Source organism: Caballeronia temeraria, from assembly GCF_001544795.2.
Classification (GTDB): domain Bacteria; phylum Pseudomonadota; class Gammaproteobacteria; order Burkholderiales; family Burkholderiaceae; genus Caballeronia; species Caballeronia temeraria.
Window position 1 is genome coordinate 448,844 of the sequence record NZ_FCOI02000002.1, and the last position, 57,276, is coordinate 506,119.

At 63.4% G+C, this 57,276-nt stretch carries 52 protein-coding genes (2 of these 52 only partly in view); 31 read left to right on the forward strand and 21 right to left on the reverse strand.

Annotated features, from left to right (window positions below):
* A protein-coding gene (locus tag AWB76_RS04645; protein WP_061158927.1) for a tetratricopeptide repeat protein crosses the window boundary here: on the reverse strand, positions 1 to 1,025 show its 5' portion. The gene continues 835 nt to the left of window position 1, outside the view; the window shows 1,025 of its 1,860 coding nt (coding positions 1-1,025); its start codon is at positions 1,023 to 1,025; its stop codon lies off the left edge, out of view.
* Positions 1,026 to 1,110: 85 nt separating this feature from the next.
* On the opposite strand from AWB76_RS04645, the gene mutM reads away from it, so the two are divergent.
* A complete protein-coding gene (gene mutM, locus AWB76_RS04650) occupies positions 1,111 to 1,941 on the forward strand; it encodes a bifunctional DNA-formamidopyrimidine glycosylase/DNA-(apurinic or apyrimidinic site) lyase (protein WP_061158928.1) in 831 nt (276 codons plus the stop codon).
* Between the two features lie 5 nt (positions 1,942 to 1,946).
* Positions 1,947 to 3,008, forward strand: a complete 1,062-nt coding sequence (mutY, locus tag AWB76_RS04655; protein ID WP_061158929.1) for an A/G-specific adenine glycosylase — start codon at positions 1,947 to 1,949, stop codon at positions 3,006 to 3,008.
* Here mutY and AWB76_RS04660 read toward each other — a convergent pair.
* From AWB76_RS04660 to kdsD, 11 genes are all read right to left on the reverse strand, one after another.
* Positions 3,005 to 3,637, reverse strand: coding sequence for an LON peptidase substrate-binding domain-containing protein (locus tag AWB76_RS04660; RefSeq protein ID WP_061158930.1), 633 nt, complete (start codon positions 3,635 to 3,637; stop codon positions 3,005 to 3,007). The two genes, mutY and AWB76_RS04660, sit on opposite strands and share 4 nt — an antisense overlap.
* A 34-nt stretch (positions 3,638 to 3,671) precedes the next feature.
* Positions 3,672 to 4,568, reverse strand: coding sequence for an RNase adapter RapZ (gene rapZ, locus AWB76_RS04665; RefSeq protein WP_061158931.1), 897 nt, complete (start codon positions 4,566 to 4,568; stop codon positions 3,672 to 3,674).
* Positions 4,569 to 4,651: 83 nt separating this feature from the next.
* Positions 4,652 to 5,620, reverse strand: coding sequence for an HPr(Ser) kinase/phosphatase (gene hprK / locus AWB76_RS04670; protein ID WP_050453002.1), 969 nt, complete (start codon positions 5,618 to 5,620; stop codon positions 4,652 to 4,654).
* Between the two features lie 185 nt (positions 5,621 to 5,805).
* Positions 5,806 to 6,261: a PTS IIA-like nitrogen regulatory protein PtsN gene (ptsN, locus tag AWB76_RS04675; RefSeq protein ID WP_061158932.1), complete on the reverse strand. Its 456-nt coding sequence runs from the start codon at positions 6,259 to 6,261 to the stop codon at positions 5,806 to 5,808.
* Between the two features lie 412 nt (positions 6,262 to 6,673).
* The gene (gene hpf, locus AWB76_RS04680) at positions 6,674 to 7,033 is read right to left on the reverse strand and encodes a ribosome hibernation-promoting factor, HPF/YfiA family (protein WP_061147280.1); all 360 of its coding nucleotides are present in this window, start codon (positions 7,031 to 7,033) and stop codon (positions 6,674 to 6,676) included.
* Between the two features lie 182 nt (positions 7,034 to 7,215).
* Positions 7,216 to 8,733: an RNA polymerase factor sigma-54 gene (locus AWB76_RS04685; protein ID WP_061158933.1), complete on the reverse strand. Its 1,518-nt coding sequence runs from the start codon at positions 8,731 to 8,733 to the stop codon at positions 7,216 to 7,218.
* Positions 8,734 to 8,885: 152 nt separating this feature from the next.
* Complete coding sequence (gene lptB / locus AWB76_RS04690) at positions 8,886 to 9,653, reverse strand: LPS export ABC transporter ATP-binding protein (protein ID WP_096031253.1); 768 nt, start codon at positions 9,651 to 9,653, stop codon at positions 8,886 to 8,888.
* A gap of 11 nt (positions 9,654 to 9,664) precedes the next feature.
* Entirely contained in the window at positions 9,665 to 10,351 is a 687-nt protein-coding gene (gene lptA, locus AWB76_RS04695; RefSeq protein ID WP_061158935.1) for a lipopolysaccharide transport periplasmic protein LptA, read from the reverse strand.
* A gap of 30 nt (positions 10,352 to 10,381) precedes the next feature.
* Positions 10,382 to 10,984, reverse strand: coding sequence for an LPS export ABC transporter periplasmic protein LptC (gene lptC, locus AWB76_RS04700; RefSeq protein WP_061158936.1), 603 nt, complete (start codon positions 10,982 to 10,984; stop codon positions 10,382 to 10,384).
* A gap of 4 nt (positions 10,985 to 10,988) precedes the next feature.
* Entirely contained in the window at positions 10,989 to 11,528 is a 540-nt protein-coding gene (locus tag AWB76_RS04705) for a KdsC family phosphatase (protein WP_061158937.1), read from the reverse strand.
* Positions 11,529 to 12,512 (reverse strand): arabinose 5-phosphate isomerase KdsD, encoded by a 984-nt coding sequence (kdsD, locus tag AWB76_RS04710; protein WP_061158938.1) that lies wholly within the window; start codon positions 12,510 to 12,512, stop codon positions 11,529 to 11,531.
* Between the two features lie 160 nt (positions 12,513 to 12,672).
* Between kdsD and AWB76_RS04715 the strand changes: the two genes are divergently transcribed.
* From AWB76_RS04715 to purU, 5 genes are read left to right on the forward strand one after another with little or no spacing between them, the layout of a single operon-like run.
* Positions 12,673 to 14,670 (forward strand): monovalent cation:proton antiporter family protein, encoded by a 1,998-nt coding sequence (locus tag AWB76_RS04715; protein ID WP_061158939.1) that lies wholly within the window; start codon positions 12,673 to 12,675, stop codon positions 14,668 to 14,670.
* Between the two features lie 59 nt (positions 14,671 to 14,729).
* Positions 14,730 to 15,296: an adenine phosphoribosyltransferase gene (locus tag AWB76_RS04720; protein ID WP_061158940.1), complete on the forward strand. Its 567-nt coding sequence runs from the start codon at positions 14,730 to 14,732 to the stop codon at positions 15,294 to 15,296.
* 1 nt (position 15,297) lies between these two features.
* Positions 15,298 to 15,912: a LysE family translocator gene (locus AWB76_RS04725; RefSeq protein ID WP_061158941.1), complete on the forward strand. Its 615-nt coding sequence runs from the start codon at positions 15,298 to 15,300 to the stop codon at positions 15,910 to 15,912.
* 3 nt (positions 15,913 to 15,915) lie between these two features.
* The gene (locus tag AWB76_RS04730) at positions 15,916 to 16,761 is read left to right on the forward strand and encodes an NUDIX hydrolase (protein WP_061158942.1); all 846 of its coding nucleotides are present in this window, start codon (positions 15,916 to 15,918) and stop codon (positions 16,759 to 16,761) included.
* A gap of 23 nt (positions 16,762 to 16,784) precedes the next feature.
* Positions 16,785 to 17,654 (forward strand): formyltetrahydrofolate deformylase, encoded by an 870-nt coding sequence (gene purU, locus AWB76_RS04735; protein ID WP_061158943.1) that lies wholly within the window; start codon positions 16,785 to 16,787, stop codon positions 17,652 to 17,654.
* Between the two features lie 52 nt (positions 17,655 to 17,706).
* Here purU and AWB76_RS04740 read toward each other — a convergent pair whose 3' ends face one another.
* Together AWB76_RS04740 and uvrA are read right to left on the reverse strand one after the other, a co-directional pair.
* The gene (locus AWB76_RS04740; RefSeq protein WP_061158944.1) at positions 17,707 to 18,798 is read right to left on the reverse strand and encodes an AI-2E family transporter; all 1,092 of its coding nucleotides are present in this window, start codon (positions 18,796 to 18,798) and stop codon (positions 17,707 to 17,709) included.
* Positions 18,799 to 18,909: 111 nt separating this feature from the next.
* Complete coding sequence (uvrA, locus tag AWB76_RS04745; RefSeq protein ID WP_061158945.1) at positions 18,910 to 21,783, reverse strand: excinuclease ABC subunit UvrA; 2,874 nt, start codon at positions 21,781 to 21,783, stop codon at positions 18,910 to 18,912.
* Positions 21,784 to 22,124: 341 nt separating this feature from the next.
* Between uvrA and AWB76_RS04750 the strand changes: the two genes are divergently transcribed.
* From AWB76_RS04750 to AWB76_RS04775, 6 genes are all read left to right on the forward strand, one after another.
* A complete protein-coding gene (locus tag AWB76_RS04750; RefSeq protein WP_061158946.1) occupies positions 22,125 to 23,327 on the forward strand; it encodes an MFS transporter in 1,203 nt (400 codons plus the stop codon).
* Positions 23,328 to 23,445: 118 nt separating this feature from the next.
* On the forward strand, positions 23,446 to 23,976 hold the full coding sequence (locus AWB76_RS04755) for a single-stranded DNA-binding protein (protein ID WP_061158947.1): 531 nt from the start codon (positions 23,446 to 23,448) through the stop codon (positions 23,974 to 23,976).
* A 466-nt stretch (positions 23,977 to 24,442) separates the two neighbouring features.
* A complete protein-coding gene (locus tag AWB76_RS04760) occupies positions 24,443 to 25,072 on the forward strand; it encodes a response regulator (protein WP_244173212.1) in 630 nt (209 codons plus the stop codon).
* Between the two features lie 37 nt (positions 25,073 to 25,109).
* A complete protein-coding gene (locus AWB76_RS04765) occupies positions 25,110 to 25,877 on the forward strand; it encodes a response regulator (protein ID WP_244173213.1) in 768 nt (255 codons plus the stop codon).
* 111 nt (positions 25,878 to 25,988) lie between these two features.
* On the forward strand, positions 25,989 to 26,639 hold the full coding sequence (locus AWB76_RS04770; protein WP_061158950.1) for a response regulator: 651 nt from the start codon (positions 25,989 to 25,991) through the stop codon (positions 26,637 to 26,639).
* Positions 26,640 to 26,863: 224 nt separating this feature from the next.
* A complete protein-coding gene (locus tag AWB76_RS04775; RefSeq protein ID WP_096031250.1) occupies positions 26,864 to 30,187 on the forward strand; it encodes an ATP-binding protein in 3,324 nt (1,107 codons plus the stop codon).
* Positions 30,188 to 30,220: 33 nt separating this feature from the next.
* Here AWB76_RS04775 and AWB76_RS04780 read toward each other — a convergent pair whose 3' ends face one another.
* Positions 30,221 to 31,156, reverse strand: coding sequence for a LysR family transcriptional regulator (locus AWB76_RS04780; protein ID WP_061158951.1), 936 nt, complete (start codon positions 31,154 to 31,156; stop codon positions 30,221 to 30,223).
* 441 nt (positions 31,157 to 31,597) lie between these two features.
* Here AWB76_RS04780 and AWB76_RS04785 point away from each other — a divergent pair, with 441 nt between their 5' ends.
* The 3 genes from AWB76_RS04785 to AWB76_RS04795 all read left to right on the forward strand — a co-directional run bounded on the left by AWB76_RS04785 (position 31,598) and on the right by AWB76_RS04795 (position 34,303).
* On the forward strand, positions 31,598 to 32,743 hold the full coding sequence (locus tag AWB76_RS04785; protein WP_061158952.1) for a porin: 1,146 nt from the start codon (positions 31,598 to 31,600) through the stop codon (positions 32,741 to 32,743).
* Positions 32,744 to 32,962: 219 nt separating this feature from the next.
* Positions 32,963 to 33,364: a CHRD domain-containing protein gene (locus tag AWB76_RS04790; RefSeq protein ID WP_374729908.1), complete on the forward strand. Its 402-nt coding sequence runs from the start codon at positions 32,963 to 32,965 to the stop codon at positions 33,362 to 33,364.
* Between the two features lie 12 nt (positions 33,365 to 33,376).
* Entirely contained in the window at positions 33,377 to 34,303 is a 927-nt protein-coding gene (locus tag AWB76_RS04795) for an alpha/beta hydrolase (protein WP_061158954.1), read from the forward strand.
* Here the strand turns inward: AWB76_RS04795 and AWB76_RS04800 are convergent.
* On the reverse strand, positions 34,273 to 35,121 hold the full coding sequence (locus tag AWB76_RS04800) for an EcsC family protein (protein ID WP_061158955.1): 849 nt from the start codon (positions 35,119 to 35,121) through the stop codon (positions 34,273 to 34,275). The genes AWB76_RS04795 and AWB76_RS04800 overlap by 31 nt on opposite strands.
* Before the next feature lie 107 nt (positions 35,122 to 35,228).
* On the opposite strand from AWB76_RS04800, the gene AWB76_RS04805 reads away from it, so the two are divergent.
* Positions 35,229 to 36,824 (forward strand): MFS transporter, encoded by a 1,596-nt coding sequence (locus AWB76_RS04805; protein ID WP_061158956.1) that lies wholly within the window; start codon positions 35,229 to 35,231, stop codon positions 36,822 to 36,824.
* 13 nt (positions 36,825 to 36,837) lie between these two features.
* A complete protein-coding gene (locus AWB76_RS04810; protein WP_061158957.1) occupies positions 36,838 to 37,308 on the forward strand; it encodes a MarR family winged helix-turn-helix transcriptional regulator in 471 nt (156 codons plus the stop codon).
* On the opposite strand, the gene AWB76_RS04815 is transcribed toward AWB76_RS04810, so the two are convergent.
* Positions 37,305 to 38,579, reverse strand: coding sequence for an amino acid deaminase (locus AWB76_RS04815; RefSeq protein WP_061158958.1), 1,275 nt, complete (start codon positions 38,577 to 38,579; stop codon positions 37,305 to 37,307). The genes AWB76_RS04810 and AWB76_RS04815 overlap by 4 nt on opposite strands.
* Before the next feature lie 146 nt (positions 38,580 to 38,725).
* Here AWB76_RS04815 and AWB76_RS04820 point away from each other — a divergent pair, with 146 nt between their 5' ends.
* The 3 genes from AWB76_RS04820 to AWB76_RS04830 are packed head-to-tail and all read left to right on the forward strand — an operon-like array spanning position 38,726 to position 41,521.
* On the forward strand, positions 38,726 to 39,613 hold the full coding sequence (locus AWB76_RS04820; protein ID WP_061158959.1) for a MurR/RpiR family transcriptional regulator: 888 nt from the start codon (positions 38,726 to 38,728) through the stop codon (positions 39,611 to 39,613).
* A 2-nt stretch (positions 39,614 to 39,615) separates the two neighbouring features.
* Entirely contained in the window at positions 39,616 to 41,100 is a 1,485-nt protein-coding gene (locus AWB76_RS04825) for an N-acyl-D-amino-acid deacylase family protein (RefSeq protein WP_061158960.1), read from the forward strand.
* Positions 41,101 to 41,134: 34 nt separating this feature from the next.
* The gene (locus AWB76_RS04830; RefSeq protein WP_061158961.1) at positions 41,135 to 41,521 is read left to right on the forward strand and encodes a RidA family protein; all 387 of its coding nucleotides are present in this window, start codon (positions 41,135 to 41,137) and stop codon (positions 41,519 to 41,521) included.
* A gap of 33 nt (positions 41,522 to 41,554) precedes the next feature.
* Here AWB76_RS04830 and AWB76_RS04835 read toward each other — a convergent pair whose 3' ends face one another.
* From AWB76_RS04835 to ilvA, 4 genes are all read right to left on the reverse strand, one after another.
* The gene (locus AWB76_RS04835; RefSeq protein WP_061158962.1) at positions 41,555 to 42,403 is read right to left on the reverse strand and encodes a DUF5672 family protein; all 849 of its coding nucleotides are present in this window, start codon (positions 42,401 to 42,403) and stop codon (positions 41,555 to 41,557) included.
* 148 nt (positions 42,404 to 42,551) lie between these two features.
* Positions 42,552 to 43,376 (reverse strand): NADPH-dependent 7-cyano-7-deazaguanine reductase QueF, encoded by an 825-nt coding sequence (gene queF / locus AWB76_RS04840; RefSeq protein ID WP_061158963.1) that lies wholly within the window; start codon positions 43,374 to 43,376, stop codon positions 42,552 to 42,554.
* Positions 43,373 to 44,287, reverse strand: coding sequence for a 5'-nucleotidase (locus tag AWB76_RS04845; protein ID WP_061158964.1), 915 nt, complete (start codon positions 44,285 to 44,287; stop codon positions 43,373 to 43,375). Before AWB76_RS04845 ends, queF begins: the two co-directional genes overlap by 4 nt.
* Before the next feature lie 6 nt (positions 44,288 to 44,293).
* Complete coding sequence (gene ilvA, locus AWB76_RS04850; protein ID WP_061159024.1) at positions 44,294 to 45,817, reverse strand: threonine ammonia-lyase, biosynthetic; 1,524 nt, start codon at positions 45,815 to 45,817, stop codon at positions 44,294 to 44,296.
* A gap of 495 nt (positions 45,818 to 46,312) precedes the next feature.
* Between ilvA and AWB76_RS04855 the strand changes: the two genes are divergently transcribed.
* The 10 genes from AWB76_RS04855 to AWB76_RS04900 form a co-directional block, all read left to right on the forward strand.
* Positions 46,313 to 50,407, forward strand: a complete 4,095-nt coding sequence (locus AWB76_RS04855) for a DUF3683 domain-containing protein (RefSeq protein WP_061159025.1) — start codon at positions 46,313 to 46,315, stop codon at positions 50,405 to 50,407.
* Positions 50,408 to 50,443: 36 nt separating this feature from the next.
* Positions 50,444 to 50,878 (forward strand): HIT family protein, encoded by a 435-nt coding sequence (locus tag AWB76_RS04860; RefSeq protein ID WP_061158965.1) that lies wholly within the window; start codon positions 50,444 to 50,446, stop codon positions 50,876 to 50,878.
* 9 nt (positions 50,879 to 50,887) lie between these two features.
* Complete coding sequence (locus tag AWB76_RS04865; protein ID WP_061158966.1) at positions 50,888 to 51,295, forward strand: gamma-butyrobetaine hydroxylase family protein; 408 nt, start codon at positions 50,888 to 50,890, stop codon at positions 51,293 to 51,295.
* Between the two features lie 84 nt (positions 51,296 to 51,379).
* Positions 51,380 to 52,111, forward strand: a complete 732-nt coding sequence (ubiE, locus tag AWB76_RS04870; RefSeq protein WP_061158967.1) for a bifunctional demethylmenaquinone methyltransferase/2-methoxy-6-polyprenyl-1,4-benzoquinol methylase UbiE — start codon at positions 51,380 to 51,382, stop codon at positions 52,109 to 52,111.
* A gap of 25 nt (positions 52,112 to 52,136) precedes the next feature.
* On the forward strand, positions 52,137 to 53,156 hold the full coding sequence (locus AWB76_RS04875; RefSeq protein WP_061158968.1) for a Tim44 domain-containing protein: 1,020 nt from the start codon (positions 52,137 to 52,139) through the stop codon (positions 53,154 to 53,156).
* A 171-nt stretch (positions 53,157 to 53,327) separates the two neighbouring features.
* Positions 53,328 to 53,987, forward strand: a complete 660-nt coding sequence (locus tag AWB76_RS04880; protein ID WP_096031254.1) for a ubiquinone biosynthesis accessory factor UbiJ — start codon at positions 53,328 to 53,330, stop codon at positions 53,985 to 53,987.
* A gap of 22 nt (positions 53,988 to 54,009) precedes the next feature.
* Positions 54,010 to 55,581 carry a ubiquinone biosynthesis regulatory protein kinase UbiB gene (ubiB, locus tag AWB76_RS04885; protein WP_061158970.1) on the forward strand — a complete coding sequence of 524 codons (1,572 nt, stop codon included), beginning with the start codon at positions 54,010 to 54,012 and terminating at the stop codon, positions 55,579 to 55,581.
* A gap of 14 nt (positions 55,582 to 55,595) precedes the next feature.
* A complete protein-coding gene (locus tag AWB76_RS04890; RefSeq protein WP_061158971.1) occupies positions 55,596 to 56,213 on the forward strand; it encodes a methyltransferase domain-containing protein in 618 nt (205 codons plus the stop codon).
* A gap of 149 nt (positions 56,214 to 56,362) precedes the next feature.
* Positions 56,363 to 56,731: an FmdB family zinc ribbon protein gene (locus tag AWB76_RS04895; RefSeq protein WP_061158972.1), complete on the forward strand. Its 369-nt coding sequence runs from the start codon at positions 56,363 to 56,365 to the stop codon at positions 56,729 to 56,731.
* A 134-nt stretch (positions 56,732 to 56,865) separates the two neighbouring features.
* Positions 56,866 to 57,276, forward strand: partial view of a DUF502 domain-containing protein gene (locus tag AWB76_RS04900; protein ID WP_061158973.1) — the 5' portion only. The gene runs 252 nt beyond the window's last position; the window shows 411 of its 663 coding nt (coding positions 1-411); the start codon lies at positions 56,866 to 56,868; its stop codon lies beyond the right edge, outside the window.

The window sequence follows — 57,276 nt, forward strand, 5'->3', positions numbered from 1 at the left end:
TGCTTCTTCTGGATGTTGATGAGCGCGAGCGCCATCAGCGGCGTCAGGTCTTTCGGGTCGTTCTTGCGCATGATTTCGAACTGCTTCTGCGCGTCGTCGAGCCGGTCGGCCGACAGATACAACTGCGCGAGCGCGAGCCGTGCGTCATGCGACTTCGGATTCTTGTCGACGTATTTCTCGAACGAGGCGATGCCTTCCTTGCGCTCCTCCGGACCCATGCGCGCGAGCGTCAGCGCGGCGGGCAAATAGTCCGGCTTGAGCCGCAGCGCTTTTTCGAGCGATGCCTTCGCGCCCGGCGGATCGTCGGCGATCAGTTGCTGGCGCGCGAGCGCGAGTTGCGTCTCGGGGCGGTCCAGATCGTTTTGCGTCAGATCCTTGAGCACGTTCAGCCCGCCGACGCGATTCGGTCCGCGTGCGAGCAAGGTCTGCAGAGACAGAATGGCGTCGCCGCGCTGATCGGGCGCGACCTTCGCGAGCTCGCGCTCGAGCGTCGGTTTCGCGTCTTCGGGCTTGCCGCCCACGATCAGCAGCGATGCGCTCAGTTGCGCCGCGCGATCCGAATGCGGCGCGAACTGCTGCCAGAGTTGCGCCGACGTGAGCGCGTCGTTCGGGCTTTGCGCCGCGATCGCGATTTCGGTCGCACGCTGCGCGAAACGCGGATCGTGCGTGTCGCGGGCGAGCGCGAGATAGGTCTGGAATGCGGGCGCCGGCTGGCCGCGCTGCAACGCGACTTCGGCTGCCAGAACCTGGAACACGATCTGGCTGGACATCGCCACATTCGGCAGATCCTGCGTCTCGGCGCCGCTGACCGGCGCGGTCAGCAGATCGGCGGCGTTTTGCGCGTCGGCCTGATCGTCGGCGCTCGGAACCGGCGTCGCGTTCGGCTCCTGAGCGTGCGCGGGCGCGAACGCGAGCGCGGCCATCGCGAGCGAAACGGCGCCGGCGATTCGCGACATTGGCATGGCGAACGAATGCGTCAAGCCGGCCCGACGCTTCGCAAACAGCTTCATGACGAACGAGTTCATGGAAATCCAGACGATGTTTCGGTCGATTGTAACGCGGTCGCTAAAATACCGGCACACTCGTCCCAGCAAGACGCTCTCCAGAAAAATGCCCGAACTGCCGGAAGTCGAAGTCACCCGCCGCGGAATCGAACCCTATGTCGCCGGACGGCGCGTCGAGCACGTCGACGTGCGCACGCCCGCGCTGCGCTGGCCGATCCCGAAGCATCTGCCGAAGACGCTCGATCATCTGAAAATCGAGAAGGTCGAGCGGCGCGGCAAGTATCTGCTCTTCGAGACCGTCGAAGGCTGGCTGATCGTGCATCTCGGCATGACGGGCACGCTGCGTGTGCTGCGTCACGTGCCGAAGCCCCCCGAAGCCGCGAAGCACGATCACGTCGACATCGTGTTTGACGATTTCATCCTGCGCTTTCGCGATCCGCGCCGTTTCGGTGCGATTCTCTGGCATCCGCGCGCGGACGGCGACGTGCTCGATCATCCGCTGCTCGCGAGCCTCGGCGTCGAGCCGTTTTCGCCCGAGTTTTCCGGCGCGCTGCTGTTTCGCGAGACGCGCGGGCGCAAGGTGTCGGTGAAGCAGGCGCTGCTCGCGGGCGGCATCGTGGTGGGCGTCGGCAATATATATGCGTCGGAGAGCCTTTTTCGCGCGGGCATCCGGCCGACGACCGCCGCTGGGCGCATCTCGCTCGTGCGCTACGATCTGCTCGCGGACGCGGTGCGCGTGACGCTCGCCGCCGCCATCGACAAGGGCGGCAGCACGCTGCGCGATTTCGTCGGCAGCAATGGCGAATCCGGCTACTTCCAGCTCGACTATTTCGTCTATGATCGCGCGGGCCTGCCGTGCCATGTTTGCGGCACGGCGATCCGGCAAATCGTCCAGGGACAGCGCTCGACTTACTTCTGTCCGCGCTGCCAACGCTAATTCCGATGCTCGCTCTCACCGATTTTTCGTCGCGCCTCATCGCGTGGCAACGCATTCACGGTCGCCACGACCTGCCGTGGCAGAACACGCGCGATGCGTATCGCATCTGGCTCTCCGAGATCATGCTGCAGCAGACGCAGGTCTCGACCGTGATCCCGTACTACGCGCGCTTCCTCGAACGTTTTCCGACGGTGACCGCGCTCGCCGATGCGCCCATCGACGACGTCATGGCGCTCTGGGCCGGGCTCGGCTACTACTCGCGCGCGCGCAATCTGCATCGCTGCGCGCAGGTCGTCGCGCACGAGCGCGGCGGTGCGTTTCCGCGGACTGTCGACGAACTCGCGATGCTGCCGGGCATCGGCCGGTCGACGGCGGCGGCGATCGCGTCGTTCGCGTTCGGCGCGCGCGCGACGATCCTCGACGGCAACGTGAAGCGCGTGCTCGCGCGCGTGTTCGGCGTCGAAGGATTTCCGGGCGAGAAGAAAGTCGAAAACGCGATGTGGACGCTCGCGGAATCGCTTTTGCCGGACGCCGCGAACAAGGACGACGTCACCGCGTACACGCAAGGCCTGATGGACCTCGGCGCGACGCTGTGCGTGCGCGGCAAGCCGGATTGCGCGCGCTGTCCGTTCGCATCGGATTGCGTGGCGAAGGTCGAAGGGCGCCAGCGCGAACTGCCCGCCGCGCGGCCCAAGAAAGCCGTGCCGACACGCAAGACGTGGATGCTGGTCCTGAAAGATGGCGATTCGGTCTTGCTGCAAAAGCGGCCGTCGACGGGCATCTGGGGCGGGCTGTGGAGTCTGCCCGAAGCGGAGGATGAAGCCGCGTTGTTGAAAGTCGCGCGGAACCTCGGCTCTGGCTGGAAGCTGGAGCATCTCGCGCCGCTGACCCACACGTTCACGCATTTCAAACTGGACATCGAGCCGCGTCTCGGTCAGGCGATTCATCCGCCGCGCGAACTCACGGACATCGAAACCGTCTGGGCGCCGTTCGCGAAGATCGATGCTTATGGCTTGCCCGCGCCCGTGCGCAAACTGCTCGACGCGCTGACGGGCACGCTCATCTAAAGCAGTTGATGATGCTGCATGTAGTGATGCACGACGTCGATGCGCGCACCGGCGTCCATCAGTTCCATGAGCTTCTGGCGGGCGCGCATGGGAATCGGCAGGATTTCGGCGAGGCGGTTGGAAACCCACGTGGGATCGTCGAATAGAAACGGTTCGACGAAGGGCAGGTTCTGCGGCTCGCGCTCCCTGATCGTGTCGATGATGCGCTCCAGCACTTCCGCGCACGCGCCGAATTTCGCGAGCGCTTCGGCGCCTTGCAGCGGCTGATCTTCGCCCAGCAACTCGGCCGTGCCGACGATCAGATTGCTCGGCTCCACGCGATGATCGGTGAGCCTGAAGCGAGCGGTGCCGCGCGCCTGCACGAGCAGGAGGCCGAAGGTATCGACATCGCATTCCGATATCTCGGCAAGGCAGCCGATATTCTCCGGCACCGACGGATCGCCCGGCGACGCAACCTCGTGCCCGCTTTTCAGCAGACACACGCCGAACGGCGTTTTCTCGCGCAAGCACTCGCGCGCCATGTCCAGATAGCGTGCCTCGAAAATCTTGAGCGGCAGCAGACCGCCGGGAAACAGCACGGTGTGGAGCGGAAACAGCGGCAAGTCGGCCAGAACAGGATTCGCAGACATCGCGTCCCTCCAGGGTGGACCGCCGGCGCGGCGATCAGGTTCGCGTGTGGATCGCGCTCTCATCCACAGAGATGGGCGCATCACGATGCCGCACGATCACGTTTGCCTGCTCGCGAAAGCGCGCGGCGAGCGCCTCCGAGATGAACACCGAGCGATGCTGGCCGCCCGTGCAGCCGATCGCGACGGTGAGATAGCTGCGGTTGTCGTCGCGAAAACGCGGCAGCCATTTGCCGACGAACGTGCCGATATCGTCGATCATCTCGCCGACCAGCGGCTGCGCGGTGAGAAAGTCGATGATCGGTTTGTCGAGGCCCGTGAACGGGCGCAGCTCGCGGTCGTAGTACGGATTGGGCAGCGTGCGCACGTCGAAGACGAGATCGGCGTCGAGCGGCACGCCGCGCTTGAAGCCGAACGATTCGAACATCAGCGTGAGATCGGCGGCGTCGGTTTCGACGAAGCGCTTGACCCACGCGCGCAGCACATTCGCGCGCAAATTGCTCGTGTCGATCTGATGGCCGTATTCCGCGAGACCCGCGACCAGCTCGCGCTCGCGCTCGATGGCTTCGGCGAGCGAGTTGAGCACGCCGACATCGGCTTCGCGCATCGGCGGACCGGACAGCGGATGACGGCGGCGCGTCTCGGAGAAGCGCTGGATCAGCGACTGCGTGCTCGCGTTGAGGAACAGCACGCGCAGGTCGTAGTGCTTCGAAAGGGTATCGATGATGGACGGGACTTCGTCGAGCAAGAGGCTCGAGCGCGCGTCGATTGCGACGGCAAGGCGCGTCTGGCCTTCCTTCGCGAGATAGTCGGCCAGTTCGGGCAGAAAGCGCGGCGGCAGATTGTCGACGCAATAGTAGCCGCCGTCTTCCAGCGCGTTCAGCGCCACGGACTTGCCGGAACCGGAGATACCAGTGATCAGGATGATGCGCATGGGTCTTGAGGGCTTCGCTATCTCTTAAGCTTAACACCTGTGCCCGATTCGTTTCGGCCCGCGCGACGTTCCGGAGCGCGCGTTCAGATCAGCTTGCCGGGAAACTGGCTGTCGGGGTCCTGCATCGCCAGGCGTTGACGATCCATGAAGTCGCGCAAGGTATCGATGCCACGCAGTTGCAGAATCGTGTTGCGCACCGCGGCCTCGACCAGCACGGCGAGGTTGCGGCCCGCCGCGACCTGAATCGTCACTTTGCTGATCGGCAGGCCGAGCACGTCGACTGACTGGCTTTCGAGGGGCAGGCGCTGGAATTCGCCGTCCGGGCGGCGCACGAGCTGAACGATCAGCTTGAGCTTCATCTTCCGGCGCACGGCGGTTTCACCGAAGATCGTCTTGATGTCGAGCAGGCCCAAACCGCGCACTTCGAGCAGATTTTGCAGCAGCGGCGGACAGCGTCCTTCGACGAAATCAGGCCCGAGGCGCACGAAATCGACGGCGTCATCCGCGACGAGTCCATGACCGCGGCTGATGAGTTCCAGCCCGAGCTCGCTCTTGCCGAGACCGGAATCGCCGGTGAGCAGCACGCCCATGCCGAGAATGTCGATGAACACGCCGTGCAGCGTCGCGCGCGGCGCGAGAATCCGCGACATGTACGCGCGCAGGCTGTCGATCACCGCCGCCGCCGACATGCGCGTGGTGAAGAGCGGCGTCGACGAACGCGTGCAGCGCAGAACGAGTTCCGGCGGGGCGCCTACCTCGCCCGCGACGACCAGAAACGGCGGCTCCAGCGCGATCAGCTCGGCCATATGGCGCGAGCGGTCTTCGTCGGACTGGCGCTGGTAGTAGTTGATCTCGGCGTCGCCGAGCACCTGGATACGGTTGGGGTGAATCAGGTTCAGGTGGCCGACCAGATCGGCGCTCGACGTCGCGTTGGCGACCGTCTCGCTTGAGAAGCCGCGTTCCCAGCCTTCATGCCCCGTGAGCCAGCTGAGTTTCAGAGCGGCGGCGTTGTCGTCGAAAATGCTTTGGGCGTTGATGCTGGACGTATCCATGAGACCGGAACTCCGTTGGAAGCCGGGAGCAGCCTTTGCGTGACGACGAAGCGGATTGCTTCGATACGCCGCTTGGCGCCGCGTTTGACCGATTGTGCCCCAGAAGCAAAACGCGCGCGAGGCGCGTCCGGCGCAAATGCGGCACGGACGCGCCTCTGACGCGTATCGCTATGTTCGTGTGGCTATTACGGTTGCCATTGCGTGAGCACTTGATAAAGCGCGTCACGATCTTCTTCCTTGTGCAGACGCTCGCGCGCCTCGCTGTCGGAGAGCAGTTGTGCGATCTCCGAGAGAATTTCAAGATGCTGCTGCGTCGCCTGCTCGGGCACGAGCAGGAAGATGAGCAGGGAGACCGGCTGGCCATCGGGCGATTCGAACGCGACGGGTTCGGCGAGACGCACGAAGGCGGCGAGCGGTTGCTTCAGCCCCTTGATGCGGCCGTGCGGAATAGCGACGCCCTCGCCGAGGCCGGTCGAGCCGAGACGCTCACGCGCGAAGAGATTGTCGGTGACAGTACTGCGTGCGATGCCGTTCTGATTCTCGAAAATCAGGCCCGCTTGCTCGAATACGCGTTTCTTGCTGGTAACGGACAGTCCGAGAACGACGTTCTCGATGGGAAGAAATTTGGCTAAACGATTCATGTTTGCAGGCTGATGCGTGGCCTGATAGCTCCTCGTCGTGGCCGCTGACTCAGCGCTCACGGCGATGGTGATTCGGAAAGTGCGCTGGCGGCGTTTCCTGCAGCGTGCCTGTCGAGCAACCCGAAAAATTACCGGATCATTATAGAACAGGGCGCCGCCCGATGGTGCGCCGCGCAATGGCACCGTCCGGCGATCCAATGTGCAGGACAAGCCTTAGAAAATCAATGGCTTGTGCCACGCCACGGCGAAAATCCAACAAAAAAGCCGCCAGTCGGGGCGGCTTCGGTGCAGTGCATACCCGGATCGGCCGGTTCCGTGAATTCGAGGGTTTGCTCCAATCGTGCCCGTCACCCTGTGGCGACGGGTTTGCTCATATCAGCAGATCAGCCGGAAGGCATGCTTTGTTACCTGCTTACGGCGACGGAGCCTCTACTTCGTGCGGCTCGCCGCGATACTTCACGGACTCGTGCGCATGGCCCTGAATCTTGTCCTTGTGCTTGATGACTTGCCGGTCCAGCTTGTCGACCATCAGGTCGATGGCGGCGTACATATCAGCGTCACAACTCTCGATAAAAATGTCCTTGCCCTTCAGATGCAGGTTGATTTCCGCCTTCTGCCTCTTTTCCTTTTCTCTATGATTGTCGACCGAGAGGACAACGTTGCCGTCGATCACTTGATCGAAATGACGGAGCACCCTGTCCAGTTTCGTGATCACATACTCGCGCAACGCAGGCGTCAATTCGAGGTGGTGTCCACTGATCTTCAGATTCATAGTTGCTCTCCAAGCTAATGGCCGCTAGGCCACGTCGGCTCGTCCGATACCGGTCGGCAATGTGTCCCGTCAGCGCGTCATTCTGGCGCGCTTGAAAAGGGGCGCATCGGCCGGCACGTCCGCGCTTTCGCGTTGCGGCCGGTAAACGCCCACCGCAACACGCGATGGACTACAGAGACGGGTCATAGAGACTTGCGCAGATTCACTGCCGGGATCCTGAGGGCTTCGCGGTACTTGGCGACGGTGCGCCGCGCGACCACGAATCCTTGTTCCGCCAGCAGTTCGGCGATGCGGCTGTCTGAAAGAGGAGTTTTGGGGTCTTCCGCTCCTATCAGTTGCTTGATGAGGGCCCGGATCGCCGTTGACGATGCCGCGCCTCCTGTGTCGGTCGAAACGTGCGATCCAAAGAAGTACTTAAATTCAAGCGTCCCGAATGGGGTGAGCATGTACTTGCCTGTGGTCACACGAGATACCGTCGATTCGTGTAATCCCAGCGTATCAGCAATCTCCCGCAAAACCAAGGGCCGCATGGCGATTTCGCCATGTGCAAAAAAGTTCTTCTGACGCTCCACGATTGCCTGCGCGACACGCAGAATCGTCTCAAACCTCTGCTGAATGTTCTTGATGAGCCAGCGCGCTTCCTGAAGCTGTTGACGCAGCGAGCCGCTGCCCGGATCGCCGCGATTGTTGCGCAGGATGTTCGCGTACAGATGATTGATGCGCAGCTTCGGCACGATCTCCGGATTCAGCTCCGCCGTCCAGCCGCCCGTCGTCTTGCGCACGAGAATGTCCGGCACCACGTAGTCCGCTTCGCTCTTGCCGTACGCGGCGCCCGGGAACGGCTCCAGCGACTTGATCAGCAAATGCGCGTCCCGGAGGGAATCGTCGCTCGCCTTGAGTTGTTTGCGCAGACGCGTGAAGTCGCGCGCCGCGAGCAGTTCGAGATGATTCGTGACGATCTCGAGCGCCAGCGTGCGCGTGGGCGAACCATCGAGCCGCAGCAACTGCAGCTTCAGACATTCCGACGCCGAGCGGCCGCCCACACCGGGCGGATCGAAACTCTGAAGCAACGCGAGCGCCGCGCTCAGTTCGTCGAGATCGACTTCGAGCTCTTCGGGAAGATCGGTCTGAACTTCGTCGAGCGATGACGTGAGATAGCCGTCCTCGTCCAGCGATTCGATGAGAAACGTGACGAGCGCGCGATCGCGCTGATTCGCCGCGGTCATGCGCAACTGCGCGCTCAGATGGTCGCGCAGCGTCGTGGTCGATTCGTGGATTTGCAGCGGCGGGAGGTCGTCGTCGTCGGAGGCGTTGTTCGAGCGGCCGTAGTCTTCGAGATTCCACGAACTCGAATCCTGGCTGCTGTCCGAACCCATGCCGTTGTATTCGTCGACGCCCTGAGGCTCGCCGTTTTCCGACCGTTCGGAACTGGAAGTGCTCGATGCCGAGCCATTGCTCATCATCGACTCGGACGGCGAGCTCGACGTTGCCGGCGACGCGATCAGCGAGCCGTCCGCGGCGACGCGCAGCGGGCTCGCGATCCAGTCGTCCTCGTTCTCGAGCAGCGGATTCTGAGCGATCGCCATCGCGACTTCCTGCTGCAGTTCGAGCGTCGACAACTGCAGCAGCCGGATCGACTGCTGAAGTTGCGGGGTCAGCGCAAGATGCTGCGAGAGGCGGAGTTGGAGGCTGGCTTTCATGGCAAAGTTTTATTCATTGTAGAGAGTTTGCCACGCGCGCGAAACCTCGCGGGGATTCCAAAAAAGCACATGCCGCCCAGCGGGCGGCACGTAAGTTTTGCAACTTTCGCATGATGCGGCGCACGATGCGCGCCGTTTTTGCGACGCCGCGCTCACATGCGGAAATGCTCGCCGAGATAGACGCGGCGCACGCTTTCGTTCTCGATGATTTCGCTCGGCGCGCCCGCCGCGAGCACGCTGCCGTCGCTGATGATGTACGCGTGATCGCAGATGCCGAGCGTCTCGCGCACGTTGTGGTCGGTGATCAAAACGCCGATGTTGCGCTGCTTCAGAAACTTCACGATCTTCTGGATTTCCAGCACCGCGATCGGATCGACGCCCGCGAACGGTTCGTCGAGCAGAATGAAGCTCGGATTGGTCGCGAGCGCCCGCGCGATCTCGACGCGACGCCGCTCGCCGCCCGACAGCGACAGCGCCGGATTCTCGCGAAGATGCGCGATCTGCAATTCGTCGAGCAGGGCTTCCGCGCGCTCGGTTATGGCGTCTTTGGACAGGCGTTTGCCGGATTCATCGGTCTGCAGTTCCAGCACCGCGCGGATGTTCTGCTCGACGGTGAGTTTGCGGAACACCGATGCTTCCTGCGGCAGATACGACAAGCCGAGGTGCGCGCGCTGGTGGATGGGCAGCAGGCTGATCGAGTTGCCGTCGAGGTCGATTTCGCCGGCATCGAGCGGCACGAGCCCGACGATCATATAGAACGACGTGGTCTTGCCCGCGCCGTTCGGGCCGAGCAGTCCGACCACTTCGCCGCTCTTCACATCGAGCGACACGTCCTTCACCACGGTGCGCGAGCCGTAACGCTTCTTCAGATTGCGGACGACGAGCGAACTCGACTCGCCTTCCGGCTTACGGTGGGGCATGGCGGGCGAATTCACTGCGGCGGCGTTCCTTGAATGGTGTTCGACGGAGAAAGCGTGGCGGGCGAGCCGTTGAGCGGCGCGGCGCCGCCGGAACGCGGCGCGAGCATCGCGCGCACGCGGCCGCCCGGATTGCCGGGGCCGGCCTGGTCCTTGCCCGCGCTCGCCGTGTAGAAGTCCTTCTGGCCGTCATACGTGATGACGCTGCCGTGCACTTCGTCCTGCACCGTCGTCAGACCTTGCAGGCGGCGCACGACGGCGCGCGTCGTGAGCTTCGTGAAGTCGTTCTTGCCGTCGTAATCGATGCGAACCGCGTTGCCGTCGATGTACTCGTTCACGCCGTCGCGCTTCTGGCGGAAATACGAGAGATTGTTGCCGGTCGACGTGCCGGTCGCGTACTGATAACCCTGCGGGTCCTGCGTCACCTCGACGCGGTCGGCCTTGATGACGATCGTGCCTTTGGTCGCGACCACGTGACCAGTGAAGATGTTCTTCTGGTTGAGGTCGTCGTAGGACATGTTGTCCGCTTCGATGTTGAGCGGCTTGTCGCGGTCGGCCTTTTCGGCGTGCGCCGGCAGCCCGGCCAGCGCGAACCAGACGCTCAGGGCGGCAGCGAGCCCGGCCCGCACGGCGTGCGTGGCGCGGCGCGCGAGCGTTGCGCGCGCATGGCCGCCTTCGGGACGAGGGAACCTTTCGTTCATGCAGTCACAATTCGGGTGGGAGTGCCGGGATTACTTGGACGAGCCGCCGTTGATATCCGTGGCGGCGATTGCACCGCGCACGTTACCGAAGAGCTTCATCACCCGGGTCACGTTGTTGTAGTTCATGCCAGAGGCCGTCATCACGGACGGGCCGCGCTGAAGTCTAACCGGTTTTTCCGTTTCGATGACATCGTCGTTCACCAGCACGCGAAAATGCTGCGAATCTGCCTGCATCTGCGGATCTCCGTAACCGGCCGCGCGCAGGATGCGGGCGTTGTCGTAGAGATCGACGATAGAAACGTCGCCGTTGACCGTGCCGCGCTCGGCCGTTGCCGTGACGGTCGGTTTCATCGGCTGGAACATGCGCATGGCGGGCAGCGTGAGGTCGCTGATCTCGTCGTCTTCGTAATGCACCATCGACTTGGCCGTCAGCCGATATTGCGTCGTGCCGGTGGCGTCGAGCTCGGACACGGAAAAATTATTGGCGAAGTAATCCGGCGTATGGCGCTTTTCGGGCGCGGCGGCCGGTTGAGCCGGCGGCAGCGTGGCCTGCAACAGCCAGTAGGTGATGCCGGCCAGCGCCGCCATCGCGAGCAGCGGCAGGAGCGAGGCGAGCTTTCCGGGGCGCGGCATCGCGTCAGCCTCCGAGCGCCGCGGCGAGCAGTTCGTCGTAGCGACGTTGCGCGCGCAGGATCGCGTCGCAGACTTCGCGCACCGCGCCGTGGCCGCCGCGCGCTTCCGCGACCCAGTGCACGCGCTGGATCACTTCCGGGTGCGCGTTGGCGGGCGCCGCCGCGAAGCCGCAACGCCGCATCACGGCGAGGTCGGGCCAGTCGTCGCCCATGTAGCCGCATTCGCCGGCGGCAATGCCGGTGGCCTCGAGAAGTTCGGCGAGCGCGACGGTTTTATCGCCGACACCCTGATAGAGATGCGTGATGCCCAGTTCGCGCGCACGCGCCGCGACGATGCCCGATTGCCGTCCCGTGATGATCGCCGTCTGCACGCCGACGGATTGCAGCATCTTCACGCCGTGACCGTCGAGCGAATTGAACGACTTCATCGCGTCGCCTTCGGCGGTGAAGTAGAGGCTGCCGTCGGTGAAGACGCCGTCGACGTCGAACACCATCAACTTGAGCCGGCTCGCGCGTTCGGCGGCGGTGGGAGCTTTCTGCGCCATTCAGATTACCTTCTTGGAGAAGAGGTCGTGCATGTTCAGTGCGCCGATCAAAGTGGCATCGGCGTCCACGACCAGCATCTGATTGATGCGATGGCGCTCCATCAGTTCCACGGCTTCGACCGCGAGATGATCCGGCGCGATCGAGCGCGGGTTACGGGTCATGACATCGGTGATCTTCAGCGCGCGGAAATCGCCGTCGCGCTGCAGGATGCGGCGCAGGTCGCCGTCGGTGAAAATGCCGTGCACGTGCCGGTTTTCGTCGATGACCGCGGTCATGCCCATGCGCTTGTCGGTGATTTGGAAGAGCGCGTCCGACACCGTTGCGTCGAGCGAAACGGCCGGCACTTCATCGCCCACGCGCATCACGTCGCGCACGTAGGTGAGCAGGCGCCGCCCGAGCGCGCCGCCCGGATGCGAGCGCGCGAAGTCGTCGGGACCGAAGCCGCGCGCATCGAGCACGGCGACGGCGAGCGCGTCGCCGAGCGCCATCGCGGCGGTCGTGCTGGCCGTGGGCGCGAGATTCATCGGGCACGCTTCCTTTTCGACGCGTGCGTTCAGGTGCATGTCCGCCAGTTGGGCGAGACTCGATTCGGGACGGCCGGTGATCGCGATCAGCTTCGCCCCGAGCCGCTTGATGAGCGGCAGAATGGCGACGAGCTCCTCGGTTTCGCCCGAGTTCGACAATGCGATGAAAATGTCGTCGGCGGTGACCATGCCGAGATCGCCGTGGCTCGCTTCGGCCGGATGCACGAAGAAGGCCGGCGTGCCGGTGGAGGCGAGCGTCGCGGCGAATTTGCGCGCGACATGACCCGACTTGCCGATGCCCGACACGACCACGCGGCCGCGGCAGCCGAGCAGCGTTTCGACTGCGTTCGTGAAGTTGTCGTCGAGGAGTTCGGAGAGTCCGCGAACGGCGTCGGCTTCGATCTGAATTACGTTGCGAGCCAGCGCCAGCGCCCGGTCGCCATTGATTTTCGCTATCATGCGCGGAGTATAGCAAAGGCGATTTCGGGCCGCCCCGCCGGGCGCCCGGCGCGCCGCCGCCTATCCGCCCCCGCAAGCCCTGTCGTCAGGGGCCTTTTTAAGATGCCGGAGCGCCGGACGCACGCGCCTCGGAACGCTGACGAACGAGGACGCCAGACGGATGACGATCTCTCCGCTCGAAATGACGCTGTTGTTGCTGCTTTGCTCGGTGGCAGGCGTCGTCGTATTTCGCTATTTCAACCTGCCGCCGATGCTCGGCTATCTGACGGTCGGCATCATCGTGGGACCGAATGCCGCAGGCATCGCGCCGGACACGGACCGCGCGCAGCATCTCGCCGAATTCGGCGTCGTTTTCCTGATGTTCTCCATCGGGCTCGAATTTTCGCTCTCCAAGCTGCGTACGATGCGGCGCATCGTGTTCGGGCTCGGCGCGAGCCAGGTCGCGGCGACCATCGCGCTCGCGATGATCTTCGGCTGGATCACGAATTTCTGGACGGAAATGTCCTGGCAGGCGAGCTTCGCGCTCGGCGGCGCGATGTCGATGTCGTCGACGGCCATCGTCAGCAAGCTGCTCGCCGAGCGGCTCGAACTCGAATCGGAGCATGGCCGCAACATCTTCGGCGTGCTGCTGTTCCAGGATCTGGCGGTCGTGCCGCTGCTCATCATCATCGCGGCGTTCGGCAACGGCAAGTCGTCGGAACTGGCGATGTGGCTCGGCATCGCGGCGGTGAAGATCGTGGTCGCGTTGACGGTGCTGCTCTTCATCGGCCAGAAGTTCATGACGCGCTGGTTCGATCTCGTCGCGCGGCGCCGCTCGCAAGAGCTATTCATGCTGAACCTGCTGCTCGTCACGCTGGGCGCGGCGTTCATCACGGACAAGTTCGGGCTGTCGCTCGCGCTCGGCGCGTTCATCGCGGGCATGCTGATCGCGGAGACGCCGTACCGGCATCAGGTGGAAGAGGACATCAAGCCATTTCGCGACGTGCTGCTCGGTCTCTTCTTCGTGACGACCGGCATGCTGCTGAATCCGCGCGTGATCTGGGAGCATCCGTTGCTCGTGCTCGGATTCTTCGTCGTGCCGATCCTGCTCAAGGCCGTGATGATCACCGGTCTTTCGCGCGCTTTCGGCGCCACGCCGGGCGTCGCCATGCGCACGGGTCTCGGTCTCGCGCAGGCGGGCGAATTCGGTTTCGTCTTGCTGAACCTGATTCTGGATTCGCATCTGGTCAATTCGACGGTGCTGCAAGCCATTCTCGCCGCGATGCTGCTGTCGATGCTCGCCGCGCCGTTCATCATCCAGAACGCGGACCGGATCGTGCTGCGGCTGTCGTCGACGGAATGGATGCTGCAATCGCTGCAGATGACGAAGATCGCGACGCAGAGCCTGAAGCAGAGCGGCCACGTGATCATCTGCGGTTACGGCCGCGCCGGGCAGAATCTCGCGCGCATGCTCGAGCAGGAAGGCATTTCCTACGTCGCGCTCGATCTGGACCCGGATCGCGTGGCGGCGGCCGCGGCGGCGGGCGAATCGGTCGTTTTCGGCGATGCTGGGCGGCGCGAGTCGCTGCTCGCGGCGGGCCTGCATCGCGCGGCGACGATCGCGATCACCTACGCCAACACGCCGTCCGCGTTGCGCGTGCTGCACAACATCCACGAACTCGCGCCGACCCTGCCGGTGATCGTGCGCACGGTCGACGACGCCGATCTCGAAAAGCTGACGGCGGCGGGCGCGACGGAAGTGATTCCTGAGATCGTGGAGGGCAGCCTGATGCTCGCGTCGCACACGCTCGTCCTGATGGGCGTGCCGATGCGCCGCGTCGTGCGGCGTGTCGAGGAAATGCGCGACGCGCGCTACAGCTTGCTGCGCGGCTACTTTCACGGCGCGGATGACGTCGATGACGACGATGGCCACGAGCAGGTCCGGCTACAATCCGTACCGATCGACGCGAATTCCGAAGCCGTCGGGCATTCGCTCGATGATCTCGGTCTCGTCGGCAACGGTGTCGAGGTGACCGCGATCCGGCGCCACGGCATCCGGGGCGTCGCACCCGACCCCGACACCAAGCTGCGCGCGAACGATATCGTCGTGCTGCGCGGCCTGCCCGAAGTGTTGGCGCTTGCCGAGGAACGGCTCTCGCGCAACCGCCGGGCAGCGTAATTTCCTCTTTTGTCATCAAGGCGAACGCGCGGCCTCACGGCGCGGACTCCGGAGAAGTCATGTCCCTTACCCCTTCGCACGCCCAGCTCGATGCCGCGCGTTTCATCAAGGAGCGCGTGCGCACCGTCGATAACTGGCCGCAGCCCGGCGTTCAGTTCCGCGATATCACCACGATCCTGCAGGATCGCCGCGCGCTGCGCATGCTGATCGACTTGTTCGTGCAGCGTTATATCGACGAAAACGTCAACGTGATCGCCGGCATGGACGCGCGCGGTTTCATCATCGGGCCGATTCTCGCGTACGAGTTGAGCCTCGGTTTCGTGCCGATTCGCAAGAAGGGCAAGCTGCCGTACAAGACGCTCGAACAATCGTATGAACTGGAATACGGCAGCGCGACCGTCGAGATTCACGAGGACGCGTGCAAGCCGGGCGATCGCGTGGTGATCGTCGACGATCTGGTCGCGACCGGCGGCACGATGATGGCCGGCAAGATCCTGCTGGAGCGGCTCGGCGCGGAAGTGGTCGAAGCGGCGGCGATCATCGATCTGCCCGATCTCGGCGGCTCGAAACTGCTGCGCGAGAACGGCGTGCCGCTCTACACCGTATGCGAATTCGCCGGACATTGACATGCCCAACTTCCTGCTTTTTCTCGCCGCGTCCGTTGCGATTACCGTCGCGCCCGGTCCGGACAATCTTCAGGTGCTCGCGCGCGGCATCTCGCAAGGGCGGCTCGCGGGCGTCGTCGCGGCGTTCGGTTTCGCCTTCGGCGTGATCTTTCATACGACGCTCGCGGCGCTCGGCATCGCGGCGCTGCTGCGTTCGTCGCCGATGGCGTTTCAGGCGGTGAAGCTCGCGGGCGCGGCGTATCTCGTGTGGATCGGCATCAAGGCATTGCGCAGTCACGGCCTCGCGACCGCGCACGCGCGTCCGAGCCAGCCGCTTGCGACCGTGTTCCGTCAGAGCGTGATCGGCAACATGCTGAATCCGAAGGTCACGCTGTTCTTCATCGTGTTCCTGCCGCAGTTCGTCGATCCGCACGGCGCGCAAAGCGTGATGCTGCAGATGTTCGAGCTCGGCGGGCTCTTCATGTTGCAGACGGTCGTCGTGTTTTCGCTCTTCGGCATCGGCGCGGGGATGATCGGCGCGTGGCTGAAGCGCCGTCCGCGCCTCGGCGTGTGGCTCGACCGGCTCGCGGGCGTGACGTTCATCGCGCTCGGCATTCGCGTCGCGCTCAAGGACTGAGATATGCCGCTCGCCTCGATCGTTGCCGCGCGCAATTTCGACCGCACCGCACATCAACCGTTTCTTATCGGCGATGAACGCGTCGGCTGGATTCGCCGCTCCGACGTCGACGCGCTGCGCCGCTGGCCCGACGTCTTCGCAATCGATGCGGCATCGGTCCGCCTGCACGCCTCGCTCGCCGATGTGAACGCGCGCAGCGCCGCGCTCGGCGCGGTCATCGGCGCGCTTTTCGCCGAAGGCAGAATCCCCGGCTGGCGCGACGAAACCTACGCGATCCGCAACGATTTCGACGGGCCGCCGCTCGCGTTCATCGAGCGTGCGGCGTCGCGCTTCTTCGGCACGATGACCTACGCGGTGCATCTGAACGGCATCGTAAAATATCGAGATAGGGTGCCGCAGTTGTGGATCGCGCGCCGCAGCGACACGAAAGCGACCGATCCCGGCATGCTCGACAACGTCGTGGCGGGCGGTATCGGCTGGGGACTCGAACTCATGCCGACACTCGTGAAGGAATGCTGGGAAGAGGCGGGCATGAGCGCCGAACTCGCGCGGACCGCCGAACGCGGCCGCACTTTTCACGTGCTGCAATCCTTGCCCGAGGGCACGCAGGCCGAGCAGATCTTCGTCTACGACGTCTCGCTGCCGCCCGATTTCGCGCCGCGCAATCAGGACGGCGAAGTCGGCGAGCATCGCCTCGCGCGCATCGAGGACGTCGCGCGCTGGATCGAAGAGGGCAAGCTCACCGTCGACGCGAGTCTCGCGACGCTCGATTGCATGCTGCGCCATCAGTGGATCGACGAGGACGCGTGCGAAGGCCTCCATGCGCTGTTCGAGCCGCCGCAAACTTAAAAAGAACCGAACGAGGAAAGGTCATGTCGACCGAACATAGTTTCTATCTGAAGTTGTCGTGCCCGGACCGTCCGGGAATCGTGCATGCCGTGTCGGGCTTCCTGTTCAACCTCGGCGCCAATATCCTCGACTCCGCGCAGTTCGGCGACAGCCGCACCGGCGAGTTCTTCATGCGCGTGCATTTCCAGCAGGTCGGCGGCGACCCCGGCCTCGACGCGCTGCGCAAGACCTTCAGCGACCTCGCCGATGAATTCGGCATGCGCTGGGAGCTGCACGATGCATCGGTGAAGCCGCGCGTGGTCATCATGGTGTCGAAGATCGGCCATTGCCTGAACGATCTGCTGTTCCGCTATCGCACCGGCCAGTTGCAGATCGAGATTGCAGCGATCATCTCGAATCACAAGGATTTCTATCAGCTCGCCGCGAGCTACGACGTCCCGTTCCATCATCTGCCGCTGCTCAAGTCGACGCCCGAGGCGAAGGCCGCGCAGGAAGCGCGCGTGATGGAAATCGTCGATCAGCACGACACCGATCTCGTCGTCCTCGCGCGCTACATGCAGATTCTGTCGCCGGAACTGTGCGCGAAGCTGTCCGGCCGCGCGATCAATATCCATCACTCGTTCCTGCCGAGCTTCAAGGGCGCGAAGCCGTACTATCAGGCGTTCGACCGCGGCGTGAAGCTGATCGGCGCGACCGCGCACTACGTGACGTCCGATCTCGACGAAGGCCCGATCATCGAGCAGGAAGTGGAGCGCGTGGATCACAACATGACGCCGGATCAACTAACGGCGATCGGCCGCGATGTGGAATGCGTGACGCTCGCGCGCGCGGTGAAGTGGCACGCGGAGCATCGCATCCTGCTGAACGGACACAAGACGGTCGTGTTCCGCTAAAACGCGCTTCGGAATAAAAAAAGCCCGCCGGTTCAGGCGGGCTTTTTTGTGCTCAGACGAGCCGCAAATAAATCAGCTCGCGCTTGATATAGCCGTAGAAAATCGGCGCGGCGATCACGCCTGGAATGCCGAACGCGGCTTCCATCGCGAGCATCGCAAGAAGCAGTTCCCACGCGCGCGCCTCGATCTGTCCGCCGATGATGCGCGCATTCAGGAAATATTCGAGCTTGTGGATCAGGATCAAAAACGCGAGTGACGCGACGGCCGTGCCGAACGACACCGACAGCGAAATCCCGACGATGATCGTGTTCGAGATGAGATTGCCGATCACCGGCATCAGCCCGACGATGAACGTGACGAGCACGAGCGTCTTGGAGAGCGGCAGCCGCTCGTGAAAAAGCGGCAGCGCGACGAGCAGATAGAGCGCGGTGAACACGGCGTTGATCGCCGAAATCTTGATCTGCGCGAACACGATGCGGCGGAAGGCATCGGAGAAACGCGACACGCGCGCGACGAGCGCCGTCGACAGCGGCAAGCGATGATGCGCCGCACGCGGCGCGCTCACCGCGATAATCGCGCCGACGATCATGCCGATCACGATATGCCCGAAGCCGCGCGCCATTTCCTTGCCGCCTTGCTGAAGCATCTCGGCGTGCTTGTGCATCAGTTCGGTGGCTTTGTCCTTCATTTGCCCGGCGTCCACCGGCAGATAATTCGCGATCCAGTCCGGCACGGACAGGCGCGCGCTGGACGTGATGCTCATCAGCTGATCGAGCAATTTTTGCAGGCTCGGGAAATCGCGCTCGAAATGTTCGATGGTGGCGATCGTCGCGCCCGTCAGCCCGCCGACGATGATCGCCGAAATCAGCCCGACCGCGATGAGCCGCGCGCCCCGGCTGACCACGTGCCGCTCGATGAGCGGCGCGATCATGTGCGTGAGCTGAAACACCAGCATGCCGGCGAGCAGCCCGCCGAGCAGTTGCAGCCTGAGCGTGAGATACAGCGCGAGCAGCGCGAGCATGTAGCTGCCGATTTCCACCGCCGACAGCTTCGGCAAGCTCATGTCGCTCGTCAGCCTGACGTGGCGCGTGGGCAGATCCCGCACACGCGCTTCTTCGTTGGCCGCTTCGTTGCGCTTCGCCATGACTGCGTTCCTTTTCCCTGCTGCATACGACGATTATTCGTGCCGCGGCGCGCGCGGCGTATTCCGGCGGTCCGGCCGGCAGCGCCCCGGCGGCCAGACCGGCGCCGTGAATCAGGCCGCCGATTTAGCCCGTTGCAACAAGGGTGCCAGATATCTGCCGGTAAAACTCGCCTTCGACTTCGCCACCTGCTCCGGCGTCCCCTGGGCGATGATCTGCCCGCCGCCCGCGCCGCCTTCCGGACCGAGATCGATCACCCAGTCCGCGGTTTTGATCACGTCGAGATTATGCTCGATGATTACGACAGTATTACCCTGATCTCGCAATCTATGGATCACTTCCAGCAAAAGTGCGATGTCGTGGAAGTGCAAACCGGTCGTCGGTTCGTCGAGGATATAGAGCGTCCGGCCGGTATCGCGCTTGCTCAGTTCCAGCGAGAGCTTGACCCGCTGGGCTTCTCCGCCCGATAGCGTCGTCGCGGACTGGCCGAGCCGGATGTAGCCCAGACCGACATCGAGCAGCGTTTTCAGCTTGCGCGCGACCACCGGCACCGGCTTGAAGAACTCGTGCGCGGCTTCGACCGTCAGGTCCAGCACTTCGCTGATGTTCTTGCCCTTGTACTGGACTTCGAGCGTCTCGCGGTTGTAGCGCTTGCCGTGGCACACGTCGCAGGGCACGTAGACATCGGGCAGAAAGTGCATTTCCACCTTCAGCACGCCGTCGCCCTGACAGGCCTCGCAGCGTCCGCCCTTCACGTTGAACGAGAAACGGCCGGGATCGTAGCCGCGCTCTTTCGCTGCCGGCACGCCCGCGAACAGCTCGCGGATCGGCGTGAAAAGGCCGGTGTAGGTGGCCGGATTCGAGCGCGGCGTGCGGCCGATCGGCGACTGATCGACGGCGATCACCTTGTCGAAGTGCTCCAGTCCTTCGATGGACTCGTACGGCGCGGGCTCCGTCGCCGAGCCGTACAGATGCTGCGCGACCGCGTGCTGCAGCGTGTCGTTGATGAGCGTCGACTTGCCCGAGCCCGACACGCCCGTCACGCAGGTCAGAAGCCCGACGGGCAAATCCAGCGTCACGCGCTTCAGATTGTTGCCGTGCGCCTCGACGATGCGCAGCATGCGCTCGTCCGGCGCGGTACGCTCGGCGGGATAGCTGATCGTGCGCTTGCCGGACAGATACTGTCCGGTGATCGAATTGGCGTCTTTCAGCACCTGAGCCGGCGTGCCTTGCGCGACGATCACGCCGCCGTGCTCGCCCGCGCCCGGCCCCATGTCGACGACGTAATCGGCCATGCGGATCATGTCCTCGTCATGCTCGACGACGATCACCGAATTGCCGATATCGCGCAAATGCTTGAGCGTGTTGATGAGCCGGTCGTTGTCGCGCTGATGCAGGCCGATGGACGGCTCGTCGAGCACGTACATCACGCCGGTCAGCCCCGAACCGATCTGCGACGCGAGCCGGATGCGCTGCGCCTCGCCGCCGGAAAGCGTCTCCGCGCTGCGTTCCAGCGACAGATAATCCAGCCCGACGTTATTCAGGAACGACAGCCGCGCGACGATTTCCTTGACCACCTTGTCGGCGATTTCGCCTTTCGCGCCTTCGAGACGCAGCGTCTGGAAATAGCCGAGCGCGTCGCGCAGCGGCCATCCGCTGATTTCGTAGATGCCGCGCGCCTGATCTTCCGCGCCGACTTTCACGAAGCGCGCCTCGCGCCGCAGACGCGTGCCCTCGCACGCCGGACACGGCTGATTGTTCTGATATTTCGCGAGTTCCTCGCGCACGGCGGCGGAATCCGTCTCGCGATAGCGCCGCTCCAGATTCGGGATGATGCCTTCGAACGCATGCTCGCGGACCGACGCGCGCCCGCGCTCGTTGATATACGAGAACGGAATCGCCTGCTTGCCCGAGCCGTACAGAAGAATCTTGCGCACTTTCTCGGGCAAGTCCTCGAACGGCGCGTCGATTTCGAACTCGTAGAACGCCGCGAGACTCTGCAGCATCTGGAAATAGAACTGGTTGCGCCGGTCCCAGCCCTTCACCGCGCCCGCCGCGAGCGACAGCGACGGATGCGCGACCACGCGCTTCGGATCGAAGAACGTGATCTGGCCGAGGCCGTCGCACTCGGGGCACGCGCCCATCGGATTGTTGAACGAGAAAAGACGCGGCTCCAGTTCCGGCAGCGAATACGAGCAGATCGGGCACGCGAACTTCGAGCTGAAGAGCTTTTCCTTTTCGGTGTCCATTTCGAGCGCGATCGCGCGGCCATCGGCGAGACGCAGCGCGGTTTCGAACGATTCCGCCAGGCGCTGCTTCATATCCGGCCGCACTTTGAGGCGGTCGATCACGACGTCGATCGTGTGTTTGTCGTTCTTCTTGAGCTTGGGCAGCGAATCGACTTCGTAGATTTTCGCGACGCCTTCGTTCGCCGTGCCGCCGCCCGAGCGGATGCGAAAACGGATGAAACCCTGCGCCTGCATTTCCTCGAATAGCTCGACGTGCTCGCCCTTGCGATCCGCGACGACCGGCGCGAGGATCATCAGCTTGGTCTCTTCGGGCAGCGCGAGCGCGGCGTCGACCATTTGCGAGACGCTTTGCGCCTCAAGCGGAATCAGGTGATCCGGGCAATACGGCGTGCCGACGCGCGCGTACAGCAGACGCAGGTAATCGTGAATTTCGGTGACGGTGCCGACCGTCGAGCGCGGATTATGCGACGTCGCCTTCTGCTCGATGGAAATGGCCGGCGACAAACCCTCGATCAGATCGACGTCGGGTTTTTCCATCAACTGCAAAAATTGCCGTGCGTACGCGGAAAGGCTTTCCACGTAACGGCGCTGACCTTCCGCATACAGCGTGTCGAATGCGAGCGACGACTTGCCGGACCCGGACAGCCCCGTGATCACGATCAACTTATGGCGCGGCAAGTCGAGATTGACGGTCTTCAGATTGTGGGTGCGAGCCCCACGAATGCGAATTTCTTCCACGAGTTCGTTCCGGCGTTTTTCGGATGCTTTCGGAGGTTTTCAGCGGCGCTTTCATCTGTCCGGACGGGCCACAGGGGCATAGCCGGGCGGAAAGAGAGGGGGCCAAACCTGCTACTATAACGACTTTTAAAGGGCGCAGCGCCCGAGCCCACGGGCCGGATGCGCGTCGACGGGCCGGCGCGGGGGCTTGCCGGCCATGTGCGGGGAGCGCGCTGACGCGGCGAGCGGCGCCCCCGAGCCGTGCGATCCATATAGTGCCGTTTCGAGCAAGTACAAGGCGGCCGCGCCTGGCTGCGCCGCAGGCCAGGCCAGACGCGTCCCTCATCCTTTTCCCGTTTCTGATGTCCAATCCGTCTGCCACGTCCACACGTCTCTCAGCGCCGGAGCTGCGCGCGACCGTGTCGCTCGCTGCCATCTTCGCGCTGCGCATGCTCGGCCTCTTCATGATCATGCCGGTGTTTTCGATCTACGCGAAAACCATCCCTGGCGGCGACAACGTGCTGCTCGTCGGCATCGCGCTCGGCGCGTACGGCGTCACGCAGTCGATGCTGTACATCTTCTACGGCTGGATTTCCGACAAACTCGGCCGCAAGCCGGTCATCGCGTTCGGATTGCTCGTTTTCGCGATCGGCAGCTTCGTCGCGGCCGTCGGCCACTCGATGACGTGGATCATCGTTGGGCGGGTCATTCAGGGCATGGGCGCGGTGTCGTCGGCGGTGATCGCGTTCATCGCGGACCTGACGCACGAGGAAAACCGCACCAAGGCGATGGCGATGGTCGGCGGCAGCATCGGCGTGTCGTTCGCCGTGGCGATCGTCGGCGCGCCGATCGTGTTCCACTGGGTCGGCATGAGCGGGCTGTTCACGGTGATCGGCGTGCTGTCGATCCTCGCGGTGGGCGTGGTGTTCTGGATCGTGCCCGATCCGCCGGCGCATCCGGTTCACGTCAAGGCGCCGTTCGCGGAAGTGCTCCACAACGTCGAACTGCTGCGTCTGAACTTCGGCGTGCTCGTGCTGCACGCGACGCAGACCGCGCTTTTCCTCGTCGTGCCGCGCATTCTGGAGGCGGGCGGGCTGCCGGTCGCGTCGCACTGGAAGATTTACCTGCCGGTGATGGCGCTCGCGTTCGTCCTGATGGTGCCGGCCATCATCGCCGCCGAGAAACGTGGAAAAATGAAGAGCGTCATGCTGAGTGCGATCGGGCTTATCCTGATCGGCCAGTTGTTATTGGGCGCCGCTCCCCATACGCTGTGGTCCGTGGCAGCCATTCTGTTCGTGTACTTTCTCGGCTTCAACGTGCTGGAGGCGTCGCAGCCGTCTCTGGTGTCGAAGCTCGCGCCGGGCACGAGAAAGGGCGCGGCGGCGGGCGTGTACAACACGACGCAGTCTATCGGCCTCGCGCTCGGCGGAGTGATCGGCGGCTGGCTGCTGAAGCTCGACGGAGCGAGCGCGGTGTTCTTCGCGTGTTCGGCGCTGGTGTTCGCGTGGCTCATCGTGGCCGCGTGGATGAAACCGCCGCCGCGCAAAGCCGAGCGCGCGGCCTGAGAGAAATTTGAATCATCGAATCGAGCCGGCATGGTGCGGCCGAATCCACGTCTGAAGACGAGATCGGTCCAATCGCATCATTCGGCTGACAGTTAGCAAGGAATCTACCGGAGAAATCATGGCATCAGTCAACAAGGTCATTCTCGTGGGCAATCTGGGCGCCGACCCGGAAACCCGCTACCTCCCGAGCGGCGACGCCGTGGCCAACATTCGCCTAGCGACGACCGACCGCTACAAGGACAAGTCTTCCGGCGAGTTCAAGGAACTCACGGAATGGCATCGTGTGGCGTTCTTCGGCCGGCTCGCGGAGATCGTGAACGAGTATCTGAAGAAGGGCTCGTCGGTTTATATCGAAGGCCGTATCCGCACGCGTAAATGGACCGATCAAGCGGGACAGGAGCGCTACTCGACCGAAATCGTCGCGGATCAGATGCAGATGCTCGGCGGTCGCGGCGGCGCGGGCGGCGGCGATGACGGCGGCTACAGAAGCAGCGCACCGATGGAGCGCTCCGGCGGCGGTGGCGGCGGCGGCGGTCGCGCACCCGCGGGCGGACGTCCGAGCGGCGGCGGCGCGGCAGGCGGTTCCGGCCGTCCGAGCGCACCGGCGGGCGGCGGCTTCGACGACATGGACGACGATATTCCGTTCTGACGAACGGCCGATCACTCGCGCATCGAATAGATGGGCCTCAGACTGTCATAGTCCGAGGCCCATTTTTTTCGCGCCGGCAAGGCGCTTTCCGAATTCTGGCGTGCGCTCGCCCAAATCTTCGCCGGGACATATTAATCTCTCAGGATCGCAGGGATGGCCGGGTGCGTATCGAAGCGGAGACAAACTCCGCCGCGGGCGAATCGGAATTTTCCTATGGCATGCGAATTATCCACAAACTATTTTTAAGGCGATTATTCAAGAGAATAAACGTAATTTTTATCTGCTTGTTGTCATTGAGTTAAGGCATTTTGAGTGGATTTTGTTTATGCGGTTTTTGTAAACGAAATTCGACGAAGACGTGGTAACCGTGCTGACTCGGACTAATCTGTCGCGCGTTGTCGCTCCCACAAGAAAATTCACTAAGACCAACAATAATCGGGGGTCCCTCTTGAAGCTTCGAATAGTCTTGGCAGATGATCATCCTTTCGTTCTCCTAGGGATGAAAGCGCTTTTCGCCGCCCACGATGGAATGGAAGTCGTCGGTGAAGCGAATAGCGCCAGCACTTTGTTGCCGGAACTCGCTGGCAAGTCTTGCGATGTGCTGGTCACGGATTTCGCCATGCCCGAGGCGGGCGTGGATGCGAACGACGGGCTGCGCCTCATCCGGCAGGTGCGACAGGATTTCCCGAGCATCAAGATTGTCGTGCTTACCAGCGTGAGCAACGTGGCGATTTTGCGCTCCATCCTGAACGCCGGCGCGATGAGTCTCGTCAACAAGGCCGAGCCGATCGAACTGGTGGCGACAGCCGTGCGGCATGCGAGTATCGGACGCCGGTTCGTGAGCGCGTCGTTCGTCGCCGCGCTTGCGGAGGCGGGTACGGAAACGGAGTTTTCGTCAGAGGAGCCGCGCCTTTCGATGCGAGAGATAGAAGTCGTTCGCCTGTTCGCCAAAGGCCACTCGATTACGGAAATCGCGAGAGAGCTCGATCGCGATGTGAGAACCATCAGCCGGCAGAAAAGAGATGCAATGAATAAGTTAGGGGTGAGAAATGACCCCGGTCTCTTTGCATTCGTTCGTGCGCGCGGCTTAGGATGATTATTTAGTTTCAACTAATTGATTTAGGATGCATCTTATGTATCTGGATGTTTCTATGCCCGATGCTTATGTTTCATGTTTGGAGACGATTTTAGGTCGTCGGGAAGAGAAGGGGTTTGAGTCGATGGATTTCGGGATCGAGAGCAAAGTGTTCTCGCACGCTAAACGTATAAGGTTGGCGATAGCGGATGACCATCCTCTTGTCATCCTCGCAGTCGAGCGGCTTGCCGGGAATTTTCCCAATGTAGAGGTCGTGAGCCGCAGTTCGAATTCGACCCAGCTCGAAGAGTCGCTCGCCCGCGGCGAGTGTGACGTCGCGATCATCGATTTCTACATGCCGGGCGGACGTTACGGCGACGGCATCGAGTTGATCCAACACGTTGCAAAAACGTATCCCGAAGTTCGCATCGTCGTCATGTCGCGCAATGACGACGCCGCGCTGGTCAAGCAAGCGCTGGAAGCGGGCGCCCACGCTTTCCTGAGCAAGGAAGACCGGCTCGATCTGATTTACGTCGCGATCGTTTCGGTCATCGCTAGCGAGACCTATCTCGGGCCGGCAGTGCGCCGAACGCTGGCGCTCGCTGACTCGGAAAGCCACGCACGCTTCATTCGTCAAAAGCTCACGAGCCGCGAACTGGAAGTCATCGAGCGTTATGCGCGAGGCGCGAACGTCACCGTAATCGCCAGGGAACTCGGCCGTAGCGTGAAAACAATCAGTGCACAAAAGTGCGCGGCCATGCGGAAGCTCGATCTGTCGACAGACGCGGATTTATATCGATTCATCGCGGACAGCGGTTTGATCTAGACGCGCCGCGCAGCGCGTACGCCGCAAGGCTCAGAGGCTGGCAAGGAGACAACGCCCGGTCGATTCGACGACTGTTGCGGGCCAGACAGACTCCACGGAACGCACACAACAATGAGAACAAATACGCCGAAACGGGCGATCGTTGCGGACGACCATCCGGTCGTCGTCACGGGCATCCGAAGCTTGCTCGAGCGAGACGGCGCGATCCAGGTGGTCGCCACCGCCCGTGACACGCTGGAGCTTGCGGAAGCCGTCGACAGCACGCCGTGCGATCTCGTTTTCTCCGACATCGGCATGCGCGGCATCGACGGGGAAAGCAATTCGATCCCTTTTCTCCGGCGTTTGTCGTGGCAGGAAAACCGGCCAAAGGTCATCGTGCTCACGATGATCTCCCAGACGCGCATGCTCGCCGGTCTCGTCCAGCTTGGCGTGGACGGCGTCGTCGACAAACGCGACGGACTCGCATGTCTCCACGACGCGATTTCCGTGGCCGAGGCGGGCGGTTGCTTTCTTTCGCCCTGCGTGCAGGCGGCGGTGAGCCATCTGCCGACTGAATCGCCGGCGCGCGCGGGTGTATTGAGCCGTCGCGAGTGGGAAGTCTTTCAACTTTACGCGCGCGGTCTGCTCGTTCATGAAATCGCGGATCACTTCGGGCGCAGCCGCAAGACGATCGCGACGCAACGGCGCAGCGGCATGCGCAAGCTTGGACTCGACAGCGAAGAAGAACTGGTCGCCTATCTCCAGCAAGTCGGATTGATCTGAAAGGGCGCGGCCGTCGGCGGTGTCCGGCTTCGGAGCGAATTGAGACGGTTCTGATTCAATCGCGATGCGTTGCGGATCAGACTCAACACATTTGCACTCGACAGGCAAGCACGAAGCGCGGATACGACGAGCGGCCAAACGCCGCGATTGCGTCTTCATGGTCTTGCCCGGCTGGAGAAAGCATGTGTCGTTGCAGGCGTCGGCTTGCATCCGAGGGGATCGACTTGATAGTTCTGTTCGCGCGTTGTCTGCTTGTTCTTGCCCTGATCGCATCGCCATTCAGCCATGCGGCCGAATCGCATGTCTCCGGCGCCAGCGCTTCACGCGCGACGGCCGACATTCGGAACGAAACGAGTCAGGCAACGGAACCGTTCAAGCTCGATGCGTCGGATAGCGGTTATGTGCACACGCTCAGGCCGATCATCGTCGGCTTGATCGAAGCGCCCGAGGGCGTCGGCGGCGCGTCGCTCCAGCCGCCGGAAGTGGCGCTCGAAAAAATCGAGCGATCGCTGGGCGTCACGTTCCAGACAAAGTCATTCAACGATTGGCCCAAGGCCGCGCGCGCTTTCCAGCATGGCGAGATCGAGATGATCGTCGCGGCTAGTCCGCCCGGAACGCTGAATTACGCGATGCACTCCGAATTGCAGCCGCTCGACGAGTTGATCCGGCGCGCGTTCAACCGAACGGGAGCGCAGGCAGTGGCATCGTCGGGCTGGAGCATCACCGCGGTGCGCTTGTTCCCGGCGCTGATCGGCGTCGCAGCCGTGCTGTTCGTGACGCTGCGCGCGTTCATTCGGCTGCAGCGGGAAATGGGCCGGCGCATGGAAACCGAGCAGCGTCTCGCCACGCAGCTCAGTTTTCAGCAAACCATGATGGAGGTGGTGCCGTATCCGCTCGTCGCGAAGGACATGCAAAACCGCTACGTCGCGGTGAATCGCGCCTTCGAGGAGGCGCTCGGCGTGCGCCGCGAAGACATTCTCGGGCGCACGAGTCTCGAAGCGCTGGCGTGGGGCGAGGCGCATAGCCGCGTGCTGCACGATCTGACGCGCGCGACACTGGCGACCGGCCAGCGTCAGGAAGTCGAAACGGAGTTCGCCGATAAGACTCACCGCGCGCGATGCGGCCTGTTCTGGACCGGCGCGTTCCTGGCGTCGAACGGGGAGCGGGCCGGCGTTGTCGGCACGATGATCGACATCACCGATATCCGCGACGCCGAAACGCGCGCGCGGCAGACCGAGCAGCGTCTTCACGACGTGACGCGATCGCTGCCCGTGGTCGTGTTCCAGTTGCGCCGCGCAAGCGACGGCGCGTATAGCCTTCCCTATATCGACGGCGATGCCCGCCAATTGCTCGGGCTCGACGTCACCGCACTCGCCGACCATCCGGTTCATGCACTCACGCACGTCCACGACGAAGACAGCGCGCGTCTTCTCGCGGAAATCGAAAATTCGGCGCGAACGCTCGAGCCGCTGCATACCGAGTTCCGTTCGACGGTGGAAGGCATCAGCCGCTGGGTTCGTGCCGATTTCGTCGCGCATCGCGAAGACGACGGCGCGGTCGTGTGGAGCGGCTATTGGGCCGACGCCAGTGTGGAGCATGCCCGCGCCGAAGAACTCGCGCGTGCGCGCGATGCCGCCGAGGCCGCGTCGCGCGCGAAGGACGATTTCCTGGCAATGATGAGCCACGAAATCCGCACGCCGATGAACGGCGTCCTCGGTCTCGTCGAAGTGCTCGAAAACACGTCGCTCAATGCCGATCAGTCGCAGATGCTCGGCATGATCCAGGATTCCGCGAGCGCGCTCCTGCAGATTCTGGACGATCTCCTCGACTATTCGAAGATCGAGGCCGGCCGGTTGACGATCGAATCGATGCCGATCGATTTGCGCGAGCTGGTGGACGGCGCAGTCGGCCTGCTCGCGGGACGCGCGCATGAAAAGGGATTGCGCGTGCGTGTCGACGTGACGCCGGAGGTGGCCGCGACCGTGAAGGGCGACAGCGTCCGGCTCAGACAGGTTCTCTTCAACCTGATGAGCAACGCGATCAAGTTCACGGCCAAGGGCGACGTTGCGCTCCACGTGCGCGTGGTCGAGCAGCGCGAGTCGGAGCAGGTGATCGAACTGTCCGTGAAGGACACCGGCATCGGGATCGCCAAAGAGGCGCAGCAGAGCCTCTTCGAGCCGTTCGTGCAAGCGGAGACATCCACGACGCGCCGCTTCGGCGGCACCGGACTGGGCCTGACGATCTGCAATCGTCTCGTCGAGCTCATGGGCGGCACAATGAGTCTGCAAAGCGCGCTGGGCGTGGGAACGTCAATGACGGTTCGCCTCACGATGCCCATCGAAACGCGGCACTATCAGATCGAAGGATTGCGGGCGAAGCGGGCCATCGTGGCCATCGACGACGACCGCGTCGCTGCCGCGCTCATGCACTATGGCGAAGCGCTCGGCCTGAGCTTGCGGCGTTGCACGCCCGATGAACTCGCGCGATCGAAGTCAGGGTCGCTTCGCGATATCGACATCGTCTTTCTGAGCGACACGCACAAAAGCGCGTCGCCGCCGGGATCACGCGTGATTCACGTCACCGAGAAGCCCAAGCCGACCGGATACCGCATTCTCGAAGACGACATCCGCGTGAGCGTCAATCCGATCTCGTGGCACGGACTCGGCGCGGCCTGTGTCGCCGCCTTCACCGGGATGCCGCGCGTCGCATCCGGCCTCGCGCTTTCCCAGGAAACGAAGATGGCGGCGCCTGATCGCGAGGACGCACTGCGCAAAGGAAAGCTGGTGCTCGTGGCCGAGGATCATCCGGTGAATCAGGAACTGATCCGCAATCAGCTGTCGCTGCTCGGATTCGCCTGCGATGTCGTGCACGACGGCGCCGAGGCTCTGGCGGCGCTCGTCGACACGCGCTACGGCTTTCTGATCACCGACTGCCATATGCCGAACATGACCGGCTACGAACTCGCGCGCCGCATCCGGGCGGATGAAGCGGGCACGGCGCGCCGTCTGCCGATTCTCGGCATCACCGCGAGCACCGCGCCCGAGGAGTTGCGCAAGTGCCGCGACGCGGGCATGGATGACTGTCTCGTGAAGCCGACGCGGCTCGCCACCTTGCGCGAGCATCTGCACCGTTGGTGGGTGACCGACAGCGCCGCACCCGAGCCGGCCGCGCATCCGGCGCAAGAGACCGACGCGTCCCCTGTCGACGACGAAGAACTCGACCTGAACGCGATGGCGCAACTGTGGGGCAGCGAGGCGACCGTCAAGGCGTTGCTGGACGCGTTCGTCTCGTCGTTCTGCGAGGATCTCGAAGCGCTGCGCCGCTTGCTGGATCGCGGCACGGTGGACGATCTGCGCGACTGGCATCATCGCGTCGTCGGGGCGGCCAGCGTGCTGCAATATCGGCCGCTGCTCACCGCGCTCGAGGATTTTCGCCGCGATCTGCATGTGAAATCGCGCGCCGTGCGTCATCGCGAGGGGCTTGCGCTCATCGCGCGATGCGAGCAACTCGTCGAACGGATCAACGTGCAAGGCGCGGCGATTATTTGATTGTCGTGAGGGGCGCCGCGAGCGCCGCGCCCTTCACACAGGATGCGCCGCGGAATCCGCTTCGACGAGTTCGCGGTCGCGGAAATGCGCGAGCGCGAAATCCACGAAGGAGCGTGTCTTGGCCGGCACGTGCCGCCGGCCCGGATAGACGATCGACACTTCCTTATCCGCGTCCTTGAGCGTGTAGCCCGGCAGCAGCCGCACGAGCGAACCCGATTCGATATCCTGCGCCACGTAGCTCTGCGGCAGCACGGCGATTCCCATTCCCGACAGCGCCGCTTGCCGCAACATGTGCGAGCTGTTCACGGCGTAGGCCGGATCGATTTCGACGCTTTCCGTCTCACCCGACGATCCGGTGAAGGACCACGCCGAGCCATGAATATCCGTCGACGGGGCGAGAAACTCGTGTGCCGTCAACGATGCCGGGCGCGCGGGCGCGCCGCGTCGCGCAAGATAGTCCGGCGATGCGACGAGGACCGATGCGACCCGCATCAGCGGGCGATTGATGAGCGTGCCGCTGTTGACGAGATGCGGCACGACGATGCCCACGTCGAAACCTTCCGCGACGAGATCGACCGGACGATGCAGCAGCGTGAGGCGTAGCTTCACGTCGGGGTATCGGTCGCGGAAGCCGCGCAGCATCGGCGTGAGTCCGAGCAACGAAAACGATGCCGACGCCACGAGCTTGAGCGTGCCCGAAGGATCGACAGAACTGCTCGCCACCGACGCTTCCATGGCTTCGATTTGCTCGATGACGAGCCGGCAGCCCTCGGCATACGCGCGTCCCGCTTCGGTCAGCGACACGCTGCGCGTGGTCCGGTTCAGCAGACGCGTGTTGAGATGCGCTTCGAGCAGCGACACATAGCGCGTGATCACGGCATTGGAGAGATCGAGCGCGGCGGCGGCGCGGCCGAACGATTCGGTCTCCGCCACCTTCAGAAAGACGCGCATCGCCTGGAGTTGATTCATTGAGAGAGCGAGGTGAGAAGCGTCCGTGGAACGCTTCAAGTATGCAGATCGATGCGGGCGATAAAAGCACCGCCTCGCGTGCGCGATCGTAGAGCGCGATGGAACGCGGGGGAATCGGACGCTTCCGATCGATGGCAGGTGTCTCAATGCGACCACTGTGGCATGGATGCAACTGTGGCCTGTCGGCACCTTTTCTCCGCGCGAGCCGGATGACACGTAAGTGCATGCGGCCTAAGCGTTAACCCATCCTGAAAATGAACTTTTCGAATTATTCGAAAAGGCTTTTGTGTTTCCTTTGTCGGCTTCTCAAAAAGACCGGGCAATAAACTTTGCCGTGCCGAATATCGGTGCTGAACCAATCGAGAGAAGACGGGAGTCGGAACTCGGCAGGCGTTTGGCCTGAAGCAACCCATCGAGTCTCCAGACTCAAAAGGAATACACATGAAAAAGACTCTGATCGTAGCGGCTGTCGCCGCTGTGGCCGCATCGTTCGCAACTGCTGCAAGCGCGCAAAGCAGCGTCACGCTGTATGGTTTGGTGGACGCAGGTCTCACGTACGTCAACAACGTGCAGGCTCCGGAAGGCGCGGGCTATCAAAAGGCGAGCGCTTGGGGCGTAACGGGCGGCAACGTCCAGATGAGCCGTTGGGGCCTGCGCGGCGCCGAAGACCTCGGCGGCGGCATGAAGGCAATCTTCACGTTGGAGAATGGCTTCGACGTGGCGAACGGCGGTAGCCTTACCTCCGAATTCGGCCGTCAGGCATTCGTCGGTCTGTCGACGAACGCTGGCACCCTGACCCTGGGCAAGCAGACCGACTCCGTGGTCGACTACCTCGGCCCGCTGAGCGCGACCGGCACGTGGGGCGGTACGTATTTCGCACATCCGGGTAATCTGGATAACCTGAACGGCGATTTCTTCCGTGAGAACAACTCCGTCAAGTTCCAGAGCGCGAACTACTCGGGCTTCTCGTTCAGCGGCCTGTATGGCTTCTCGAACTCGGCAGGCAGCTTTGCGGCTAACCGTGCTTACAGTATCGGCGCAGGCTACACGAACGCGGGTCTGAAGATCGGCGCGGCATACATGCAAGCGAACGGCATCGGCAGCAATGTCTCGGGCTCGATCACTGACGTTGCACCGTTCGATGTGAACGGCAATGTCATGACCGACGTGCGTCAGCGCACGTTCGGCGCAGGCGCGAGCTACGCGATCGGTGCAGCGACGGTCGGCGCTGTGTGGACGCAAACGCGTCAGGACCAGAACTCGAACTCTGGCTTGATCGTCACCAACAACTTCGAAGTGAACGGTCGCTACGCGTTGACCCCGGCGCTTTCGCTCGGCGCTGCGTACACGTTCACCAAAGCCAAGTACAGCTTCGAAGATGCGTCGACGCGCGTTCGCTACCACCAGTTCGGCGTGCAGACGGACTACGCTCTGTCGAAGCGCACCGACATCTATGCCGAAGGCGTGATGGAGATCGCCAGCGGTGGTCCGAAGGGCTACTACCCGGCGGCCGAGATCAACGGCGTGGCAGCTTCCTCGAGCAGCCGTCAGGTTCTCGTGACGACGGGTATCCGTCACCGCTTCTAAAGCGGTCTGAGCAGTACCAAGCTTTAACTAGCTAGAAAAGGGCGCCGCAAGGCGCCCTTTTCGCATTGGCGCCCGCTTTCGACAAAGCGAAATGCGCCCCGCACCCGGATGCTCTACCATGACGATGCGACCGTCGTCTTGAAAAGGTGACTGTTCGCCAACAGGAGAGCAACGATGATCTCGACATGCCGACCACATGTCCGCTGGATAGCCGTTCTGATGCTCACGACGCTCGCCGCGACCACGGCGCAGGCCGACACCATCGATCTGAAAGGGAATCTCCAGCCGTCGAGCGAAGTTCCGCCGCGCGTAAGCAAAGGCCACGGCATCCTCGACGCCACTTTCGACACCGACACCAAAGTGCTCGCCTGGACCGCGACCTACGCGGAACTCTCGGGACCGGTGACGATGGCGCATTTCCACGGTCCGGCGCCGGTCGGACAGAACGCGAAGGTGCAAGTCCCCATCGACAAGAAAGCGCTCGCGAGCCCGATGAAAGGACAGGCGACGCTGACGGACGTGCAGGTGACCGATCTCATGGCCGGGCAGTGGTACTTCAACATCCATACGCAGGAAAACCCGACCGGCGAGATACGCGGTCAGGTCATGCCGTCGAATTGATTCGAATCGACGATGAGTTGGCAAAGCGCTTTCGCGTGCTGGATCGTCAGCAGACGCATGCGCCCGCATAGCACGCACGCGGCGCTCGACGTCGCACTCGCGCGCAGCTACGCGTCACGCCGGATCTGGTCGCCGGCCGTGCCGAAAGGCTGGCGGCTCGACATTCGCGAGGCGGGCGACGAATGGCTCGTCCCGCCGACGCCATCGCGCGCAACCATTCTCTATCTTCACGGCGGCGGCTATTACTTCTGCTCGCCGCGCAGTCATCGCGCGATCACGTTCGGATTGGCGACGCGCGCGAACGCCAGCGTGTTTTCGCTCGATTATCGTCTCGCGCCCGAGCATCGCTTTCCGGCCGCACTCGACGATAGTGTCGCGGCTTATCGGCGAATGCTCGATGACGACGTGCCCGCGCGATCAATCGTCATCGCGGGCGATTCGGCCGGCGGCGGCCTCGCGCTCGCGACGCTGCTCGCCCTGCGCGACGCCCGCGATCCGCTTCCCGCCGCCGCCGTGTTGTTCTCACCGTGGACCGACCTGAGCTGCAGCGGCGAGTCGATGCGCACCAACGACGGCCGTGACCCGATGTACCACGCGTCGGTGTTTCCCAAAGTGGCCGCACAGTATCTCGGCGCGGCGGACGCGCGACATCCGTACGCGTCGCCCGTGTTCGGAGACTTCGAAGGCTTGTCGCCGCTCCTCATTCAGGTCGGCGACACGGAACTGCTGCTCGACGACGCCACGCGCGTCGCAACCCGGGCGCGCGCGGCGGGTGTGCGCGTCGAGCTGGAAATATGGCGCAACGTGCCGCACATCTTCCAGATCTGGGCGCCGTTCATGCCCGAAGCGCGCGACGCGCTCGCGCACGCCGCCGCATTCATCGAAGCGGCGACGGCCGCAACTCATGCTCATCGGCCGCCCATGACCTCGATCGTCTGATAAGCGCGTTCGACCGCCGAAGCGCCGTATCGACGCTCGAGTCTGCGCACGGTGAAGTGCCCATGCGCCATCTGCTGGAAGTGGTCGATGAACACGGTGTTGACCATCGCGCCGAGCACCGCGCCGATCGCCGGAATCGACTTCGCGGCGACCTGCTCGCTGACCTGCACCGAAAACCGCGACGCGACCGTCTGCAGAAACTTGAGCAGCGCCGTCGAACCATGACTGCCCAAACCTTTGGCGGCGATCTCGTTGGTCGCGCGCGAGACCGACTGCGCGAGCGCGCCGCGCACGATGAAATAGCCGAGATCGGCGTTGTCGTCGCTGGCCTTGGTGCCGCCCATGCCGAGCACCATCATGCATTGCAGTTGCGTTTCCACGCGATGCACGTCCTCGCCTTCGCTGCGCGCGATGTCGCAGATGGAGCGGAACATCAGCGTCGTCGTGACCGGCAATTCCACCGGCAACGCGAACAGGCCGAACGCGCCGCCCGCCGCGCCGGTCGTCGCGACGGCGAGCTTGTGCATCAGGTTATGCGGCTTGTCGGGCGGCGGCGCGAGCAGCGAATCCGAAGGCGCGCTCTTGCCGATCGTGCGCAGCGCCACTTGCAGGCACTTCTTGAGCGCGAGCTGCGTGGCTTCGTCGACTTTTTCCTGCGCGGCCGCCGGCAAGCGTCCCATCAGCTTTTCGATGGGCGCGCCGACGACGCTCGCCAGCTTCATCGTCAGCGACGGGCTTTCCAGCGACTCCTTCGCGCGGGCGAGGGCCGCGAAATCCTCGGTCGTGAGCGGTGAGGTGATGATCGGCGTCGGTTCCATGCGATGTTTTCTGTCCGGTGAATAGTGAATGGTCACGCGGAATTAGAGTGCGTGCCCGTGCTATGATTCCATTTCCGTTGACTAGTCAACAATTGCGCTTACAAAAGATGGCCGTTCACACAGCCGCGCATCATTCGAGCGGGCAGGTTCTGCCGTTTCGCGAATCGCTCATGGCGATGCTGGGCATTTCCTTCGTCACCATGCTGGTCGCGCTCGATCAGACCGTGGTCGGCACCGCGCTGCCGACGATCGTCGCCGAGCTCAAAGGCTTCGATCTCTACGCGTGGGTCGCCACATCGTATCTTCTGACTTCCGTCATCACCGTGCCGATTTTCGGACGGCTCGGCGATTACTACGGCCGCAAGCCATTCGTGATCGCGTCGATCGTCGTGTTCACCGTCGCGTCCGTGCTTTGCGGGCTCGCGAACAGCATGATGTTTCTCGTGCTCGCGCGCGGATTGCAGGGCATCGGCGGCGGGATGCTTGTCGGCACGGCGTTCGCGTGCATCGCGGATCTCTTTCCGGACAACGTCGTGCGCCTGCGCTGGCAGGTGATGATGAGTTCCGCGTTCGGCATCGCCAACGCGGTCGGGCCGTCGCTCGGCGGCTTTCTCACGCAATATTACGGCTGGCGCTCGGTGTTCTACGTCAATCTGCCGGTGGGCATCGTGTCGCTCTATTTCGTGTGGCGTTTTCTGCCGCATCTGCGGCACGTCGCGCACGAAGGCAAGATGCGCCTCGACTGGCCCGGCGCCGCGCTGATCGCGGTGGCGCTCGGCGCGCTGCAATTGTTCGTCGAAATGCTGCCGAAGCATGGCTTCGGCGCCGAAACGGCCGCTCTGCTCGCGATGAGCGTCGCCGCCGCGTTCGCGCTCTGGAAATGGGAGATGCGCTGCGATTACGCGATCCTGCCCGTCGACATGTTCCGCAACCAGGCGCTCGCCGCGCTCTTCACGCTCGCGATTCTCGGCGGTTTCACGATGTTCTCGATGCTCTTCTACGCGCCGCTGCTGTTCCAGGGCGGCTTCGGCATGTCGCCGAAGGACGCGGGCGTGATGATCACGCCGCTCGTCGTGTTCATTACGATCGGCAGCATCGTGAACGGGCGCATCGTCACGCGCCTGAAGAACGCCAATCTGATGCTGTATGTCGGCTTCGCGCTGCTCGCCGTGTCGTGTCTCGGCATCGTCGTCGCGACGCACAACATGCCGCGCTCGCTGCTGCTCGTGATCATGCTGCTCGGCGGCCTCGGCCTCGGCTTCGTGATGCCGAACCTCACCGTGTTCGCGCAGCAGACCGCGGGCCGCGCGCATCTGGGTATCGCGACCGCGCTGCTGCAATCGCTGCGCATGATCGGCGGGATGATCGGCACGGCGCTGACCGGCACGCTCATCGCGCATCTCTATGCGAGCGGCGTGAATCTCGCGCTCGAAAACGACCACGCGATGCATTGGGCCGCCGATCTCTCCGACCCGCAAATCCTCATCAACCGTGAAGGTCAGCAGGCGCTGCTTGCGCAACTGAGCGCGGCCGGTCATAACGGCGCGATGCTGCTCGAATCCGCGCGCGAAGCGCTCGTCGCCGCGATTCACATCGGGCTTGCGCTGGCGGCGGTGGTCGCGGTGCTGTCGGTGTGGCAATCGCGCCGCGTGCCGCCGGTGCGGCTGAAAGGGCCGCAAGAGCCGGTCATCCTCGCCGAATGATCAGGGGAAAAGCATGAATGAACAGGACCGTATCGCCGTGGTGCAACAATTCGGGCGCACCTATCGCGCGTTCATGTCGGCGTTCGAGACGGCCGTCGGCCAGCCGATGCCGCGCTGGCGCATCCTCCTCGCGTTGCACGAACACGCGGGCGTGCTGTCGCAGAAGCGGCTCGTCGAACGTCTGAAAGTGGATCCGGGCGCGCTGACGCGTCAGCTGAAGACGCTCGAAGGGCTCGGCTGGATCGTGCGCAGCGTCGATGCCCGCGACAATCGCGTTTCGAACGTGGCGTTGACGGCGCAAGGCCGCGCCATCGCCGAGGAGGGTTTGCCGCGACGCAACGCGTTCCTTCACGACACGATGGCGTCGTTGCCCGACGAGGCCATCGAGGCCTTGTCGAGCGCGCTGCACATGTTCGAGGGACGCATTCAGGAAGTCGCGGCCGCGAATGCTGCGTCGGCGGCCGCGCTCGAAGAAAAGGCTTAGAAGAACGTTTCGATCACTTCGGTGACGCGATACTTCGGATCGACGACCAGAATCTGACGCCACTTGTCGAAGGTCAGGCACGGGTGCGAAATGTCGAACGCGATCATGTCGCCAACTTTCACGTCGTCGCCCGGCTTGATACGCAAGTACGCGTGCTGATCCATCAGGCCGAAAATCTCCCAGCCGTCGCCAGGCGTCACGTCACGCGGCGCTTCGTTGCCCGGACGATAATGCTTCGCCGGCTCGGGCATCCCCGCATCGAACGCGGAATCGCGCTTGCCCAGCCCGATGATCGCGCGGTCCGGTTCCGGAATCGACTGCACATACGCCCACAATTGCAGCGCGGGCTTCAGCCCTTGCCCCATCTTCTTCGCGATCGGATTGCGCGCGAAAATCTCGTTTTGCGCCTTCTTGTAGATGCCGACGTCGTGCGTCAGATAGCAGCCGGGACGCAGCACGACTTCGATTGCATCGCTGTTGGCCTTCGCGAATTCGTCGGCGACGACGTCGTACCACGCCGATCCCGCGCCCGAGAGAATCGCCGGCTTGCGCGCGATCCTGCCTTCCGCGATCAGCTTGCGCGTGACATCGACCGCGCTCTTCAGAAACTCGCGCACTTTCGTTTCGTCCTGCAGCACGCCTTCATACAATTCGATGCCCGCAAGCTCGATCGTGCCCTGCCAGCGCGCGATCGCGGCGAGCACCGCGTCGCGTTGCGCGTCGTCGCGCACCCCGGTGCGTCCGCCCGGCACGCCGAGCTCGATCAGCACGTTCAGTTTCTTGCGCACCGAGCTGAAGAATTCGCCGAGCTGATCGACGCCATCGGCCGAATCGACGAGACAGAAGAACTCGAAATTCGCGTCGGTCAGCAACTCCGCGATCATGCCCATGTTGCGTTTGCCGACGAGCTGATTCGCCATCAGGATGCGATGCACGCCGCCGCGATACGCCGCGCGCACCTGATGCGCGGTCGCGAGCGTGATGCCCCACGCGCCGGTGTCGAGCTGGCGGCGAAAGAGTTGCGGCGCCATCGTCGTCTTGCCGTGCGGTGCGAGCTTCACGCCGTACTCGCCGACGAAGTCCTGCATCCACTTCAGATTGTGTTCGATGCGATCGGAATAGAGCACGGCGGCGGGCAGGCTCACGTCCTCTTCGAGCAGATTCCATTGCAGACGCGACGCGTCGTTCAACTGGATGCTCGTGCCCGGCACCATGCCGAGACCCTTGCCGAACGGGTCGATCGTCGCGTTCTGATAGTTTGTAACTTTCATGTGCTGCTACTCCATCGTCCGTTTAAATAAACCCTGCGCGGGATTCGATGTGCGTCAAGGTTGACGGTGCTATGTTAACCAAAGTAGCATCCGGGAAGGAAATGTTATTTAGTAACATCCGCTTCTCGTAAACCCGTGCAATCATCATGAACGGCCACGCCGACACGCTCAGTTTCGATATCGTCGCACGCATCGCGGAGCGCGCGCCCGAGTTGCGCGGCGCCGAGCGCAAGGTCGCCGCGCTGATTCTCGACGACATCGTGAGTGCGTCGCGCGCGAGCATCGGCGCGCTGGCGGACAAGGCGGAAGTCAGCGTCGCCACCGTCACGCGTTTCGCCAAGGCGGTCGGCTGCGAGGACGTGCGCGAACTGAAGCTGCGGCTCGCGCAGGCGGCGGGCGTCGGACAGCGCTTTTTGCGGCGCGATCCCGACGCCGCGCCCGATTCGCTCGCCGCGCGCATCTTCGAGGACGTGCAGGCGACGCTCGCGCAGAATCAGGGCGCGCTCGCCGCCGCGCCCATCGCCGAAGCCGCCGATGCGCTCGCGGCGGCGTCGATGATCTACGCGTTCGGCATGGGCGGCGGTTCGACCGCGCTCGCCGACGAAATGCGCTTTCGCCTCGTGCGGCTCGGGCGGCCGGTCGCGTCGTACCAGGACGGGCTGTTGCAGCGCATGGTGGCCTCGACGTTGTCGAAGGAACATGTCGTCGTCGCGCTGTCGGTGACGGGGCAGACGCCGGAAATCGTCGAAAGCTGCGCGCTCGCGAAACAATACGGCGCGCGCGTGATCGCGCTGACCGCGCCCGCGTCGCCGCTCGGCGCGCTCGCGGACTGGCTGATTCCGGTCATCGCGATCGAAACGGATTTCATCTACAAGCCGTCGTCGTCGCGTTACGCGATGATGATGGCGCTCGATTTGCTCGTCACCGAACTGGCCGTCAAGCAGGCCGATCACAGCCGCGAACTGCTGCGCCGCATGAAGCACGCGCTCGATTCGCATCGCGGCGGCGGCGAGCGTCAACCTCTGGGAGACTGATCATGGAATCGTTGAAGGCCGACACGCTGATCGTCGGCGCGCGCGTGATCGACGGCACGGGCGCGCCCGCCGTGGAGCGCGACGTCGCCGTGCGCGACGGGCGCATCGTCGCGATCGAGGCGCGCGGCGGCTTGTCCAACTGGAGCGCCGACGACGTGTTCGACGCGCAAGGCAAAGTGCTCGCGCCCGGTTTCATCGACGTCCATACGCACGACGACACGCACGTCATCCGCTCGCCGCAGATGATGCCCAAGATCACGCAGGGCGTGACGACGGTGATCGTCGGCAATTGCGGGATCAGCGCGTCGCCGGTGACGCTCAAGGGCGATCCGCCCGATCCGATGAACCTGCTCGGCGACGCCGCCGCGTTCGCATACCCGACGTTCGCGTCTTACGTCGATGCCGTGAACGCTGCGCGCCCGGCGGTGAATGTCGGCGCGCTGATCGGCCATACGGCGCTGCGCAACAATCACATGGACCGGCTGGATCGCGGCGCTTCCGCCGATGAAGTCGCCGCGATGCGCGCGCAGCTCGAAGAAGCGCTGGACAACGGCGCGCTGGGATTGTCGAGCGGGCTCGCGTATGGATCGGCGTTCAACGCGCCGCCGGAGGAAGTGCAGGCGCTCGCCGAACCGCTCGCGAAAGCGGGCGCGCTCTACACGACGCACATGCGCACGGAGTTCGACGCCATTCTCGACGCGATGGACGAGGCGTATCGCGTCGGCCGCCACGCGCGCGTGCCGGTGGTGATTTCGCATCTGAAGTGCGCGGGGCCGTCGAACTGGGGACGCAGCGTCGAAGTGCTGAAGTCGATCGAAACGACGCGCGACGGTCAGCCGGTCGGCTGCGACTGCTATCCGTACAACCGCAGCTCGTCGACGCTGGATCTGAAGCAGGTGACGGGCGATATCGACATCACGATCACCTGGTCGACGCCACATCCGGACATGGCGGGCAAGCTGATCCGCGAAGTCGCGGACGAATGGAAGGTGACGCAGCAGGAAGCGGCGAAGCGTTTGCAGCCGGCGGGCGCGGTGTATCACAACATGTCGGAAGACGACGTGCGGCGCATCCTCTCGCATCCCGCGACGATGGTCGGCTCCGACGGCTTGCCGAACGATCCGCTGCCGCATCCGCGTTTGTGGGGCGCGTTTCCGCGCGTGCTCGGCCACTATGCGCGCGACACGGCGCTGATCCCGCTCGAAAAAGCGGTGCGCAAGATGACGAGCTTGTCGGCGCGGCGTTTCAGTATCGCGGAGCGCGGCGAAGTGAAGGTGGGCTATCACGCGGATCTGGTCGTGTTCGATCCTGAGCGCGTGATCGATTCCGCGACGTTTGCGAATCCGCAGCAGGCGGCCGAAGGCATCGACGCAGTGTGGGTGAATGGCGTTTTGACGTATCGCGAGCAGGCCGTGACCGGCGCGCGCGCGGGACGTTTCGTGGCGCGCGGGGCGGCATCGAAACTGGATGCGGCCGGCGCGTTTTGAGAATGTGTTCGAGTAAGGAAAAGGAGTCGGAAAGATGAAGCGTTATGGCGTTGAAGGTGGCAAGGGACAAGGCGGCGCGCATATGCCGTTCGCACGTGCGGTCGAGGCCGATGGCTGGCTGTTCGTATCGGGCCAGACGCCGATGGAAGACGGCGAGGTGATCAACGGCGGCATCGTCGAGCAAACGCACAAGGCGATTCAAAACGTCATCGCCATTCTGAAGGAAGCGGGTTACGGCACCGAGCACGTCGTGCGTTGCGGCGTGTGGCTGGACGATCCGCGCGATTTCGCGTCGTTCAACAAGGTGTTCAAGGAGTACTTCGGCGCGAATCCGCCGGCGCGGGCTTGTGTCGTATCGTCGATGGTGATCGACTGCAAGGTCGAGGTGGATTGCGTGGCGTATAAGAAGCCCGCCGCCTGAAGCCGGGCGTCCGCTGCAAACGCGCGTCGCGAATCAAGCCGCGCGCGCGCACATGTCGAGGCATGCGGCCGCCAATTCGGGCGGCACGCCGGCCTCACCCAGCTTGGCGATCACGTGCTCGCGTTCTTGCGTCTCCATGATGCGGGTGTAGAGCGCCCCCATACAGTCGAACTTCCTCAACTCGAAGTAGCGGAACATCAACTGCGCGAATTCACGCGAAGCGAAAGTGCGGCGATCCATTGCCCGAAAGAGTTCGATCATGTCGGCGTCGCTCGTGTGACGCCACATGTTGAACGCGCCGTGGAAGCCAAAGGTCGGCGCGTTGGGCAGCGCATGTTCGTACCCGAACGGGTCCGCGATCTCGGCAGGTGCGAAACGGATGCCGTATGCGGCTTCGAGCGCGGGCCGCAGTGCGCGGCAGATGACGACGTCTTCAGCCGAATCGCCGAACGTCGGGACATCGGGACGCGCCAGCAGTTTCAAAAGGCGCAAGGAGCGAAGCGAGAATCCGCCATTGCCGACATCCTGCGGAGCTTCGAACCACGGCCAGCGCGGGCCGATATAGTCGTAATCAAGGAAATCCGGCCGCCACGCCCGAGGCTGAAGCACATAGCCATCCCATTGCACGATCAGAACCCAGGGTGTTGCAATATGCCGATGCAGCTCCTTGAGCATGAATCGCGAATATTCTGCGCTCGATCCGATTCGATCGATTTTCACGACGCGCGTGGGCGATGAAACCGAAGGCTCGCTGTCGGTCAGAAGGATCACATCGGCGAAATCGCACAGCGCCGAGGAGTGTGCGAGCGCGCGCGCGGCAAGCATGGGGTTCAGGCAGTCGACCGCGCACACGGTGACGTCAGGCAGGTTCAGGCGATTCATCGTCTACTCGCGAGAGGCCGCGCGGATCGGCGTTTCGTTGTTCGAATTTTTCGACGCGCGCAGTGACGAGAATGCAACTGATTCCGGCCGCGCGGCAAGTAAAAACTTTACTCGCGCGTGGGCCGGTCCAGTATAAGAAGATGATTATTTACTGCCGCGCCAACCGTGCATTATCCGGCATCGGCAAATTGAAATTCGTGCGGAACGGGTTGATATCCAGCCCGCCGCGCCGTGTATAACGCGCGTACACCGCGAGCCGCTCCGGCTTGCACTCCCGCATGATGTCCATGAAGATGCGCTCGACGCATTGCTCATGAAACCCGGTATGTTCGCGAAAAGAAACGATATACCGCAACAATCCCGCGTGATCGATCTGCCCGCCGTAATAGCGGATCTGCACGCTGCCCCAGTCCGGCTGTCCCGTCACCGGGCAATTGGATTTCAGCAGATTCGAAAACAGCGTCTCGTCGACGGGCGCTTCGTCGTGCGTCGCCGTCAATAACGACGGATCGGGCGAGAACACGTCGCAGTCGAGATCGAGCCGGTCGAGCGACAAACCGTCGAACTCTTCCATCGCGAGCTTGCCGAAATCGGCGGGCGCCGCGAGCTGCACCGACACCGTCGCGCCGCACACGGCGGAGACATCGCGCTTGATGGCGGCGCGCACGTCGTCGACCGAATCGAACTGCGTCTGCGCGAACGAGCCGAGATACAGCTTGAACGACTTCGATTCGACGATGTTCGGCGAATCCGCCGGCACGAAGAACGTCGCGACCGCGATCTGCGGCTTGCCGCGCTTGTTCAGCCACGACAGCTCGTACGCGTTCCAGATGTCCGTGCCGAAGAACGGCAGGCGCTCGGGCACGGCGATCGCGTCGCGCGCGCGTTTGCGGTCGATCGGAAACAGCAACGACGCGTCGTACTGTTCGGTGTAGTGGACGGGCTTGCCGAGCGGAGATTGGTCGGGTGTCATGTTGCGTTCGCTATGCCGCTGAGAACGTGCCCCGTCGCCGTGACGACGCGAGCCGATTCGCAGTGGCGGATTTGATCGTCGAAGAAAAAGTCGGGCTCGAATTCGCGCAGGAATTCGCCCTTGTCGAGGCCGCCTAGGAACATCGCTTCGTCGATTTCGATGTTCCAGGCCATCAGCGTGCGGATCGCGCGCTCGTGCGCGGGCGCGGAGCGCGCGGTGACGAGCGCCGTGCGGATGCGCATCGGCGATTGGCTTTCGTTGTCGTCGGCGATGCGTTGCAGCTTGTTCAACGCCGCGAGCAGCGGTTTCAACGGGCCGTCCGGAAGCGGCGACGCGCGTTTATCCGTTTCATGGCCGACGAACGCGCGCAGACCATCGCTCTGGAAGACGCGCTCGGCTTCGTCGGAGAAGAGCACGGCGTCGCCATCGAACGCGATGCGGATTTCATCCGCGTACCGGCTCGCGGCGCGCGGCGTTTCCGGCAGCACGCGCGCGGCGGGAAAACCGGCGGCGAGCGCATCGCGCACATCGTCCGGATTCGCCGACAGAAACAGCGACGCCCGCAGCGGCTTCAGATACGCGAACGGCGAACGGCCGCGCGTGAACACGCCGCGCTCGATCGCGAGACCGTGCTCGCGGCACGAATGAAACGCGCGCAGGCCGCTGATCGGATCGCTGCGCGACAGGATCACCACTTCGACGCGCTGCTCATCCGAATTCAGCGCGAGCAGCTTGCGAATCAGCCCGAACGCGACGCCCGGCTTCGCGGGCTGGTCGAGCCGCGAGCGTTGCAGCGCTTCGTATTGCGTGAGATCGCCGGTCTCGAAGACGCGGTTTTCTTCCTCGAAATCGAAGAGCGCGCGCGACGAAATCGCGACGACGAGCTTGTCTTCGAGCGTGAACTTCGGCATGACTGATCAGGCCAGGAAGAGCTGGTAGACCGGATTCGCGCCTTCGTCCCACCACGGATAGCCGAGCGTCGCGAGGAAGCGCTCGAACTCCGCGTTGTCCGACTGCGGTACCTGAATGCCGACGAGAATCGAGCTGTAATCCGCGCCCTGATTCCGGTAATGGAAGAGGCTGATGTTCCAGTCCGGCGCCATCGACGAAAGGAATTTCATCAGCGCGCCCGGGCGCTCCGGAAACTCGAAACGCAACAGACGCTCGTCCCGCGCGAGCGGCGAACGTCCGCCGACCATATAGCGGATGTGCTGCTTCGAGAGCTCGTCGTGCGAGAGATCCACCGTCGCGAAGCCATGCTCGATGAACGCCGTCATCATCTGCGCCGTTTCCTTGCGCGACTTGATCTGCACGCCGACGAAGATATGCGCGGCTTTTTCGTCGGCGATGCGGTAGTTGAACTCCGTCACGCTGCGTGTGCCGACGAGCTCGCAGAAGCGCCGGAAGCTGCCGCGCTCTTCGGGAATCGTCACGGCGAACACGGCCTCGCGCGCCTCGCCGACTTCCGCGCGCTCCGCGACGAAGCGCATGCGGTCGAAGTTCATGTTCGCGCCCGACGTCACCGCGATGAGCGTCTTGCCTTCGATGCCCTCGCGCTCCGCATACAGCTTCGCGCCCGCGACCGCGAGCGAGCCGGCCGGTTCCAGAACGCTTCTCGTGTCCTGGAAGACGTCCTTGATCGCGGCGCAGAGCGCATCGGTGTCGACGGTGATGACTTCGTCGAGCAACTCGCTGCACAGCCGGAACGTTTCCTCGCCGACCAACTTCACCGCCGTGCCGTCCGAGAACAGGCCGACTTCGGAGAGCGTGACGCGCTCGCCCGCCTTGATCGATTGCGCCATCGCGCACGAATCCTCGGTCTGCACGCCGATCACCTTGATCTCCGGGCGCACCGCCTTGATGTACGCCGCGACGCCCGCCGCCAGCCCGCCGCCGCCGATCGGGCAGAAGATCGCGTGAATCGGGCCCTGATGCTGGCGCAGGATTTCCATCGCGACCGTGCCTTGTCCGGCGATCACGTCGGGATCGTCGAACGGATGCACGAAGGTCAGGCCGCGTTCTTCCTGAAGCTGCACGGCGCGCGCGTAGGCGTCGCTGTACGACTCGCCCGCGAGCACCACTTCGACCGTCGGGCCGCCGTGCGCGCGGATCGCGTCGATCTTCACTTGCGGCGTGGTCGTGGGCACGGCGATGACCGCGCGGCAACCGAGCCGCGCCGCCGACAACGCGACGCCCTGCGCGTGATTGCCCGCCGACGCCGTGATCACGCCGCGCGCGAGCACGTCGGCGGAAAGGTTCGCCATCTTGTTGTAAGCGCCCCGAATCTTGAACGAGAAAACCGGCTGATTGTCCTCGCGCTTGAGGAACACGGCGTTGTGCAGGCGCGCGGACAGGTTGCGCGCGGGTTCGAGCTCGCTTTCACGCGCGACGTCGTACACACGCGCGGTCAGCACTTTTTTCAGGTAGTCGGGATGTGTCATGCGAGGAATCGTCACGCGGCGACAACGCACGCGGGTTTTGAGGGCGAAAGCTTCAATGATAGCGCCAACCGCGCGCTTTCCGGGCGCGCCATGCGTTCAGACCGGCCGGACGGTCGTGCAAAAAAGCGTCGAAAATGCCGAAAACGTGTCGCGATTTCGCACGCAAAAGCCCCTTCTCGCTGCTAGCGCCCGCGAACGCGCGCCCGCCCGATAGGTTAGAATTTCCTTTTACGAATCAGCAATCAGGATCGGCAGATGCACCGGCAGCTTCGGATCGATTTTCTGGCGCATGTTTCCCGCGAGTCGCATCCCGCGGCGCAAAGGCATGCGCGCCACGCGCGATCGTGGCGTTGATCCAGGGCACACCGAAGGCGCCGTGACGAGCCCGGCGCCCTTCGCCAAGAGAGAAGTCTCATTCGAAAATTTGCGCCCCCACGCGCATCGCCGGCATTGCCGCTTTCTTGGCGCGAGCGCCGGCACACCGAACCGTCGAACATGAACGCACCTCAAGCCTTCGATCCGAACGGCGCCCATGCCGCCTTGGCGCTCGATATCGAGCCGCGTCTCCGCGAAATTCCCTATAACTACACGTCGTTTTCCGATCGTGAAATCGTCATGCGGCTCCTGGGCGACGAAGCCTGGGCCGTGCTCGACGAACTGCGTAACGAACGCCGCACCGGCCGCTCGGCGCGCATGCTGTACGAAGTGCTCGGCGACATCTGGGTCGTGCGCCGCAATCCGTATTTGCAGGACGACCTGCTCGACAATCCGAAGCGCCGCGCGATGCTCGTCGAGGCGCTGAATCACCGTCTCGCGGAAATCGAAAAGCGCCGCAGCGCCGATCTCACCGCGCACAGCGACGAAGCCGGCAGCCGCGAGCGCGCCGGCCGCGTGCAACTGCTGATCACGGCCGCGCGCCGCGCCGTCGACGATTTCGCCGCCGAATTCGGCAGCATGGCCGATCTGCGCCGCCGCGCATCGCGCGTGCTGGGCAAGGAGACGCAAAAGGACAACATCAAGTTCGACGGCCTCTCGCGCGTCGCGCACGTGACGGATGCGACCGACTGGCGCGTCGAATATCCGTTCGTCGTATTGACGCCCGATACCGAAGCCGAAATCGCCGGTCTCATCAAGGCGTGCTTCGAACTGGGCTTGACCGTGATTCCGCGCGGCGGCGGCACCGGCTACACCGGCGGCGCGATTCCGCTCACGCCGTTCTCGGCCGTCATCAACACGGAGAAGCTGGAGCAGCTCGGTCCCGTTGAAATGACAGATCTGCCGGGCGTCGATCACAAGGTCGCGACGATTTTCTCCGGCGCGGGCGTGGTCACGCGGCGCGTCACCGAAGCGGCGGAGCAGGCGGGCTTCGTGTTCGCCGTCGATCCGACGTCACTCGATGCCTCGTGCGTCGGCGGCAATGTCGCGATGAACGCGGGCGGCAAGAAGGCGGTGTTGTGGGGCACGGCGCTCGACAATCTCGCGTGGTGGCGCATGGTCGATCCGGAAGGCAACTGGCTCGAAGTCACGCGTCTGGATCACAACTGCGGCAAGATTCACGACGTCGACGTGGCGCGTTTCCGGCTCGACTGGTTCGACGGCAATCGTCCGCCGGGCGAGAAGCTTTTGCGCACCGAGAACCTCGACATCACCGGGCGCACGTTCCGCAAAGAGGGCCTCGGCAAGGACGTCACCGATAAATTCCTCGCCGGTCTGCCCGGCGTGCAGAAGGAAGGCTGCGATGGCCTGATTACGTCGGCGCGCTGGATTCTGCACAAGATGCCCGCGCACACGCGCACCGTCTGCCTCGAATTCTTCGGCCAGGCGCGCGATGCGATTCCGAGCATCGTCGAAATCAAGGACTATCTGTTCGAAACGTCGAAGCAGGGCGGCGCGATTCTCGCCGGCCTCGAACACCTCGACGAACGCTATCTGCGCGCGGTCGGCTATGCGACCAAGAGCAAGCGCAACGCGTTTCCGAAGATGGTGCTCATCGGCGATATCGTCGGCAATGACGCCGATGCCGTCGCCTCCGCCACGTCCGAAGTCGTGCGCATGGCGAACGGCAAGAGCGGCGAAGGCTTCGTCGCGGTGAACGCCGAGGCGAGGAAGCGCTTCTGGCTCGACCGCTCGCGCACGGCCGCGATCGCGAAGCACACGAACGCGTTCAAGATCAACGAAGACGTCGTGATTCCGCTCGATCGCATGGGCGAGTACACGGACGGCATCGAGCGGATCAACATCGAGCTGTCGCTCAAGAACAAGCTGCAACTCGTCGATGCGCTCGAAGCGTTCTTCCGCACCGGCAAGCTGCCGCTCGGCAAGACCGACGACGCGAACGAAATCCCCAGCGCCGAGCTGCTCGAAGATCGCGTGCAGCAGGCGCTCGATCTGCTCAAGCGCGTGCGCGAGCGCTGGACGTTCGTCGGCGACAAGCTCGACATGCCCTTGCGCGAGGCGCAGCACTATCTCGTGAATCTCGGCTACGAAGCGCTCGCTGAGAAGTTCGCGGATCGCGTCGATATTCAGCCGGACGCCAACGTGTTCCACGTCGCGCAGGATCGCACGGTGCGCATCTCGTGGAAGCAGGAGATTCGCGCGGAACTGCGCCAGATCTTCAACGGCGGCGAATTCAAGCCGATCCTCGACGAAGCGCAGGCCATCCACAAGCACGTGCTGCGCGGGCGCGTGTTCGTCGCGCTGCACATGCACGCGGGCGATGGCAACGTGCACACGAACATTCCCGTCAACTCCGACAACTACGAGATGCTGCAGGACGCGCATCACGCGGTCGCGCGCATCATGAAGCTCGCGCGTTCGCTCGATGGCGTGATCTCGGGCGAGCACGGCATCGGCATCACGAAGCTGGAGTTCCTGACCGAAGAGGAAATCGGCGATTTCCGCGCATACAAGCAGCGCGTCGATCCGCACGGTCGCTTCAACAAGGGCAAGCTGTTCGACGGCGCGGATCTGCGTAACGCCTACACGCCGTCGTTCGGGCTGATGGGCTACGAGTCGATCATCATGCAGCAGTCGGATATCGGCGCGATTTCCGAGTCGATCAAGGACTGCCTGCGCTGCGGCAAGTGCAAGCCGGTGTGCGCGACGCACGTGCCGCGCGCGAACCTGCTGTACAGCCCGCGCAACAAGATTCTCGCGACGTCGCTGCTCGTCGAGGCGTTCCTGTACGAAGAACAGACGCGCCGCGGCGTGTCGATCAAGCATTGGGACGAATTCAACGACGTCGCCGATCACTGCACGGTCTGCCACAAGTGCGTGACGCCGTGTCCGGTGAAGATCGATTTCGGCGATGTGTCGATGAACATGCGCAATCTGCTGCGCAAGATGGGCAAGAAGAAGTTCAACGCGGGCAACGCGGCGGGCATGTTCTTCCTGAACGCGACGAATCCGCAGACCATCAATCTCGCGCGCAACGTGATGATGGGCTTCGGCTACAAGGCGCAGCGTTTCGGCAACGACGTGCTGAAGAAAATCGTCAGGAAGCAGACGGCGAAACCGCCCGCGACCGTCGGCAAGCCGCCGGTCGTGACGCAGGTGATCCACTTCGTCAACAAGAAGATGCCGGGCAATCTGCCGAAGAAGACGGCGCGCGCGCTGCTGGATATCGAGGACAACAAGATCGTTCCGATCATCCGCAATCCGCAGACGACCACCGTCGATTCGGAAGCGGTGTTCTATTTCCCGGGTTGCGGCTCGGAGCGTCTCTTCTCGCAGGTCGGACTCGCCACGCAGGCCATGTTGTGGGAAGCGGGCGTGCAAACCGTGCTGCCGCCAGGCTATTTGTGCTGCGGCTATCCGCAGCGCGGCTCGGGCCAGTACGACAAGGCCGAGAAGATCGTGACGGACAATCGCGTGCTGTTCCATCGCGTCGCGAATACGCTGAACTATCTCGATATCAAGACCGTCGTCGTGTCGTGCGGAACCTGCTACGACCAGCTTGCGGGCTATGAATTCGAGAAGATCTTCCCGGGCTGCCGGATCATCGACATTCACGAATTCCTGCTCGAAAAGAACATGAAGCTCGACGGCGTGACCGGCACGCGCTACATGTACCACGACCCGTGTCACTCGCCGATCAAGACGATGGACCCGGTCAAGCTCGTAAACGATCTGATGGGCTCCGAGCGAGACGGCTACAAGATCGAGAAGAACGATCGATGCTGCGGCGAATCGGGCACGCTCGCGGTCACGCGTCCCGATATTTCGACGCAGGTGCGCTTTCGCAAGGAAGAAGAGATCCGCAAGGGCGCGGCCAAGCTGCGCGGCATTCCGCTTGTCGCGGAAGCGGGCGCGAACGGGATCAATATCGCGAATGCGTCGGCGGGCGCGGCGGGCGCGCAGCCGGGATCGGTGCTCAAGGCCGGGGACGGCCCTCAGCCGAATGGTCAGGACGTGAAAATCCTAACGAGCTGCCCGTCCTGCCTGCAAGGTCTGTCGCGCTACAACGAGGACGCCAACGTCGAGGCGGACTATATCGTCGTGGAAATGGCGCGCAAGGTGCTCGGCGAGAACTGGATGGAACAGTACGTCGAACGCGCGAACAATGGCGGTATCGAGCGCGTGCTGGTGTAATAGCGAAATTGAGGTTTGATTCGCTAGAGGTATGAGATGGACTGTGTGTTTTGCCGTGAAGACGGCGGCGAAGTGCTGTGGTCGGACGACGCGTTGCGCGTCGTCCTTGCCGATGAGCCCGACTGGCCGGGCTTGTGTCGTGTGATCTGGCGCGCGCACGTCGCCGAAATGTCGGATTTGCCGGATGCCGACCGCGCGCGCGTGATGACGGCCGTGAACGGCGTCGAACGCGCGATGCGCCGCGTGCTCGTGCCGGAAAAAATCAATCTGGCGAGCCTCGGCAATCAGGTGCCGCACGTCCACTGGCACGTCATTCCCCGTTTTTCCAACGATTCCCGCTTCCCTCTGCCGATCTGGGCGCCGCGCCAGCGCACGGTGTCCGAGTCGCAGCTATCGAAGCGCCGCGCGCAGGCCACACTCCTGCGCGAACAGGTGCGCAACGAGCTGAACCAGGCGTTCGGCCATCAATAAGACGAGATCATGAGCGGACTCACTTCCACGACGCCGATTCCCACCGGCGTCGTCGTGCATTCGAAATCGCGCGTGCTGGAACTGCAATACGGCGGCGAGTCGTATCGCGTGCCGTTCGAGCTGTTGCGCGTCTATTCGCCATCGGCCGAAGTGCAGGGGCACGGCCCGGGCCAGGAAACGCTGCAGACGGGCAAGCGCGAGGTGACGATCATCGGTATCGATCCGGTCGGGCATTACGCGTTGCAACTGAATTTTTCGGACGGCCACAATACCGGCATCTATTCTTGGGACATCCTGCACGACCTGGCGACGCGTCAGGACGATTTGTGGCGCGAGTATCTGGCGAAGCTGGAAGCCGCGGGCGTGGACCGCGACACGCCGATGGCCGCGAAACCATCCGGCGGCCATTGCCACTGAGCATCAGGGCTGCGGCGTAAAGCCGCACGTCCGGCGCGACGATTGCGCAGACATAGAACGAACAACAGGCGAGGAATAAGCGCGATGAGCAAGACCCACTTCGGATACGAAACGGTCGAGGAGCATGACAAGGCGAAGAAGGTAGCGGGCGTGTTTCACTCGGTCGCGAGCAACTACGACTTGATGAACGACCTGATGTCCGGCGGACTGCATCGGATCTGGAAGCACTTCACGATCGGGCAGGCCAAGGTGCGGCCGGGCTACAAGGTGCTGGACATCGCGGGCGGTACGGGCGATCTGGCGATGGCGTTCGCGAAGCAGGCGGGGGAATCGGGCGAAGTCTGGCACACGGACATCAACGAATCGATGCTGCGTGTCGGGCGCGACCGGCTGATCGACAAGGGCGTGCTGACGCCCGCGCTGCTCTGCGACGCCGAGAAGATCCCGTTCCCGGACAATTATTTCAATATCGTTACGGTTGCCTTTGGTTTGCGTAACATGACGCACAAGGATCGCGCGCTGGCGGAAATGACGCGCGTGATCAAGCCGGGCGGCAAGCTGCTCGTGCTCGAGTTCTCGAAAGTGTGGGAGCCGCTGAAGAAGCCGTACGATATCTACAGTTTCAAGATTTTGCCGTGGCTTGGCGAAAAAGTGGCCAAAGATGCGGAGAGCTATCGTTACTTGGCCGAGTCCATCCGCATGCACCCGGACCAGGAAACTTTAAAAACCATGATGGAACAAGCAGGCCTGGATCGAGTCGAATATTACAATTTGTCAGGTGGCGTGGTAGCGTTACACGTCGGGACGAAATTTTGATGTTCCACTCACTTAAGGATTCGATATGTTCGATTCGCGCAAACCCCAATCCCGGGGTTTCCTGAACCTCTTCTTCAGGAAGGCCGGAATCTTGGCGCTGGCTGGCGTTATTGCGGCTGGCGCAATCTTCGCGGAAACGGCGGAAGCCAAACGCATGGGCGGCGGCCGCAGCATGGGCCGTCAGTCGGCCACGGCGACGCAGCAGCATCAGGCGACGCCGCCGTCGCAGTCCATGCAGCAAGGCCAGGCGGGTCAGGCGGCGCAAGCCCAGCGCGCGCAGCCCGCACCGGCAGCGCCTGCCGCGCAGCCCGCGCGTAACCGCTGGCTCGGTCCGATCGCGGGTCTCGCGGCGGGTCTGGGCATCGCGGCGCTGCTGTCGCACTTCGGGCTCGGCGAAGCGTTCGCCGGCGCGATGGCCAACATGATCATGATCGCGTTGATCGTGCTGGCGGCCGTCATGCTGTTCCGCTTCATCATGCGCAAGCGCCAGGGCAACCAGGGCAACAACACGCCGGCCTACGCCGGCATGGGGTCGGCCGCGGGTTCGCCGTACGGTGCAGCCGGGCGTCAGAGCCTGAATCAGGAGCCGCCGCAGATGCCGCAGCAGCCGACCGGTTTCGGTGCGAACTACATCGAATCGCCGGTGTCGCAAGCGCCCGCGAATCCGAACGTGCCGGCCGGTTTCGACACCGAGGCATTCGTGCGTAACGCGAAGGTCTACTTCGTGCGACTGCAGGACGCGTGGGACCGCGGCAACGTCAACGACATCCGTGAATTCACGACGCCCGAAATGTTCGCCGAAGTGAAACTCGACGTCGACGCACGCGGCAGCGCGCCGAACCGCACGGACGTCGTGCAGCTCAACGCGGACCTGCTCGGCGTCGAGGATCGCCCGGCCGAGTATCTCGCGAGCGTGCGCTTCCACGGCCTGATCCGCGAGTCGGAAGGGGCGGCGGCGGAGCCGTTCGTCGAGGTCTGGAACCTGTCGAAGCAGAAGGTCGGCAACGAAGGCTGGCTGCTGGCGGGCATTCAGCAGGTGAGCTGAAGTCTGACCGAGCCCTTGGCCGAATGGCCAGGGCGCCGGCAACCGTCAGTGTGATAAGCGGTTGCGAAGGTAGAATAGAAACCCGCGCGAGAAGTGTCCCGCGCGGGTTTTTTCATCTCACAGCCGATGACGAACGCAGACGAATCCGCCCGTCCCGCAGCACATCCCGCCTTGAAGACCGCGTCCAGTGGATTCGCGGCCGCCGTGAATCATCTCCTCGTGCGCGAGCCTTGGGCGCTCGAGCGGTTGAAGCCGTACGCGGGCAAGCGCGTGAAGCTGTCGTGCGCGCCGGTTTCGATCGCGCTCGTCGTGCAGGCCGACGGGCTCTTCGCCGCGACCACGGATGCGGAAGCGGGCGCATTCGACGTGACCATCGCCGTGCCGCTCGACGCGCTGCCCGCGTTTCTGCAAGGCGGCCAGGCGGCGGTGATGAAACACGTGCGCATCGAAGGCGACGCCGAGTTCGCGACGACGCTCGCCAAGCTCGCGGAACATCTGCGTTGGGACCCCGAAGAAGATCTCGCGCGCGTGATCGGCGACGCGCCCGCGCATCGCGTAGGGCGCATCGCGCGCGCGGTGCAGGAGCAGGCGCAGCGCACCGGGCGAAATCTGCTCGACACGTTCACCGAGTATTTCCTCGACGAGCGCCCGCAACTCGTGCGCAAGAGCGCGCTCGATGCGTTCAACGCCGAGCTGTCGAAAGCACGCGATGCGCTCGCGCGCGTCGAAAAGCGCATCGAGCGGATAGAACGGCAAACCGAACCATCCCGGCCGGCGAGCGGCGCCTCAGCGCGATCCGGCGGCGAGTCTGTGCGCGACTCGCACGAATAACGAGCTGAAGCGAATTCGAACCATGCGTTTTCTGCGTTTCCTCAAGATTTTTTTCACGATCGTCCGCTTCGGCCTCGATGAGCTCGTGATGAGCGGCATCGACGATCGCCGCGTGCGCTACCTCATGCGCATCACGACGTTCGGCCGCCGCTTCGACGTCGAGCGCGGCATCCGCCTACGGCTCGCGCTGGAAAGCCTCGGGCCGATCTTCGTGAAGTTCGGGCAAGTGCTGTCGACGCGGCGCGATCTGCTGCCCGTCGATGTCGCCGACGAACTCGCGAAGCTCCAGGATCAGGTTCCGCCGTTCGACTCGGACGTGGCGGTGTCGATCATCGAAAAGTCGCTCGGTGCGCCCATCGACGAATTGTTCGACGATTTCGAGCGCGTGCCGGTGGCGAGCGCGTCGATCGCGCAGGTGCATTTCGCGAAGATCAAAAACGGCGAGCACGCGGGCAAGGCCGTCGCGGTGAAGGTGTTGCGCCCGGGCATGCTGCCGGTGATCGACTCCGACCTCGCTTTGCTGCGCGATATCGCGACGTGGGCCGAGCGCCTCTGGGCGGACGGCCGGCGTCTGAAGCCGCGCGAAGTGGTCGCGGAATTCGACAAATATCTGCACGACGAGCTCGATCTGATGCGCGAGGCCGCCAACGGCAGCCAGTTGCGGCGCAATTTCCAGGGGCTCGACCTGCTGCTCGTGCCGGAAATGTACTGGGATTTGTCCGCGCCGACGGTGCTCGTCATGGAGCGCATGGTCGGCGTGCCGATCAGCCAGGTCGCGACCTTGCGCGCAGCCGGCGTGGATATCCCGAAGCTCGCGCGCGAAGGCGTCGAGATTTTCTTCACGCAGGTGTTCCGTGACGGCTTCTTTCACGCCGACATGCACCCCGGCAACATTCAGGTGAGCCTCGATCCGGCGACTTTCGGGCGCTATATCGCGCTGGATTTCGGCATCGTCGGGGCGTTGTCGGACTTCGACAAGAACTATCTCGCGCAGAACTTCCTCGCGTTCTTCAAGCGCGACTATCACCGCGTCGCGACGCTGCACCTCGAATCCGGCTGGGTGCCGTCGAGCACGCGCGTCGAGGAACTCGAAAGTGCGATTCGCGCGGTCTGCGAGCCGTATTTCGATCGCGCATTGAAAGATATTTCGCTCGGTCAGGTGCTGCTGCGCCTCTTTTCGACGTCGCGCCGCTTCAACGTCGAGATTCAGCCGCAACTCGTGCTGCTGCAAAAAACGATGCTCAACGTCGAAGGGCTCGGCCGCTCGCTCGATCCGGAACTGGACCTGTGGAAAACGGCCAAACCGTATCTCGAGCGCTGGATGAACGAGCAGATCGGCTGGCGCGGCTGGTACGAGCGGCTGCAGATGGAAGCGCCGCAGTGGAGCAAGACCATCCCGCAACTGCCGCGGCTGATTCACCATATTCTGGCCGAGCATCACGACGCGCCGAAAAGCGGCAGCGACGAACTCATGCGCATGCTGCTCGCCGAGCAGAAGCGCACGAATCGTCTGCTTGTGACCTTGCTCATCGGCGGTCTCGTCGCGGTGGCGGGCGCGGGCGTCGTCATCGCGCAGTTCTGGCTCCATCCCTGAAAGAGGCGCAGATCATGAGCGATCCGACGAATCCCGCCGTTCCCGATTTCGAAAACCGCGATCCGAATTCGCCGGGTTTCTGGGACGAGCGTTTCGGCCGGCATTTCACGCCGTGGGATCAGGCCGGCGTGCCGGAGCTGTTCAAGACCTTCGTCGCGTCGCGCAATGCGCAGAATGTGCTGATTCCCGGATGCGGCAGTGCATACGAAGCGCTGTATCTCGCGGAGCGCGGCTGGCCGGTGCGCGCGATCGATTTTTCGGCGCTTGCCGTCGAGGCGGCGCGCGCGCAACTCGGTGCGCATGCGGGTGTCGTCGAAGAGGCGGATTTCTTCGCGTACGAACCGCCTTTTCCGCTCGACTGGGTCTACGAGCGCGCCTTTCTCTGCGCGCTGCCGAAGCACCGCTGGCAAGACTACGCCGACCGGATGTCGGCGCTGCTGAAGCCGGGCAGGCTGCTCGCGGGCTTCTTTTTCATCGGGTCGACGCCGAAAGGGCCGCCTTTCGGAATCGAGCGCGCCGAGCTGGACGCGCTGCTGTCGCCGTACTTCGAGCTGATCGAAGACCGCGAGGTCAGCAACTCGATTCCCGTGTTCGCCGGGCGCGAGCGCTGGATGACCTGGCGGCGAATCTGAGCGGGCCGGCTTGAAATCCGTCGCCGGCGCCCTGAAATATTGAGCGGTTAATCTTGCACGCGCGATCCCGAAAATCGCGGGTCAATATTGGTTTGCGGCTATAATTCAAGGCTTTGCAAGCGTCGAAAGATCATTGTAGGAAGAGTGCCATGCCGATTTACGCGTACCGTTGCGCCGACTGCAGCCACGAAAAAGACGTGCTTCAGAAACTGAGCGATGCGCCGCTCACGCAGTGTCCCGCCTGCGGCAAGGACGCTTTCTCGAAGCAGGTGACCGCCGCCGGGTTCCAGTTGAAGGGCTCCGGATGGTATGTCACCGATTTCCGTGGCGGGAACAACAATAGCGGCAAAAGCAACGGCGCCAATGCGTCGAATGAGCCGGCGGCGAAATCGGATGATGCGCCCGCCGCCAGTTCCGGCAACGCGAATTCGAGCGAAAGCGCGACGCCCGCAAGCACGTCATCGACGGATGCCGCCAAGCCCGCCGCGGGCGCGTCCACATCGTCGGGCGCCGCCTGAACGCAAGACGGCCGGCGCGTCCGGCCACGTGCCGCGCCGATGACCTCGTAGACCGCGCTCGCGCGAGCGCGGCCCGCCTGCCAAGCCGAATCTCCCACGCCGTCGAGAACCGGCGCAGCCACCACCCCGTGTAAATGACGACGAAAAAGACTACGCTGAAATCCGTGTTCCTTACCGGCCTGCTCGTGCTGGTGCCGCTTGCCATCACGCTGTGGGTGCTCGGGCTCGTGATCGGCACCATGGACCAGACGCTGCTCCTGCTGCCGCAATCGTGGCAGCCCGAGCGGGTCGTCGGGTTCCATCTGCCGGGCGTGGGCGCGGTGCTGACGCTCGCGTTCATTTTCATCGTCGGGCTGCTGACGCAGAACTTCGTCGGCCAGAAGCTCGTGAAATGGTGGGACGCCATCCTGCGTCATATTCCGGTGGTCGGCCCGCTGTACACGAGCGTGAAACAGGTGTCGGACACGTTGCTCTCGTCGAGCGGCAACGCGTTTCGCAAGGCGCTTCTGATCGAGTATCCGCGCAAAGGCTCGTACACCATCGGT

Coding starts and splice junctions, on each gene's coding strand:
- hpf (WP_061147280.1), bottom strand. CDS start 7,033: ATGAATCTGAAGATCAGTGGACACCACCTCGAATTGACGCCTGCGTTG.
- queF (WP_061158963.1), bottom strand. CDS start 43,376: ATGACACCCGACCAATCTCCGCTCGGCAAGCCCGTCCACTACACCGAA.
- AWB76_RS04705 (WP_061158937.1), bottom strand. CDS start 11,528: ATGGCGCAGAAAGCTCCCACCGCCGCCGAACGCGCGAGCCGGCTCAAG.
- AWB76_RS04790 (WP_374729908.1), top strand. CDS start 32,963: ATGCTCACGACGCTCGCCGCGACCACGGCGCAGGCCGACACCATCGAT.
- mutY (WP_061158929.1), top strand. CDS start 1,947: ATGCTCGCTCTCACCGATTTTTCGTCGCGCCTCATCGCGTGGCAACGC.
- AWB76_RS04845 (WP_061158964.1), bottom strand. CDS start 44,287: ATGCCGAAGTTCACGCTCGAAGACAAGCTCGTCGTCGCGATTTCGTCG.
- AWB76_RS04830 (WP_061158961.1), top strand. CDS start 41,135: ATGAAGCGTTATGGCGTTGAAGGTGGCAAGGGACAAGGCGGCGCGCAT.
- AWB76_RS04825 (WP_061158960.1), top strand. CDS start 39,616: ATGGAATCGTTGAAGGCCGACACGCTGATCGTCGGCGCGCGCGTGATC.
- rapZ (WP_061158931.1), bottom strand. CDS start 4,568: ATGCGCATCATCCTGATCACTGGTATCTCCGGTTCCGGCAAGTCCGTG.
- AWB76_RS04865 (WP_061158966.1), top strand. CDS start 50,888: ATGAGCGGACTCACTTCCACGACGCCGATTCCCACCGGCGTCGTCGTG.
- AWB76_RS04875 (WP_061158968.1), top strand. CDS start 52,137: ATGTTCGATTCGCGCAAACCCCAATCCCGGGGTTTCCTGAACCTCTTC.
- AWB76_RS04810 (WP_061158957.1), top strand. CDS start 36,838: ATGAATGAACAGGACCGTATCGCCGTGGTGCAACAATTCGGGCGCACC.
- AWB76_RS04720 (WP_061158940.1), top strand. CDS start 14,730: ATGTCCCTTACCCCTTCGCACGCCCAGCTCGATGCCGCGCGTTTCATC.
- AWB76_RS04780 (WP_061158951.1), bottom strand. CDS start 31,156: ATGAATCAACTCCAGGCGATGCGCGTCTTTCTGAAGGTGGCGGAGACC.
- AWB76_RS04750 (WP_061158946.1), top strand. CDS start 22,125: ATGTCCAATCCGTCTGCCACGTCCACACGTCTCTCAGCGCCGGAGCTG.
- AWB76_RS04855 (WP_061159025.1), top strand. CDS start 46,313: ATGAACGCACCTCAAGCCTTCGATCCGAACGGCGCCCATGCCGCCTTG.
- ptsN (WP_061158932.1), bottom strand. CDS start 6,261: ATGAATCGTTTAGCCAAATTTCTTCCCATCGAGAACGTCGTTCTCGGA.
- AWB76_RS04715 (WP_061158939.1), top strand. CDS start 12,673: ATGACGATCTCTCCGCTCGAAATGACGCTGTTGTTGCTGCTTTGCTCG.
- AWB76_RS04805 (WP_061158956.1), top strand. CDS start 35,229: ATGGCCGTTCACACAGCCGCGCATCATTCGAGCGGGCAGGTTCTGCCG.
- AWB76_RS04770 (WP_061158950.1), top strand. CDS start 25,989: ATGAGAACAAATACGCCGAAACGGGCGATCGTTGCGGACGACCATCCG.
- AWB76_RS04820 (WP_061158959.1), top strand. CDS start 38,726: ATGAACGGCCACGCCGACACGCTCAGTTTCGATATCGTCGCACGCATC.
- AWB76_RS04725 (WP_061158941.1), top strand. CDS start 15,298: ATGCCCAACTTCCTGCTTTTTCTCGCCGCGTCCGTTGCGATTACCGTC.
- ilvA (WP_061159024.1), bottom strand. CDS start 45,817: ATGACACATCCCGACTACCTGAAAAAAGTGCTGACCGCGCGTGTGTAC.
- lptA (WP_061158935.1), bottom strand. CDS start 10,351: ATGAACGAAAGGTTCCCTCGTCCCGAAGGCGGCCATGCGCGCGCAACG.
- AWB76_RS04660 (WP_061158930.1), bottom strand. CDS start 3,637: ATGTCTGCGAATCCTGTTCTGGCCGACTTGCCGCTGTTTCCGCTCCAC.
- hprK (WP_050453002.1), bottom strand. CDS start 5,620: ATGGATACGTCCAGCATCAACGCCCAAAGCATTTTCGACGACAACGCC.
- AWB76_RS04890 (WP_061158971.1), top strand. CDS start 55,596: ATGAGCGATCCGACGAATCCCGCCGTTCCCGATTTCGAAAACCGCGAT.
- AWB76_RS04685 (WP_061158933.1), bottom strand. CDS start 8,733: ATGAAAGCCAGCCTCCAACTCCGCCTCTCGCAGCATCTTGCGCTGACC.
- AWB76_RS04895 (WP_061158972.1), top strand. CDS start 56,363: ATGCCGATTTACGCGTACCGTTGCGCCGACTGCAGCCACGAAAAAGAC.
- AWB76_RS04765 (WP_244173213.1), top strand. CDS start 25,110: ATGTATCTGGATGTTTCTATGCCCGATGCTTATGTTTCATGTTTGGAG.
- AWB76_RS04795 (WP_061158954.1), top strand. CDS start 33,377: ATGAGTTGGCAAAGCGCTTTCGCGTGCTGGATCGTCAGCAGACGCATG.
- purU (WP_061158943.1), top strand. CDS start 16,785: ATGTCGACCGAACATAGTTTCTATCTGAAGTTGTCGTGCCCGGACCGT.
- AWB76_RS04860 (WP_061158965.1), top strand. CDS start 50,444: ATGGACTGTGTGTTTTGCCGTGAAGACGGCGGCGAAGTGCTGTGGTCG.
- ubiB (WP_061158970.1), top strand. CDS start 54,010: ATGCGTTTTCTGCGTTTCCTCAAGATTTTTTTCACGATCGTCCGCTTC.
- AWB76_RS04740 (WP_061158944.1), bottom strand. CDS start 18,798: ATGGCGAAGCGCAACGAAGCGGCCAACGAAGAAGCGCGTGTGCGGGAT.
- mutM (WP_061158928.1), top strand. CDS start 1,111: ATGCCCGAACTGCCGGAAGTCGAAGTCACCCGCCGCGGAATCGAACCC.
- AWB76_RS04755 (WP_061158947.1), top strand. CDS start 23,446: ATGGCATCAGTCAACAAGGTCATTCTCGTGGGCAATCTGGGCGCCGAC.
- lptB (WP_096031253.1), bottom strand. CDS start 9,653: ATGCCCCACCGTAAGCCGGAAGGCGAGTCGAGTTCGCTCGTCGTCCGC.
- AWB76_RS04730 (WP_061158942.1), top strand. CDS start 15,916: ATGCCGCTCGCCTCGATCGTTGCCGCGCGCAATTTCGACCGCACCGCA.
- ubiE (WP_061158967.1), top strand. CDS start 51,380: ATGAGCAAGACCCACTTCGGATACGAAACGGTCGAGGAGCATGACAAG.
- lptC (WP_061158936.1), bottom strand. CDS start 10,984: ATGCCGCGCCCCGGAAAGCTCGCCTCGCTCCTGCCGCTGCTCGCGATG.
- AWB76_RS04815 (WP_061158958.1), bottom strand. CDS start 38,579: ATGAAAGTTACAAACTATCAGAACGCGACGATCGACCCGTTCGGCAAG.
- AWB76_RS04785 (WP_061158952.1), top strand. CDS start 31,598: ATGAAAAAGACTCTGATCGTAGCGGCTGTCGCCGCTGTGGCCGCATCG.
- kdsD (WP_061158938.1), bottom strand. CDS start 12,512: ATGATAGCGAAAATCAATGGCGACCGGGCGCTGGCGCTGGCTCGCAAC.
- AWB76_RS04800 (WP_061158955.1), bottom strand. CDS start 35,121: ATGGAACCGACGCCGATCATCACCTCACCGCTCACGACCGAGGATTTC.
- AWB76_RS04835 (WP_061158962.1), bottom strand. CDS start 42,403: ATGAATCGCCTGAACCTGCCTGACGTCACCGTGTGCGCGGTCGACTGC.